The sequence below is a fragment of the Halopseudomonas sabulinigri genome (genome assembly GCF_900105255.1).
In the GTDB taxonomy this organism is placed as follows: Bacteria; Pseudomonadota; Gammaproteobacteria; order Pseudomonadales; family Pseudomonadaceae; genus Halopseudomonas; species Halopseudomonas sabulinigri.
Window position 1 is genome coordinate 1778516 of the sequence record NZ_LT629763.1, and the last position, 57671, is coordinate 1836186.

At 58.4% G+C, this 57671-nt stretch carries 54 protein-coding genes and 1 other RNA gene (1 of these 55 cut by a window edge); 16 read left to right on the forward strand and 39 right to left on the reverse strand.

Going from position 1 to position 57671, the window contains the following annotated elements; genetic code table 11:
- Positions 1-143 precede the first annotated feature (143 nt).
- Positions 144-1112: a polyprenyl synthetase family protein gene (locus tag BLU26_RS07955; RefSeq protein ID WP_092285500.1), complete on the forward strand. Its 969-nt coding sequence runs from the start codon at positions 144-146 to the stop codon at positions 1110-1112.
- A gap of 228 nt (positions 1113-1340) precedes the next feature.
- On the opposite strand, the gene BLU26_RS07960 is transcribed toward BLU26_RS07955, so the two are convergent.
- A complete protein-coding gene (locus BLU26_RS07960) occupies positions 1341-1958 on the reverse strand; it encodes an FKBP-type peptidyl-prolyl cis-trans isomerase (RefSeq protein WP_092285502.1) in 618 nt (205 codons plus the stop codon).
- Between the two features lie 120 nt (positions 1959-2078).
- Between BLU26_RS07960 and BLU26_RS07965 the strand changes: the two genes are divergently transcribed.
- Both BLU26_RS07965 and trmA read left to right on the forward strand, forming a co-directional pair.
- Complete coding sequence (locus BLU26_RS07965) at positions 2079-3371, forward strand: NCS2 family permease (RefSeq protein ID WP_092285504.1); 1293 nt, start codon at positions 2079-2081, stop codon at positions 3369-3371.
- Positions 3371-4456 (forward strand): tRNA (uridine(54)-C5)-methyltransferase TrmA, encoded by a 1086-nt coding sequence (trmA, locus tag BLU26_RS07970; protein WP_092285506.1) that lies wholly within the window; start codon positions 3371-3373, stop codon positions 4454-4456. The genes BLU26_RS07965 and trmA overlap by 1 nt, the downstream gene beginning before the upstream one ends.
- Before the next feature lie 22 nt (positions 4457-4478).
- Here the strand turns inward: trmA and BLU26_RS07975 are convergent, their stop codons facing one another.
- Genes BLU26_RS07975 through BLU26_RS08000 form a run of 6 tightly spaced genes read right to left on the reverse strand, consistent with a single transcriptional unit; the run spans position 4479 to position 11225 of the window.
- Positions 4479-4910 (reverse strand): type IV pilin protein, encoded by a 432-nt coding sequence (locus BLU26_RS07975; protein ID WP_269433970.1) that lies wholly within the window; start codon positions 4908-4910, stop codon positions 4479-4481.
- 1 nt (position 4911) lies between these two features.
- Complete coding sequence (locus tag BLU26_RS07980) at positions 4912-8595, reverse strand: pilus assembly protein (RefSeq protein ID WP_157719334.1); 3684 nt, start codon at positions 8593-8595, stop codon at positions 4912-4914.
- 23 nt (positions 8596-8618) lie between these two features.
- Positions 8619-9173 carry a pilus assembly PilX family protein gene (locus BLU26_RS07985; RefSeq protein ID WP_092285510.1) on the reverse strand — a complete coding sequence of 185 codons (555 nt, stop codon included), beginning with the start codon at positions 9171-9173 and terminating at the stop codon, positions 8619-8621.
- On the reverse strand, positions 9170-10246 hold the full coding sequence (locus BLU26_RS07990; protein ID WP_092285512.1) for a PilW family protein: 1077 nt from the start codon (positions 10244-10246) through the stop codon (positions 9170-9172). Before BLU26_RS07990 ends, BLU26_RS07985 begins: the two co-directional genes overlap by 4 nt.
- A gap of 11 nt (positions 10247-10257) precedes the next feature.
- A complete protein-coding gene (pilV, locus tag BLU26_RS07995; RefSeq protein ID WP_092285514.1) occupies positions 10258-10710 on the reverse strand; it encodes a type IV pilus modification protein PilV in 453 nt (150 codons plus the stop codon).
- A complete protein-coding gene (locus BLU26_RS08000; protein ID WP_092285516.1) occupies positions 10707-11225 on the reverse strand; it encodes a GspH/FimT family pseudopilin in 519 nt (172 codons plus the stop codon). The genes pilV and BLU26_RS08000 overlap by 4 nt, the downstream gene beginning before the upstream one ends.
- A gap of 148 nt (positions 11226-11373) precedes the next feature.
- Between BLU26_RS08000 and BLU26_RS08005 the strand changes: the two genes are divergently transcribed.
- Positions 11374-11904 (forward strand): GspH/FimT family pseudopilin, encoded by a 531-nt coding sequence (locus BLU26_RS08005; protein ID WP_092288411.1) that lies wholly within the window; start codon positions 11374-11376, stop codon positions 11902-11904.
- A gap of 51 nt (positions 11905-11955) precedes the next feature.
- Here the strand turns inward: BLU26_RS08005 and argJ are convergent, their stop codons facing one another.
- The 3 genes from argJ to BLU26_RS08020 all read right to left on the reverse strand — a co-directional run bounded on the left by argJ (position 11956) and on the right by BLU26_RS08020 (position 17159).
- A complete protein-coding gene (gene argJ / locus BLU26_RS08010) occupies positions 11956-13173 on the reverse strand; it encodes a bifunctional glutamate N-acetyltransferase/amino-acid acetyltransferase ArgJ (protein WP_092285518.1) in 1218 nt (405 codons plus the stop codon).
- 132 nt (positions 13174-13305) lie between these two features.
- A complete protein-coding gene (gene secA / locus BLU26_RS08015) occupies positions 13306-16044 on the reverse strand; it encodes a preprotein translocase subunit SecA (RefSeq protein ID WP_092285520.1) in 2739 nt (912 codons plus the stop codon).
- Positions 16045-16217: 173 nt separating this feature from the next.
- Positions 16218-17159, reverse strand: coding sequence for a M23 family metallopeptidase (locus BLU26_RS08020; RefSeq protein ID WP_092285522.1), 942 nt, complete (start codon positions 17157-17159; stop codon positions 16218-16220).
- 76 nt (positions 17160-17235) lie between these two features.
- On the opposite strand from BLU26_RS08020, the gene BLU26_RS08025 reads away from it, so the two are divergent.
- Positions 17236-17688: a DUF721 domain-containing protein gene (locus BLU26_RS08025; RefSeq protein WP_092285524.1), complete on the forward strand. Its 453-nt coding sequence runs from the start codon at positions 17236-17238 to the stop codon at positions 17686-17688.
- Positions 17689-17852: 164 nt separating this feature from the next.
- Here the strand turns inward: BLU26_RS08025 and lpxC are convergent, their stop codons facing one another.
- From lpxC to rsmI, 18 genes are all read right to left on the reverse strand, one after another.
- Positions 17853-18764 (reverse strand): UDP-3-O-acyl-N-acetylglucosamine deacetylase, encoded by a 912-nt coding sequence (gene lpxC, locus BLU26_RS08030; RefSeq protein WP_092288412.1) that lies wholly within the window; start codon positions 18762-18764, stop codon positions 17853-17855.
- 111 nt (positions 18765-18875) lie between these two features.
- A complete protein-coding gene (ftsZ, locus tag BLU26_RS08035; RefSeq protein WP_092285526.1) occupies positions 18876-20054 on the reverse strand; it encodes a cell division protein FtsZ in 1179 nt (392 codons plus the stop codon).
- A gap of 92 nt (positions 20055-20146) precedes the next feature.
- On the reverse strand, positions 20147-21382 hold the full coding sequence (gene ftsA, locus BLU26_RS08040) for a cell division protein FtsA (RefSeq protein WP_092285528.1): 1236 nt from the start codon (positions 21380-21382) through the stop codon (positions 20147-20149).
- Between the two features lie 10 nt (positions 21383-21392).
- Positions 21393-22256, reverse strand: a complete 864-nt coding sequence (locus tag BLU26_RS08045) for a cell division protein FtsQ/DivIB (RefSeq protein ID WP_092285530.1) — start codon at positions 22254-22256, stop codon at positions 21393-21395.
- A 13-nt stretch (positions 22257-22269) separates the two neighbouring features.
- Positions 22270-23187 (reverse strand): D-alanine--D-alanine ligase, encoded by a 918-nt coding sequence (locus tag BLU26_RS08050; protein ID WP_092285532.1) that lies wholly within the window; start codon positions 23185-23187, stop codon positions 22270-22272.
- Positions 23187-24593, reverse strand: coding sequence for a UDP-N-acetylmuramate--L-alanine ligase (gene murC, locus BLU26_RS08055; RefSeq protein WP_231702055.1), 1407 nt, complete (start codon positions 24591-24593; stop codon positions 23187-23189). Before murC ends, BLU26_RS08050 begins: the two co-directional genes overlap by 1 nt.
- 34 nt (positions 24594-24627) lie before the next feature.
- Complete coding sequence (gene murG, locus BLU26_RS08060) at positions 24628-25701, reverse strand: undecaprenyldiphospho-muramoylpentapeptide beta-N-acetylglucosaminyltransferase (RefSeq protein ID WP_092285536.1); 1074 nt, start codon at positions 25699-25701, stop codon at positions 24628-24630.
- Entirely contained in the window at positions 25694-26869 is a 1176-nt protein-coding gene (gene ftsW / locus BLU26_RS08065) for a putative lipid II flippase FtsW (RefSeq protein WP_092285538.1), read from the reverse strand. The genes murG and ftsW overlap by 8 nt, the downstream gene beginning before the upstream one ends.
- Positions 26866-28215: a UDP-N-acetylmuramoyl-L-alanine--D-glutamate ligase gene (gene murD / locus BLU26_RS08070; RefSeq protein ID WP_092285540.1), complete on the reverse strand. Its 1350-nt coding sequence runs from the start codon at positions 28213-28215 to the stop codon at positions 26866-26868. The genes ftsW and murD overlap by 4 nt, the downstream gene beginning before the upstream one ends.
- 10 nt (positions 28216-28225) lie before the next feature.
- Positions 28226-29308: a phospho-N-acetylmuramoyl-pentapeptide-transferase gene (gene mraY / locus BLU26_RS08075; protein ID WP_092285542.1), complete on the reverse strand. Its 1083-nt coding sequence runs from the start codon at positions 29306-29308 to the stop codon at positions 28226-28228.
- A 1-nt stretch (position 29309) separates the two neighbouring features.
- Positions 29310-30698, reverse strand: a complete 1389-nt coding sequence (locus BLU26_RS08080; RefSeq protein WP_092285544.1) for a UDP-N-acetylmuramoyl-tripeptide--D-alanyl-D-alanine ligase — start codon at positions 30696-30698, stop codon at positions 29310-29312.
- On the reverse strand, positions 30691-32142 hold the full coding sequence (locus BLU26_RS08085; protein WP_092285546.1) for a UDP-N-acetylmuramoyl-L-alanyl-D-glutamate--2,6-diaminopimelate ligase: 1452 nt from the start codon (positions 32140-32142) through the stop codon (positions 30691-30693). The genes BLU26_RS08080 and BLU26_RS08085 overlap by 8 nt, the downstream gene beginning before the upstream one ends.
- Positions 32139-33884, reverse strand: a complete 1746-nt coding sequence (locus tag BLU26_RS08090) for a peptidoglycan D,D-transpeptidase FtsI family protein (protein WP_092285548.1) — start codon at positions 33882-33884, stop codon at positions 32139-32141. The genes BLU26_RS08085 and BLU26_RS08090 overlap by 4 nt, the downstream gene beginning before the upstream one ends.
- Positions 33881-34189, reverse strand: a complete 309-nt coding sequence (gene ftsL / locus BLU26_RS08095) for a cell division protein FtsL (protein WP_092285550.1) — start codon at positions 34187-34189, stop codon at positions 33881-33883. Before ftsL ends, BLU26_RS08090 begins: the two co-directional genes overlap by 4 nt.
- Positions 34189-35127 carry a 16S rRNA (cytosine(1402)-N(4))-methyltransferase RsmH gene (gene rsmH, locus BLU26_RS08100; RefSeq protein ID WP_092285552.1) on the reverse strand — a complete coding sequence of 313 codons (939 nt, stop codon included), beginning with the start codon at positions 35125-35127 and terminating at the stop codon, positions 34189-34191. The genes ftsL and rsmH overlap by 1 nt, the downstream gene beginning before the upstream one ends.
- A complete protein-coding gene (mraZ, locus tag BLU26_RS08105; RefSeq protein WP_092285555.1) occupies positions 35124-35579 on the reverse strand; it encodes a division/cell wall cluster transcriptional repressor MraZ in 456 nt (151 codons plus the stop codon). Before mraZ ends, rsmH begins: the two co-directional genes overlap by 4 nt.
- 301 nt (positions 35580-35880) lie before the next feature.
- An RNA gene (gene rnpB / locus BLU26_RS08110) (RNase P RNA component class A) lies at positions 35881-36239 on the reverse strand.
- 64 nt (positions 36240-36303) lie between these two features.
- Positions 36304-37158 (reverse strand): 16S rRNA (cytidine(1402)-2'-O)-methyltransferase, encoded by an 855-nt coding sequence (gene rsmI / locus BLU26_RS08115; RefSeq protein ID WP_092285557.1) that lies wholly within the window; start codon positions 37156-37158, stop codon positions 36304-36306.
- A 156-nt stretch (positions 37159-37314) separates the two neighbouring features.
- On the opposite strand from rsmI, the gene BLU26_RS08120 reads away from it, so the two are divergent.
- From BLU26_RS08120 to BLU26_RS08135, 4 genes are read left to right on the forward strand one after another with little or no spacing between them, the layout of a single operon-like run.
- Positions 37315-39135 carry a penicillin-binding protein activator gene (locus BLU26_RS08120; protein ID WP_092285559.1) on the forward strand — a complete coding sequence of 607 codons (1821 nt, stop codon included), beginning with the start codon at positions 37315-37317 and terminating at the stop codon, positions 39133-39135.
- Complete coding sequence (locus tag BLU26_RS08125) at positions 39135-39509, forward strand: YraN family protein (RefSeq protein ID WP_092285561.1); 375 nt, start codon at positions 39135-39137, stop codon at positions 39507-39509. The genes BLU26_RS08120 and BLU26_RS08125 overlap by 1 nt, the downstream gene beginning before the upstream one ends.
- 11 nt (positions 39510-39520) lie before the next feature.
- A complete protein-coding gene (locus tag BLU26_RS08130) occupies positions 39521-40114 on the forward strand; it encodes a phosphoheptose isomerase (RefSeq protein ID WP_092285563.1) in 594 nt (197 codons plus the stop codon).
- On the forward strand, positions 40111-40677 hold the full coding sequence (locus tag BLU26_RS08135) for a BON domain-containing protein (RefSeq protein WP_092285565.1): 567 nt from the start codon (positions 40111-40113) through the stop codon (positions 40675-40677). Before BLU26_RS08130 ends, BLU26_RS08135 begins: the two co-directional genes overlap by 4 nt.
- A gap of 75 nt (positions 40678-40752) precedes the next feature.
- On the opposite strand, the gene BLU26_RS08140 is transcribed toward BLU26_RS08135, so the two are convergent.
- The 7 genes from BLU26_RS08140 to rplM form a co-directional block, all read right to left on the reverse strand.
- Positions 40753-41160: a ClpXP protease specificity-enhancing factor gene (locus tag BLU26_RS08140; RefSeq protein WP_092288413.1), complete on the reverse strand. Its 408-nt coding sequence runs from the start codon at positions 41158-41160 to the stop codon at positions 40753-40755.
- A gap of 38 nt (positions 41161-41198) precedes the next feature.
- Positions 41199-41828, reverse strand: coding sequence for a glutathione S-transferase N-terminal domain-containing protein (locus BLU26_RS08145; protein ID WP_092285567.1), 630 nt, complete (start codon positions 41826-41828; stop codon positions 41199-41201).
- 162 nt (positions 41829-41990) lie between these two features.
- On the reverse strand, positions 41991-42779 hold the full coding sequence (locus tag BLU26_RS08150; RefSeq protein ID WP_092285569.1) for a cytochrome c1: 789 nt from the start codon (positions 42777-42779) through the stop codon (positions 41991-41993).
- The gene (locus tag BLU26_RS08155) at positions 42779-44002 is read right to left on the reverse strand and encodes a cytochrome b (RefSeq protein ID WP_092285571.1); all 1224 of its coding nucleotides are present in this window, start codon (positions 44000-44002) and stop codon (positions 42779-42781) included. The genes BLU26_RS08150 and BLU26_RS08155 overlap by 1 nt, the downstream gene beginning before the upstream one ends.
- Positions 44002-44595 (reverse strand): ubiquinol-cytochrome c reductase iron-sulfur subunit, encoded by a 594-nt coding sequence (gene petA / locus BLU26_RS08160; protein ID WP_092285573.1) that lies wholly within the window; start codon positions 44593-44595, stop codon positions 44002-44004. The genes BLU26_RS08155 and petA overlap by 1 nt, the downstream gene beginning before the upstream one ends.
- Before the next feature lie 265 nt (positions 44596-44860).
- Complete coding sequence (rpsI, locus tag BLU26_RS08165) at positions 44861-45253, reverse strand: 30S ribosomal protein S9 (RefSeq protein ID WP_092285575.1); 393 nt, start codon at positions 45251-45253, stop codon at positions 44861-44863.
- 12 nt (positions 45254-45265) lie between these two features.
- On the reverse strand, positions 45266-45694 hold the full coding sequence (gene rplM / locus BLU26_RS08170; protein ID WP_092285577.1) for a 50S ribosomal protein L13: 429 nt from the start codon (positions 45692-45694) through the stop codon (positions 45266-45268).
- A gap of 264 nt (positions 45695-45958) precedes the next feature.
- On the opposite strand from rplM, the gene BLU26_RS08175 reads away from it, so the two are divergent.
- On the forward strand, positions 45959-46999 hold the full coding sequence (locus tag BLU26_RS08175; RefSeq protein ID WP_092285579.1) for an NADP(H)-dependent aldo-keto reductase: 1041 nt from the start codon (positions 45959-45961) through the stop codon (positions 46997-46999).
- A 135-nt stretch (positions 47000-47134) separates the two neighbouring features.
- Positions 47135-48148, forward strand: coding sequence for a GlxA family transcriptional regulator (locus BLU26_RS08180; RefSeq protein ID WP_092285582.1), 1014 nt, complete (start codon positions 47135-47137; stop codon positions 48146-48148).
- Here BLU26_RS08180 and zapE read toward each other — a convergent pair whose 3' ends face one another.
- Both zapE and BLU26_RS08190 read right to left on the reverse strand, forming a co-directional pair.
- The gene (zapE, locus tag BLU26_RS08185; RefSeq protein ID WP_092285584.1) at positions 48149-49240 is read right to left on the reverse strand and encodes a cell division protein ZapE; all 1092 of its coding nucleotides are present in this window, start codon (positions 49238-49240) and stop codon (positions 48149-48151) included. It lies immediately after the preceding gene.
- 71 nt (positions 49241-49311) lie between these two features.
- Positions 49312-49935 (reverse strand): alpha/beta hydrolase, encoded by a 624-nt coding sequence (locus BLU26_RS08190; protein WP_092285586.1) that lies wholly within the window; start codon positions 49933-49935, stop codon positions 49312-49314.
- Positions 49936-50209: 274 nt separating this feature from the next.
- Here BLU26_RS08190 and BLU26_RS08195 point away from each other — a divergent pair, with 274 nt between their 5' ends.
- From BLU26_RS08195 to BLU26_RS08215, 5 genes are read left to right on the forward strand one after another with little or no spacing between them, the layout of a single operon-like run.
- The gene (locus BLU26_RS08195) at positions 50210-50668 is read left to right on the forward strand and encodes a YhcB family protein (protein WP_092285588.1); all 459 of its coding nucleotides are present in this window, start codon (positions 50210-50212) and stop codon (positions 50666-50668) included.
- 41 nt (positions 50669-50709) lie between these two features.
- Positions 50710-51849, forward strand: a complete 1140-nt coding sequence (locus BLU26_RS08200) for an MlaE family ABC transporter permease (protein ID WP_092285590.1) — start codon at positions 50710-50712, stop codon at positions 51847-51849.
- On the forward strand, positions 51846-52652 hold the full coding sequence (locus BLU26_RS08205; RefSeq protein WP_231702026.1) for an ABC transporter ATP-binding protein: 807 nt from the start codon (positions 51846-51848) through the stop codon (positions 52650-52652). Before BLU26_RS08200 ends, BLU26_RS08205 begins: the two co-directional genes overlap by 4 nt.
- A gap of 3 nt (positions 52653-52655) precedes the next feature.
- A complete protein-coding gene (locus tag BLU26_RS08210; RefSeq protein WP_092285594.1) occupies positions 52656-53594 on the forward strand; it encodes an MlaD family protein in 939 nt (312 codons plus the stop codon).
- Positions 53591-54232, forward strand: coding sequence for an ABC-type transport auxiliary lipoprotein family protein (locus tag BLU26_RS08215; protein WP_092285597.1), 642 nt, complete (start codon positions 53591-53593; stop codon positions 54230-54232). Before BLU26_RS08210 ends, BLU26_RS08215 begins: the two co-directional genes overlap by 4 nt.
- A gap of 55 nt (positions 54233-54287) precedes the next feature.
- Here the strand turns inward: BLU26_RS08215 and BLU26_RS08220 are convergent, their stop codons facing one another.
- Positions 54288-55094 carry a mechanosensitive ion channel family protein gene (locus tag BLU26_RS08220; RefSeq protein ID WP_092285599.1) on the reverse strand — a complete coding sequence of 269 codons (807 nt, stop codon included), beginning with the start codon at positions 55092-55094 and terminating at the stop codon, positions 54288-54290.
- On the reverse strand, positions 55087-57671 hold the 3' portion of the coding sequence (locus BLU26_RS08225) for an AAA family ATPase (protein WP_092285601.1). 163 nt of this gene lie beyond the right edge of the window; only the last 2585 of its 2748 coding nucleotides appear in the window; its start codon lies off the right edge, out of view — the gene reads right to left on this strand; it ends in the stop codon at positions 55087-55089. Before BLU26_RS08225 ends, BLU26_RS08220 begins: the two co-directional genes overlap by 8 nt.

The window sequence follows — 57671 nt, forward strand, 5'->3', positions numbered from 1 at the left end:
TGCTGTATCTTAGGGGCGAGGATTGTACTCAAGCGCGCCGCTTTGCGCAAGCACCGTACAAGCCTGATAGACTGCGCTTTTCTTGACAGTAAATGGCCTGCAACCTAGCATGCCGCGGAACCTTTTCAGGAAGTCTGCAACCGATGACCACCCTGCCATTCTACGCACCGGTATCCGATGATTTTGATGCGGTGAATCAGCTCATCCTTGAGCAACTGCATTCGCGAGTCCCGCTGGTAGAAAAGATCGGCCACTACATTATCAGTGCCGGCGGTAAACGCCTGCGCCCCCTGGTCGTTCTGCTGGGCGCACGTGCCTGCGGACTGTCCGACCCACGTCAGCACAGCCTGGCCGCGATAATCGAGTTTCTGCACACAGCCACCCTGCTGCACGACGACGTAGTCGACACCTCAGACCTGCGTCGAGGCCGCTCCACTGCTAATGCACTCTGGGGCAACGCTCCCAGCGTACTGGTCGGCGACTTTCTGTACTCACGCGCCTTTGAAATGATGGTCGCCTTAGGCGACATGCAGATCATGCGAATTCTCGCCAACGCGACCAACGTCATCGCCGAAGGTGAGGTACTGCAGCTGTCCAAGGTGCGCGACGCCAACACCGACGAAGCCACCTACATGGAGGTGATTCGCAGCAAGACTGCCATGCTGTTCGAAGCGGCGTGCCACACCGCCGGCGTTCTGGCAGAAGCAAACGCGCAACAGACCGAAGCCCTGCGCCAGTATGGCAACGCCCTGGGTATCGCTTTCCAGCTGATGGACGACCTGCTTGACTACAGCGGCGATGCTGCCGAAATGGGCAAGAATGTGGGCGACGATCTGGCCGAGGGCAAGCCCACCCTGCCGCTGATCTACACCATGCGCCATGGCTCTGCAGAGCAGGCGGCACTGGTTCGTCAGGCGATACAGAAGGGCGGCACGGACGATATCGCGCCGATTCGCGAGGCAGTTGCAGCCTCAGGCGCTCTGGACTATACCGCAGGCCTGGCCCGCGAGCAGGCCGACGAAGCCGTCCAGCTGCTGCAGGTGTTACCCGCGTCCGAATACCGAGACTCCCTGGAGCAGTTGGCGCGCTTTGCAGTGGATCGCAAATTCTAGATCACTCGAATGGCGCTACCGCCTCACAGGCACGATGAGCGTCATTACCACCGCGACAACCTTTGCCATCAAGCTCACTACGAAGGCACAAAAGGAATCATCGCACCCAAGAAACGTCTGCGCTCGCACCTGATGCCGAGCTCCATCTCAACAACAGGCACCAACCGAACCAACGAAGGGCGAGCTAGCACTCGCCCTTCACGGCAAAACCTTTGCAACGAAAGGTTTTTACAGCACCTTCAACAGCTCAATATCGAAAACCAGCGCACTGTGCGGCGGAATGCTGTTGCCCGCACCGCGCTCGCCATAAGCCAGCTCAGACGGAATAAACAGACGCCACTTGGCACCTTCCTGCATCAGTTGCAGCGCTTCGGTCCAACCAGCGATCACGCCACCCACCGGAAACTCGGCTGGCTGGCCGCGCTTGTAGGAGCTGTCAAAGACCTCACCGGAAATCAGCGTACCTTCATAATGCGTTTGCACTGTGGAGCTGGCGTCTGGCGTGGCACCAGTGCCCGCGGTCACCACTTCATACTGCAGACCTGAAGCGAGCGTCACAACGCCATCACGCTTGCCATTTTCTGCCAGAAAATCCACACCCGCCTGCGCAGCAGCCTTGGCGGCCTCCTGCGCTACAGCGCGCATTTTCTCCTGCAACTGCTGAAACGCAGCTTGCAGTTCGGCTTCCGGAACCTGGCTAGGCTGTTGGCTATAGGCATCGCGCAGGCCTGCAGCAACCAGGTCCAACGTCAGGTCAGGGATGTTGCTGGCCAGCAATTGCTCGCCCATCTGGCGGCCAATGCCGTAGCTGACGCGCTGTTCGTCGTTGTCAAAAGTGTTGCTCATGGCGAGCCTCCAGTCAGAAAAATGGCCGACAAGCCTGACACAAGCCCGGCAAAAATTCACCCACGAGAGCGAATCCGCTACAATGACCGGCTTTCTGCCCACATCCCGGAAGCACCCACCATGCTTGAAAAACTCTTCAAACTTCGCGAACACGGCACCACTGTGCGCACCGAGCTGCTGGCCGGGCTGACAACGTTCCTGACCATGGCCTACATCATCTTCGTCAACCCGATGATGATGGCCGATGCCGGAATAGACCCAGGCGCGGCCTTTGTCGCCACCTGCCTGGCCGCTGCCATAGGCTCACTGATCATGGGCCTGTGGGCGAACTACCCGATCGCCCTTGCTCCTGGCATGGGGCTCAACGCCTTCTTCTCCTACACGGTCGTTGGCTCCATGGGCTATAGCTGGCAAGTCGCCTTGGGCGCAGTCTTCCTGTCCGGCCTGATGTTCTTTCTACTAAGCATCTTTCGTATTCGCGAGTGGATCATCAACAGCATACCCATGGCCCTGCGCTCAGCGATTGCCGCCGGCATCGGCCTGTTCCTGGCGCTGATTGCACTGAAAAACGCAGGTATCGTGGTCGACCATCCCGCTACCCTGGTCTCCATGGGCGATTTGACCCAGCCCGGCGCCCTGCTGGCTGCCGCCGGCTTCGCGGTAATAGTCGCGCTGGCCTACCGTAAAGTAACCGGCGCCGTAATGATCGGCATCCTGCTGATAACGGCCATCAGCCTGATAACCGGCCTGAGCCAGGCCAGCGGCGTGGTTTCGGCACCACCCAGCCTCGCACCCACACTCATGCAACTCGACATCAAGGGCGCACTGGAAGTTGGCATGCTGAGCATCATCTTCGCCTTCCTGTTTGTCGATCTATTCGACACCTCAGGCACCTTGATCGGGGTCGCCCAACGCGCCAACCTGGTCGATGCAGACGGAAAAATGCCGCGTCTGGGGCGCGCCCTGATGGCAGACAGCACCGCTACCATGGCTGGCGCGGCGCTAGGCACTTCTACTACCACCAGTTACATCGAATCGGCTGCCGGCACTGCGGCTGGCGGTCGTACTGGGCTTACCGCCTGCGTGGTCGCTTTACTGTTTCTGCTCAGCCTGTTTTTTTCGCCACTGGCCGGCGCCGTACCCGCCTTCGCTACTGCACCAGCGCTCTTGTTTGTTGCCGTGTTGATGACCGGCGGCCTGGTTCAAGTGGACTGGGACGATCTTACTGAAGCGGCCCCTGTGGTGATTACGGCGATCATGATGCCGCTGACCTTCTCGATTGCCAACGGCATCGCAGCTGGCTTTATCGTCTGGACGGCAATCAAATTGCTCTCAGGCCGCTGGCAAGACCTCAACCCCAGCCTCTACGTTCTGGCTGGTCTCTTTGTCATCAAACTGGCGTTGTTTAACTAATGGGCCTTGCATTCGATCCTGCCAACTACGCCGCGCAGCTGGCGGAAAAACGTGAGCGCCTGTGTTCCCTGCTCGCACCTTATTCTGCGCCAGAGCCTGAGGTGTTCGAATCGGCTCCGGAGCACTTTCGCCTGCGCGCCGAGTTTCGCCTCTGGTACGAACAAGGACAGCCGCACTACGCCATGTTCGAGCGCGGCGATAAGCATAAGGCGGTATTGATAGACCAGCTTCCTATTGCCAGCAAACGCATCAACGACTTGATGACGCCGCTGCTGGAAGCCTGCAAGGCAGACCCGCTACTCGGACGCAAACTCTTCCAGGTTGAGTTTCTCACAACGTTGTCCGGCGAGGCACTGCTCACCCTCTGCTATCACCGCCCGCTCGACGATGACTGGGATGCCCCTGCCAAGTCGCTGGCACAAGCGCTGAACATCCAACTGATTGGGCGCAGCCGAGGCCGCAAGCGCGTGCTGGAGCGAGATTATGTTGTCGAGGAGCTGGAGGTAGCCGGCAAACCGTGGCGCTACCAGCAAATAGAGGGCGGCTTTACCCAGCCTAACGGCGGCGTCAACCAGCACATGCTTGGCTGGGCGCTGAATGCTGCTGGCGAGAACACCGATGACCTGCTGGAGCTGTATTGCGGCAATGGCAACTTCACGCTGCCCCTGTCCACTCGCTTTCGCAAAGTCATGGCAACCGAGCTATCAAAAAGCTCAGTCCGCTCTGCCGTTGCCAACCTGGAAATGAACCAGGTCGAGAATGTCACATTGGTAAGACTGGCAAGCGAAGAAGTTACTCAAGCACTGACCGGCGTACGCGAATTCCGCCGCCTGCAGGGCATTGACCTGAGCAACTTCAACTTCGGCACTGTATTTGTCGATCCCCCACGGGCCGGCCTCGACCCCGCAACGCTTGACCTGATCAAAGGTTACGATCGCATCCTGTACATTTCCTGCAACCCGGAGACCCTGGCGCAGAATCTGGACGAGCTTAACAAAACCCACCGAATAACGCGTTGCGCGCTATTCGATCAGTTTCCGTATAGCCATCATATGGAGAGCGGGGTGTTGTTGGAGCGGCGCTGAACGCCGCTCTAACAAAGGAGGATTACCAGCACGACGCATCACTGGCTGTTTTGACGCCAAGGTGGTTGATGCTGAGACTGCCGCACTTGGTGTCATTGCTTTGCTGCACCCCCCTAACGGTGGCTTTCGCTGTGTAGGTGCTTTGCGCCAACGTATCCACAGTGAACACGTACCGATTCTCCATATCTGCTTCCGTACTACACCCAAGCACCGGCGCAGCGCCTAGATAAGTGAGATTAGTGCTGTAATACCGCTCCATGAACTGCACATACTCGGAAAGGCAGCCCTTGGCACTGTCCCGGTAAGAGCGGGTTACGTAAGCCGTATAGGACGGGAACGCGATCGCGGCCAATATGCCAATTACCACGACCACAATCATCACCTCAATCAGGGTAAAACCTGATTGAGTCGAGTCACTGCGACGAACCGCGCCCATCTTTTTCCAAGACATCATGTCAATTCCCCAGGTTTATCAATTCACGCCAGGAGGTCCTGCCGGCGCCTGCTGAAAACGGCTTTATGTCGAGATCTCGTATGGCGCCGTCATCCGTAGGAATATACATCTTGCTATCCAGGAACGAGGGGTTACTGAAGCCCGTGTTAAGCCCAATACCAGATACAACTGTCCAAACCCCGTTTATCTGCACTTTATCAGCATCGGTGAAATCACCGTCACCGTTTAGGTCAAAATAAGTATCTGCGAGCCGAGCACCAGTGAACGGATCGATTGACATGATCACCCCACGACCGCTTGGCGCGCACGGATCACTCGAGTCAGGAATACGAGTGTTACCGATAAGCGCACTACCCTGAAACTGGTTTTGAGTAATCATGCGCTCGCCGAGAGCGGACTTTGAGCCATCACTGGCAACCTGGTAGAGATCGATAAACCAGCCTTGCTTTCCAACCAGATCTTCACGCGCGCCTTGTTCAATGACACGAGCGGAAACTTCAGAAGAAACAGCAACATCCAATAGAATTTCACGCTCTAGCATATCGCTTCTAGTCGCTGTGGTTCCGCTATCGTTATCGGTGTATCCATACCAGGTTTGCACCTGCATATCAGCCAGATCGTCAGTATTAACGTAACGTCCAGTGCCGAAGAAAAGCCATACCTCCTGGCTGTAGGGCGACCTACCCGCAAGCGGTGTAGCGGTAATGGGCTGAGCAACACCACTTGGATCGGTAGCTTGAAATAGCTGGGTGACCGTACGCGGTGTGTTTGCCAGCCCCGTCACTTTCCACAGGTTACCTTGCAAGTCACCGGCGTAGGCAGTATCGGTGATGCCATCACCATCCTGATCCCAGGCACGAATGGCGGACAAACCGTTATCAACCGCCGTAGACATAGCAGTGGTAGTCACCGCCCCGGTGAAGACGTTGATGCTAATTAGCGAAGCGACACCACTACTGCTGTTAGGCCCATTGCCGATCATCACAGACCAGTTACCATTCGCTATCTGCGCAATAACCGGTTTGCCAATGTTATTACCCAACTGGGGAATGTCAGTAGAGCTCTTCTCCCAAAGAAAAGTGACATTAGCAGGATCAGTCACGTCAAGCGCAAACAAGGCATTACTGGTAGTAGACCTGTCTTTCGCGACACCGCCGTAGCCAAGCGTGCCAACGAGAACAGTCCGCCAGTTACTGCCGTCGTAAGCGTCGGCTACCGTCAATTCGCCGTCAACGAAGTAACGGTGATCATAACTCGGAGAAGCGAGCTCTCCCATGCCATTTTCAATGACGCGTTTGGGAACATAAGCAAAGGTTTCGACCCCACTTAAAGTGTCACCCGTAGTCGCATTGAACCCATGCAACATGCCGTCATTACCACCCACATATACTACAGGGGTCCGATTTAAAGCAGCTGCCCAGCTTGTATATGAAGAGGCCCCGGTGAACGAGCGCCCGGCATACAGCGTTGAGCTCGGCTTGCCGACATAGACCGGCTGCGAATCAACAATATCGCCTAGAACGCCTTGGCGGACACGGAAGCCAGTGGAGTTATTCTCTAACGTTCGTACGCCGCGCAGATACTGAATAATGTCGGCCGGTGAGTCTCCGCTGTTATTTTTTAAGGCATCACGCAGAGCTGTGCTGTTCAGCCCATTGTAAGTAAAGTTAGCAAAGGAGCTGCCATTCCACGTTTTAATCACACGATTCGCCGGCGCGGGCAGTTTGGACGATGCAGTCCAAGCAGGCGTAGGATTTAAAGACCCAGTAGTTGAATCAATAGTGAATGCGTTCAAATCCCCAGTCCACTGTCCGCTGGTGTAGACCGCCTGAAAACTGGCCGACCCAGCTTCTAGGGTAGTTGAATTGAGGGCAAGCGATGACCGGTTACCTGTTTGCTCCTGCTGAATATCAGAAAACGCGCGCACCAGGCCATCAACCATATCCTGCGCACTCGCAACGACATAAAAATTATCAGGTCGCAGATCATTGTTTGAAAGTGTTTCTCCGGTCGTGTGCCACCAAGAGTTAGGCATGTTCGCGGGAATATCGTAGGGATCGAAATCTTCAGGTACCTCGAGCCCACCGTACTTTGCAGCCAACCAATAAGGGTTATTTCTCCTGCCTTTCAAACCAGACTCAAGAATATCAATCCAATATGTAGAGACTGACTGCTTCCCTTCCATATTAGGACGCAGATCCGAAGTATTAGCATCATAAGCAAGCACCGATATTCTATCTGTCCCCGTACCGGCGCCCGTAACATTGATGCCGCCCTCCTGGGAGCTCATTTGCGCCCGCAGCAAATCAAAATCAGTTTCCGCCAAGGGATCATCGCTTTTGTGTACTCGATCGTCATTGTGCGTATTGGTATCACCTATACCCAGGAAAAAATTCTTTTGGCAGCTAAACTGGAGTGGATCATCCGCCTCAGTAGCCTGCCAATCAATAATTGGCAGGCCGCCTACCAGTCGATCAAGACTATCACCAGTCGCATTCAAGCTAATATATTCCGAACGATTAGAGAGCCCCTTGATATACCGATAAGCCGTATAGTAAAGCTCACTGACGTTGTCATACCGCTTGAATAGCGTATTGGGGACTATAAGCCCGCTTTTATTAATATAGCTTATGACACCACTATTGACGACGGGAGTATTTCCATAAGGCGTTGACGATGCATCTGTGGGATCCGGGTTGTTTATGAACACACCTGTATTTTCATTCCACTCTGCGTGAGCGTTAGCTTCTTCATTATTATTGTCGTTAATAGCATAAGGCCCTACATACTTCATGCGGGCATGCATGATACCGCCTTCGCTATTACGGTTACTGGTCCCACCAGAGTTATCGTTTATATAGCCAAATGCGCTGTAGCGCATATTGTCCGAATTCGCTTGAATCAGACCCTCCGGCTTTTTGCCTTGATCGTAGTCAACACAATTTAACTCCGGCAGTGCTGACGTACAAACCTGCACGCGCACAGACACCTCATAAACAGTTGCATCACTAAAGCTTTTGCTGCCACCATATCCGTGGACAGCTGGATTATACGCAGTAGGCGTGTTATTCAGATTGCCGGTACGGGAAAAGCGCATTTTGTTTCCCATACGGGTGTTGGCGATACCAATTCTAGTATTGAACGCCCCCCATGTGGTGGGAGTCGACCTTGCAACATTTGATGAAATATTTGCATCAGGGAAGTTATTAGCACTACCCCCCTGCCCGGTCTGTACGCCCTTCTCCAAAACTGTCATCGTAGGCGTGTCAACCTGACGGTAACCGCCAGTCAATATATGCCTAAAAATATCAATCGACTGCATAGTCGACCAATTAAGGTAGTGACCACTCCACTCATCAGCCTGATTACAGTTACTTCCTATGCGAACAGGATAAAAATACCTATTAGCCTCGTTATTATTGTAATTATATTTATAACATTTAGCGCTATCAAAGTAGCCTACATATTCACCGCTAGTTGAATATGCCGCCTTGTATGCGCGAGTGACCATAGTCGGAAACTCGAACGAGCCGATGATTGCCATATTACCTGGAACCGGTTTGGCCACCAGCAAAGGTTGTTGATCTATATCAACCGCCGCATGCGCACTGGCACTGGCCAGCAGCAGTGAAGCAATGAAAGTGGAGGTGCCGGAGCGTGCAAACACTCTGAATAGGTTTCTCATTTTAGGTTCTCCTGTATGCCGCATCAGAGGTTCTGCTTCACGGTAATCTGCAGCGCTACAACCGAGCGCCCATCACCGGCAGGAACACCGCTTCGACCTGTAATTCGGAACAACACCGCATTGGGAGCAGACTGGTCGCAACCGGCGTAATTGGCACAGTTGGCACTACTGCCGATATCCAGCTCGTCGGTGCCGCCAACAGTGCCCATCTTCTCGATGTAATACTGCGGCGTAGACCCAAGCTTGGCGCTATTTACACGATAATCCGCTGCCACCGTCGCCCAACCGTCGGTATTGTTTGTAAAAGTATTTGTCGGAATTGAAGGGCAGTTTGTATTCGCGTTGGTGCAGTCCCGCCCCAACGTCTGATCAGCTTCTATGGCCGCTTCACCCGCCCTGAGGGCTGCCTCTGCGCCCTGGTACGAGAGCGAGCGATCGTACATATTTGAGCTCATTTTTTCGTTCAGCGTGGTACTGCGGATGGAAGCCAACCCGATCATCGTAACCACCAGCAGCATTATCAGCGCTACCAGCAGCGCCGCGCCGGACTGACGTGAGCGTAAGTGTGAAGTATTCATAGGGAGCGATTCCTGATGGCAACGACACTGGTAAGAGCGCGGCCCAAGCGCCCCTCATCAACAGTGGTATCGGTTGAAATATTCTGATCCTGCGTCAACAGCGTTAGCGTCACTTCAACCGCATTGACGTCCGCCCAGCGATTACCCACAGTGCTGGCGTCAATAAAATCAGAGGTGTCGGCAAGCCGGTAACGCAATGCCATACTGGTTACGCCCGCCGCAATCTCAATCTGCTGAACATCACCGGCCCCTGCGTTGTTACTCAGGCGAGCCATGTAAAGCGACCGCCCCCCTTCACCTGCCCTACCGTTATCACCTATGTACCACGCAGTAGCAGTCAACTTGGCAATTACCGAGTTGTGACCATAAGGACCTTGGTTACCATTTGTGTTGCAAGGTTGGTTGGCGTTATTGCCGGGAATGATTTCACCCAGCCCCTTGGTACAATTACCCGGAGACTGAGAGTTGCCTGTATTAACAACCAACTTGTCGGCGTTGTTGCCTTGCCCATTACTCATCTGGAAAATGGTACCTTGGCTTTCGTTACATACCATCAGAACCTCGCCATTGAGCAGCCCGTGAGCATTACCCGACGCGGTACCAACTGTGAAATTCGCGGAGTTGTTGCTGGTGTCGTAGTCTTCCACGTAAACGCCGCCAGCATCACCCGACAGCATCACCAGCGACTCGGTATCGGCTATTTGGTTGTCTACATTTGCCAGAGCCGAATCCCCATCGTAGCCAATAAAGGCGTTATCCCAGTCGTAGTACCAAGGCACGTTGTTTGTTTGCGCTGGGTTGAGGATATTGACCACCGGGATATCGTTGCCACAAGGCATATTTCCGGCCTGGCGAATGTCGCGGGCAAGCAACTCATAGCCAACACGGGCGCCATCTTGGAGTTGAGATAGGCCGCGGTTGGTACGAAAGCTTTGGGTGTTGGAAAGCATAATGCCAGTTACTGCGCCGATGATTACCAACCCCAATACAAGAGCAATCATCAGCTCAACCAACGCCAAGCCGCGGCTTTTGAATGACGTTGGCGTATTCAACCAGCGCTTGTACTTACTCACGACTCCGCCTTTCATAGTTGTACCTCGGTCGTAATCTGTTGGGTAGCACTGCCACCCAGGCCACGACTGTCATCCCATTGAACAATTACCGTACAGTCTGTGCTGTTGCATGTAACAGAGCCTTTGGCCGCGTCACCTAAATTTTGAGTCAGCTGCGCGCGCCAAACCTGAACAGCCTTTGCCGGAAAAGTCGCGTTAGCAGAAGGGTCGTCGTCCAGACCAACGTTGAAACGGCCATTCTTGGCCGAGTCCGCATCGGCACGAATGGCCTCAATTATCGAGTAGCTTTGCATAACACCCATTGAGCGCTCCATGGCGCTCTGATTATTGCGCAGAGAGGCAAGCTGCAGCCCTGCCAAACCAAGTAAACCGATAGACAGCACCAACACGGTGATCAATACTTCAATCAACCCGATACCACGCTGACTATAGAGCGGTTGACGCTGAGAAAGTCGGCCGTTCATGGGCAAACTCCTGCTACTTTGACAATTGAAACACGACTAGCCGCACCGAACTTCACATCCCGCACGGATTCTGAGGGCCCGTCTGTAGAGCATGCTGATATCTCTGCCTCGGCAATGAGGCTCCCGCCAGTTCTAGCCAGGCCATCGCCCCCGAAGTCGACGCGATCATTGGTTAAAGTTGAGGTCATTTCTACACTACCACCATAGGTATTCAGCGCGCCGCGGCGTAGCACGTTAGCGCCTGACAGCACTACCCAGTTCACCCAATCGCCCGACGCGCCGGCACAAGTGGTGGCAGTAGCCGTTGCAGCACGGCACAACTGGATAGTGCTATTGCGCTTAATCGACTCAGAGCGAGCAAAGCTGACGATATCGACCATATCGGACGCAATGCCATTCAGCCGACTACTGACAATCAAATTGCGGAATGAAGGCAATGCCAAAGCCACCAATATCGCCGCCACCGCGATGGTCACCATCATCTCGATCAGAGTGAACCCCTTCACACTTCGCATCAAAACAACCCTCCTAGTAGTTCATGCAATATAAGAATAGGCAGTGACAACGTCTTGCTTGCACCGATAGCCGGTCGAATGCGCAGCATGACAGGTAATTAACCTGCCTTTCAGGGCAAAAGCGTGCGACTTGCACAAGGAGAAGGCAATGCGCTGCAAGGGCTTCACCCTGGTAGAACTGCTCACCGCGCTGGCACTCGTGACCATATTGCTGAGCATAGGCCTGCCGGCGTTCGGTCGGCTGATCGACAACCAGCGCATGGACGTCGGCAAGGAACAGCTGGCGCGCAGCATACAACAAACTCGCGAAGAAGCAGTGCGGCGCAATGAGGCGGTCACCATGGCCCCGGTTGACGGTGACTGGAATGCCGGCTGGCGCATATTCATTGACCGCAACAGCAACACGCTCTTTGATCAGGGTGACCAGCTGTTAGGTCAGGATATGGCGGCCAGCGTGCACCACATTCATGGCAGCGGCGCACTCGCTCGTTATTTGCGTTACAACGCTCTGGGGGAGTCGGAACTGGTTAACGGCGGTTTTCTGGCTGGCACATTACGCCTGTGCCCACACCAGCAGGGCGATGACGCGCGCCTGCTGATTATCAACCGCGTTGGGCGCCTACGCCTGGACCGCGAGCCTGCGCAGCCGCGCTACTGCCCTGCATCGCTCGCGCATTAAAAAGGCAGCCCTGAGGCTGCCTATAGCGTAATGCTGCCTTGGCATCTCTACTCAGGTACGATACTCGGCATTGATCCGCACATACTCGTGCGAAAGATCAGTCGTCCACAGCGTCTCAGTGCAATCGCCACGCCCCAGCTCGATGCGAATGGTGATTTCGGCCTGTGTCATCACTGCGGCGCCCTGCTCCTCAAGATATTCCTGAGCACGGCTGCCATTACGGGTAATGCAAACGTCGTCCAGATAAACATCAATCTTTTCGACATCCAGGTTCGCGACGCCGGCATAACCCACTGCAGCGAGAATACGCCCCCAGTTGGGGTCTGAAGCGAACAGTGCGGTCTTGATCAGAGGGGAATGCGCTACGGCGTAGCCGACATCCAGACACTCATCGCGATCAGCGCCGCCATTTACCTGAACCGTCACGAACTTGGTGGCGCCTTCGCCGTCACGCACAATGGCTTGCGCCAACTCAAGCATCACCGCGTTAACCGCCTCAGCCAACTGATGATATTCCGCGCTGTCGGTGGAGGCTATTTCGGGCATATCGGCCAAGCCGGTAGCGATCAGCACGCAGGAATCGTTGGTACTGGTGTCGCCATCAATGGTAATTCGATTGAACGACAGATCTGCAGCCGCTTTCACCATGTGCTGCAACACTGACTGGGCGACTCTGGCGTCGGTTGCTACATAACCCAGCATGGTCGCCATGTTCGGGCGGATCATACCTGCGCCTTTGGAGATGCCGGTGATGGTGACCGTTTGGCCAGCCAGGGTAATCTGCCGGCTGCTCCCCTTGGGCTGAGTATCGGTGGTCATGATGCCTTCCGCCGCGACCGCCCAATTGCCCTCAGACAGATCCGCCAGCGCTGCGGGCATTGCATCGATAACCTTGGCGGCAGGGAGCAACTCACCGATTACGCCGGTACTGAATGGCAACACTTGCTGCGCATCAACACCCACCAGGTGCCCCAGCGCCTCGCACGTGCTGACAGCAGCTTGCATGCCTGGTTTGCCGGTACCGGCGTTGGCATTGCCCGTGTTGACCAGCAGATAGCGTGGCGAGCAGCTAAGGTGCTGGCGCGTGAGGGTTACGGGCGCAGCGCAGAACGCGTTGGTGGTGAATACCCCGGCAATGCTCGCGCCCTCGGCAGCCTCCATAATAACGACGTCCTTGCGCCCCACCCGTTTGATGCCAGCAGAGGCGATACCGAGGCGAAAACCGGGAACAGGATGCAAAACGGGCAAAGGGCCGAGACCAACGGGCATGGCGGACACTCCAAGGAAATTAAATTTAGAAGCTAGAAGCTAGAAGCTAGAAGCTAGTGTGGGGGGTTACGATTAACTCGTCACCCCCCACACACCTTCTTCAAGCTAACGGCTTATAGCTTCAAGCTTGTTTCAGCTTATCTGCCCGTGGCAGTGCTTGTATTTTTTACCGGAACCACAGGGGCATGCGTCGTTACGCCCCACCTTGGCGCCATCGCGCGTCTGCGGCGCGGCTGGTGCGGCGGCGACCTGCTCCGGCTCCGCTGGTTGCGCATCGGCAACACTAGCCAGCTCTTCGTGCTTGAACTGCATGCGTCGCTGCAGCTCTTCCGCCTGCTGACGCAGACGAGCCTCTTCCTCTGCAGGATCTTCACGCTTGATCTGCACATGGCTCAAGACGCGCACAGTGTCGCGCTTGAGATTGCCCAGCATCTCTTCAAACAGGTTGAAGGCTTCGCGCTTGTACTCTTGTTTGGGGTTTTTCTGCGCATAGCCACGCAGGTGAATACCTTGACGCAGGTGGTCCATGGTGGCCAGGTGCTCTTTCCACAGATCATCCAGCACGCGCAACAGCATCTGCTTCTCGAACGAGCGCATGGCGTCGGCACCGGCCAGCAACTCCTTCTCTTCATAGGCCAGCACCAGCGCTTCCAATACGCGCTTGTTGACGCCCTCTTCGGTCAGCGTCTCGTCGTCATCGAGCCACTGCTGCAGCGGCAAGTGCAAGCCCAGCTCACTGGCCAGTTGCTGTTCAAGGCCGGCGATATCCCACTGTTCAGGCAGGCTACCGAACGGCATATGCTGGCCAACCAGATCGGAGACCACGTCTTCACGGATGGCCTGAATAGTTTCCTGCACGTTGTCGCTGGCAAGAATCGAGTTGCGTTGACCGTAGATCACCTTGCGCTGCTCGTTGGCTACGTCATCGTATTCCAGCAATTGCTTGCGAATATCGAAGTTGCGCCCTTCAACCTTGCGCTGAGCTTTCTCGATGGCGTTGGTGACCATGCGGTGCTCGATGGCCTCGCCCTTCTCCATGCCCAGGGCTTTCATGAAGTTCTTCACCCGGTCGGAGGCGAAGATGCGCATAAGGCTATCTTCCAGCGACAGATAGAAACGACTGGAACCCGGATCACCCTGACGACCGGCGCGGCCGCGCAGCTGGTTGTCGATACGACGAGACTCGTGACGTTCGCAAGCAATGATGTGCAAGCCGCCTGCTTCCAGCACCTGCTGATGACGTTGCTGCCACTCGCCCTTGATCTGCGCAATCTGCTGCTCGGTCGGGTTCTCCAGACTGGCGACTTCCGCTTCCCAGCTGCCGCCCAGAATGATGTCGGTACCCCGGCCTGCCATGTTGGTGGCAATGGTCACAGCACCGGGGCGGCCGGCCTGCGCAATGATTTCCGCTTCTTTCTCGTGATACTTGGCATTCAGCACCTTGTGCGGGATCTGCTCACGGGTCAGCAGCTGCGCCACGACTTCGGATGACTCGATTGACGCGGTACCCACCAGTGCAGGACGACCACTCTCCATGCACTGCTTGATATCCGCCACGATGGCGGCGAATTTCTCGTCGATACTCAAGTACACCAGATCGTTGTGATCCTTGCGCACCATCGGCTTGTTGGTGGGTATAACCAATACGTCCAAGCCGTAGATTTGGCGAAATTCAAAGGCTTCGGTATCAGCCGTACCGGTCATGCCGGACAATTTGGTGTAGAGACGAAAATAATTCTGGAAGGTAGTCGACGCCAGCGTCTGGCTCTCGGCTTGAATCTTCAAGCCTTCCTTTGCCTCAATGGCCTGGTGCAAGCCCTCGGACAAACGGCGGCCGGGCATGGTACGGCCGGTATGCTCATCTACCAGCAGCACCTGATTGTTCTGCACTATGTATTCGACATTGCGATGGAACAAGGTGTGCGCGCGCAGCGCAGAATGCACATGGTGCAGCAGGTTCAGGTTTTGCGCGGCGTACAGGCTGTCACCTTCTTCCAGCAAGCCTTCCTTGACCAGCAACTCTTCGACGAACTGGTGCCCCGCCTCGTTCAACTCAACCTGACGGGTCTTCTCGTCGATGCTGTAATGCCCATCGACCGACTCTTCGCCCTCTTCAGCAGGATAACCGCGCTTGAGCAAGGGAATCAGGGTGTTGATAGCGGTATACAGGCGGGAACTGTCTTCGGCGGGCCCCGAGATGATCAACGGCGTGCGCGCCTCATCAATCAGAATCGAGTCAACCTCATCGACTACGGCAAAATTGGGTTCGCGCTGAAACTTGTCTTCCAGGCGGAAGGCCATATTGTCGCGCAGGTAATCGAAACCCAGCTCGTTGTTGGTGCCGTAGGTAATGTCGCAGCGGTAGGCGGCGCGCTTCTCCTGCGGGTCCTGGAAGGGCACCACGACGCCAACCGACATACCGAGAAACTCGTACAACGGGCGCATGGTGTTGGCATCACGCGAGGCCAGGTAATCGTTCACCGTGACCACGTGCACACCTTTGCCGGATAGCGCATTCAAGTAGACCGGCAGCGTGGCGACCAGGGTTTTACCCTCGCCAGTCTTCATCTCTGCGATCTTGCCTTCGTGCAATGCCATACCGCCGATCATCTGCACATCGAAGTGGCGCATGCCCATCACGCGCTTGCTCGCCTCGCGCACCAGCGCAAAAGCTTCAGGCAGCACCGCATCCAGGGTCTCACCACCAATCACCCGCTGCCTGAGCTCTTCGGTCTTGGCCTTCAGCTGCTCGTCGCTCAGTGCGTTCAAGCCTTCTTCCAGAGCGTTGATCGTGTTGACGACCTTGCCCATCCGCTTCAACTCACGATCGTTCTTGCTTCCCAACAGCTTTCTCATTAAAGGCGCAAACATAGTCGACTTCGATATCCATTTGGTGATCGGCGCACCCGAAACCTGCGGCGGGCGGGCGCCTGGAAAAAGGCATTCTACTCTGATTATTGCCTGACAATAAACCGCGCACCCGGCAGCGTGCCCGGACGCCACTGTCGTGACATCCGAGCTTCAGTAATGGGGGCAAAAAAGGACTATTTCAACGCGACGTAACGCGCGGGATTTACGGCCATGCCGTTGCGGTAGACTTCGAGGTGCAAATGCGAGCCTGTAGAGCGTCCGGTACTGCCAACCGCAGCGATCTCTTCACCCTTTTGCACCAGGTCGCCCTTGCTGACCTTGATAACCGAGGTGTGCGCATAGCGCGTTTTGTAACCACCGCCATGGTTGATTTCAACCATGTTTCCATAGGCACCATTGCGCCCGGCAAAAACCACTACGCCGCTGCCTACAGCATATATAGGTGTGCCGCGGGGCGCGGCAAAATCCAGCCCGGTGTGCATGGAGATGCGCCCGGTAATGGGGTCGGTACGGCGGCCAAAACCAGAGGAAAGGTGCCCCAGACGCACCGGCTTGAAGTCCAGTGCGGAATCAACATCCGATTGCCGACTAACCATCAGGTCTTCGAGCAGCTGCAGTTGTTGAGTACGATCGTCTATCCGCTCCGACAGCTGCTCAATTACGTTCTGCAGGTCAGGCGCGTGATAGCTCAGATCATCACCGCTGCGCAGCTCCGGGCCACCCATGCCTGGATCGATTTCATCACCAAAGTTGAACTCGCCATCAGAGAAGTCCGCCAACTCGGTCAAGCGCTCGCCCAGCGCATCCAGACGGGTCAAGCGCATCTGCAACCGCGCCAGCTGCTGGCTCATGCGTTCTATCTGCGCCTGGGTTCCGTCGTCCGCCTCAACATCACCGATGTCATAGTCGTGGAGAACTTGCTGCCACTCCGGCGTACTGTCGACTGCCGCCACCTCGTCGGGTGGCGGAGCACCCGCGCTCAGCAGCTGCCAAGTGAGCAGCGCCGCAGTCACCGGCAACGCAGCCAAGAGCGCAATACCCGCCACAACCCAGGGAGCCCCCAGCGTCAGCGTACGTGACGCGCCATGGCGTCCAGTGAGAATAATAATGTTCAAATAACGACCTCAAACAATCACGATGGCGGTTCTGATAGGATGACCGCTCTATCACTCCAAACCGGTATACACCTGCATGGCCTTCTACCCGCTGGACGCTCGCAGACCCGTTGACCTGCTGCGCACCAACATGACGCTGAAGCACCTGTATGCCCAAGCGAAAAACCTGGAGCGGTTACAGGCGCTGGTAGAGACTCAGCTTGAACCCGCTGCCCGAGAACACTGCAAGGTAGCCTCGTGTACAGATGGCGTCCTGCGCATGGTGGTAAGTAGCAGCCAGTGGGCAACCCGCCTCAGGTACCAGCAAAAACGTCTCATACGCCAGTTACAGGCCTACAAAGAATTCGCAACCTTAACGAAAATTCATTGCAAGGTACAACCGCCACTGGTCAAAAAAGCACCACCAGTTCGCACAATGCGGCGTTCACAGGTCGCTGCGGAACACCTGCGGGACACCGCGGAGGGCGTTACAGACGCCCGGCTGCGCAGCGCACTGGAAAAACTGGCACGCCATCACGCCGACAGCTAGAGACAGCCAGAAGGCACAAAAAGACAGCGCCAGAACGGAACCCAGACCCCGTGTCCCTTGTCTGGCACGCGGATTACCACAAAAAAGAAAACGGCCACCGAAGTGGCCGTTAAATAGAAACGAAACGAGATAGGTGTCAGACGACTACTCTGTTGTCCGCGACATCAAACCGCTGCAGCGGGGCGCATGAAGGAGATCGGCGCCGTCCCTGCATCGTCAAATGTGACTACTTCCCACGCATCCTTGGTGAGCAGCAGCTTGCGAATCAGCTTGTTGTTCAGCCCATGACCGGATTTGTAGCCCTGAAATTCACCCACCAGGCTTTTGCCCAACAGGTAAAGATCACCAATGGCATCCAGAATCTTGTGCTTCACGAACTCGTCTTCATAGCGCAGACCGTCTTCATTGAGTACGCGGTATTCGTCAACGACAATCGCGTTGTCCACACTGCCGCCCAATGCCAGGTTCTGCGAGCGCAGGTACTCGATATCACGCATGAAACCGAAGGTACGAGCGCGACTGACTTCCTTGACGAACGATGTGCTGGAGAAATCCACACAGGCGTTCTGACTTCGACCGCGGAAAACCGGATGGTCAAAATCGATACCAAATGAAACCTTGAAACCTTCAAAGGGCACGAAGGTGGCGGTTTTGCCGTCCTCCTCAACAGTCACTTCACGCTTGATGCGAATGAACTGCTTGGGAGCGTCCTGTTCCTCAATACCAGCGGACTGGATCAGGAACACAAACGGGCCGGCGCTGCCGTCCATAATCGGCACTTCGGAGGCGCTCAGCTCAACATAGGCGTTATCGATACCCAGACCGGCCATGGCAGACAGCAGATGCTCTACCGTATCAACCTTGGCGCCATCCTTGATCAGGGTGGTGGACATGGTGGTCTCACCCACGAACTCGGCACGCGCCGGGACCTCGACCACAGGGTCGAGATCCGTGCGGCAGAACACTATCCCGGTATCTACCGGTGCCGGTTTCAGCGTGAGGTATACCTTCTCACCCGAATGCAGACCAACACCAGTGGCCCGGATGATGTTCTTCAGTGTGCGTTGTCTGATCATGCTTGACTGGGTCCGCTCTAGTTGCGAATAATTTTCAACAAATTGGCGTGCATAATAGCAAAGTACGCCTTTGATGAATACCAATAAGCCCTATGCTGCCGATTGATCAGATCAATCGGCCTGGCGCCGCAGGAAGGCCGGAATATCCAGATAATCCAGGTCTTCTGCCGGACGGCTCAAGCGTTCAGCCGCGCTGCCCTGCGGATGCTGGTTACGCATCACGGTAGGACGATCAAGGTCGCGGTAGTTTGGCGCTGAACCTTCACTCTGGCGTGTTGCAGCAGCTTGCGCCTGTACCGCGGTATTGTCGACTACCTTGACGGGCTTCTCGACCTTGGCACCCAGACCGGTTGCAACCACGGTGACCCGCAGTTCGTCGCGCAGTTCTGGATCGATAACGGTACCCACCACCACGGTGGCGCTTTCGGAAGCAAATTCTTCAACCGTGCTACCTACCTCAGAGAACTCACCCAGCGACAGGTCTGGGCCGGCAGTGATGTTAACCAGAATACCGCGCGCACCCATCAGGTTGACGTCTTCCAGCAGCGGACTGCGAATCGCCGCTTCTGCCGCTTCACGGGCGCGGTTCGGGCCGCTGGCGTGGCCGGTACCCATCATGGCCATGCCCATTTCGCTCATAACGGTTTTCACGTCGGCGAAGTCGACGTTGATCATACCCGGACGCATGATCAGATCAGCAATACCCTGCACGGCGCCCAACAGCACGTCGTTGGCCTTGCTGAACGCGGCCAGCAGGCTGGCATCCTTACCCAACACGGTCAGCAGTTTTTCGTTCGGAATGGTGATCAGCGAGTCAACGTGCTGGCCCAGCTCACGAATACCTTCTTCAGCGATCTGCAGACGCTTGCGCCCTTCGAACGGGAAAGGCTTGGTGACTACAGCCACGGTCAGAATGCCCATTTCGCGCGCCACTTCAGCGACGATTGGCGCTGCACCGGTACCGGTACCACCACCCATACCCGCGGTAATGAACACCATGTCGGCACCCTGCAATACTTCAGCGATGCGCTCGCGGTCTTCGATGGCCGCTTCACGGCCGATCAGCGGGTTGGCACCAGCGCCCAGACCCTTGGTGACAGCTGAACCCAGCTGCAGGACGGTGCGTGCGCTGACATTCTTCAGCGCTTGCGCATCGGTATTGGCGCAGATGAAATCCACACCTTCTACGTTGTTGACAACCATGTGCTGCAGGGCGTTACCGCCGCCGCCGCCTACACCAACAACTTTGATTACTGCGTTCTGCGGGACGTTATCGATCAGTTCAAACATGACCTTCTCCTTGAGTACAGACTCGTTTCGTTTTCGTTTCGTTTACTGCATTTAGCCCGCTTGAGCGGGTCTGCTACTGAAATTGCAAAAGCTTAAAAATTGCCTTGAAACCACTTCTTCACCCGCTCGACTACCGGCACCTTGGGGCCGCTGTCGCTCGGGCTGCTGCTCTGTTCGCCGTGGTGTTTGATGCCGTAATGCAACAGGCCCACGCTGGTCGCGTAAACCGGATTGCGCACCACATCGGTCAGCCCCTTGAACTCCTGCGGCATGCCCAGGCGCACCGGCATATGGAAAATCTCTTCGGCCAGCTCAATGGCGCCTTCCATTTTTGCGGTGCCGCCGGTCATAACGATGCCCGCCGGGATCATGTCTTCGAAACCGGAGCGGCGCAGTTCAGCCTGAATCAGGGTGAACAGCTCGTCATAACGCGGCTCGACCACCTCGGCCAAGGCCTGGCGCGATAGGTCACGCGGTGGCCGCTCGCCGACGCTCGGCACCTTGATGGTTTCTTCCGGGCCGGCCAGCTTGGCCAGTGCGCAGGCATAACGAATCTTGATCTCTTCGGCGTACTGGGTCGGGGTACGCAGCGCCATGGCGATGTCATTGGTAACCTGGTCGCCGGCAATCGGAATCACTGCGGTGTGGCGAATAGCGCCTTCGGTGAAGATGGCGATATCGGTAGTACCACCGCCAATATCTACCAGACACACACCCAGTTCTTTCTCGTCTTCCGTCAGCACCGCATAGCTGGAGGCCAGTTGCTCGAGAATCACGTCTTCCACTTCCAGCCCGCAGCGACGGATGCACTTCTCGATGTTCTGCACCGCGTTCAGTGCACAGGTCACTAGGTGCACCTTGGCTTCCAACCGCACGCCCGACATGCCCAGAGGCTCGCGCACACCTTCCTGGTTATCGATCACATATTCCTGCGGCAGGATGTGCAGCACTTTCTGATCCGCCGGAATGGCCACCGCCTGACCGGCATCCAGCACACGCTCGATATCGGCCTGCACCACCTCACGGTCACGAATCGCGACTATTCCGTTGGAGTTCAGGCTGCGGATGTGATTGCCCGCAATCCCCGCGAATACCGAATGGATCTGGCAACCGGCCATGAGCTCTGCTTCTTCGATGGCCCGCTGAATCGACTGCACGGTGGACTCGATATTGACCACCACGCCCTTTTTCAGCCCGCGTGAGGGGTGCGAGCCAATACCCACGATCTCCAGCTCGCCGTCCGCGCCGATCTCGCCGACCAGTGCCACGACCTTGGAGGTGCCGATATCCAGCCCCACTATCATCCTGCTACCCTGCTTGCTTGCCATAGTCTTTCCGTTACTCCCCCGATTCGACCGGTTCAACTGGCTCGCGCCAGGCCACGGCCATGCCATTGCTGTAGCGCAGATCCACCCGCGCGATCAGTTCCCGACGATCCTGTAGCAGCATTTGCTCGACCGTCATGAACCGCTGCATCTTGTCCACCAGATTGTCGCGACCGAGCAGCACTTCAATGCCGTCTTCGGTGGTTAAAAACCAGCTGCCGCGATCGCGCAGATCCAGCTTGCTGACCACCATGCCCTGTGGCCGCAGCAGGCTGCTGAACTGCTGGTAATGACGCATCACCCGACGCTTGGCGCGCTCCGGCCCGTTGAGCTGCGGCAGTTGCGCGAACCGGCTGATATCATCCGGCGCAAACGCCTTGCCTTCATTGTTCAGTAGCGCCTGATCACCCCAGCGGGCGATGGGCAGCTGTTCATCCAGGTCAATCACCAGCTTGTCCGGCCATACCCGCCGAACTGAAGCATCTGCGACCCACGGCATCGCCAGCAGGTCGGCATGCAAGCCGTCCAGATCGATACCCAGAAAGCGTTCGTGCAGGTACGGCTGAATCACCTGCTGCACCGCAGCCCTGTCGATGTACTGCAGCTCACCCTCTACGGTGATCAGCGCCACCGGGCGGTCCGCCAGGGGCATCAAACGGCTACCCAGCTCATACAAGCCCATGCCGAGCGCGACTAGCAGCAGCGGCCACATCAACCCTTGCAAGCGTCGGCCGAAGCCGTCAAACGAGGGACGACTGAAGCGGCTGCGCGCGCTAACGCGGGGAGCAGGCGGCGCCACGCGCACCGCGCCGCGGCTCGACGCTTTGCGTCGTGCTGCCGGCGTGCTGCGAGTCTCGCGTATCATCTGCCCCAACATAGGTGCCCCGTACTCAGCAACGGGCGCCGGCGAGAATCGCCAGCACCAGATCAGTGAATGACATGCCCGTGGCTTTCGCCGCCATCGGCACCAGGCTATGGTCGGTCATGCCCGGCACGGTGTTGACCTCAAGCAGATAGAAACGCCCTGCTTCGTCCTGCATCACATCAACCCGACCCCAACCACGACAACCAACCGCATTGAAGGCGCGCAGACTCAGCTCGGCCAACTCGGCCTCTTTCTCTGCCGGCAACTCGCATGGGCAAAGGTACTGGGTATCGTTGGCCAGATACTTGGCGTCGTAGTCATAAAAATTGTGCGGTGTGCGCAAACGGATGGCTGGCAACGCCTTGCCATCTAGAATGGCCACGGTGAATTCGGCGCCCTGCACCCACTGTTCTACAAGCGCCTGATCGTCGTAGGTCTGCGCACCGCGCCAGGCGTCCTGCAATTCAGCCAGGCTGTTGGCCTTGGCCATGCCGATCGAAGAACCCTCGTGTACTGGTTTGATGATCAGCGGCGTACCCAGTTTCTCAACGATGGCAGCACATTCATCAATACCTCCCAGCATGGCGTAGGCCGGAGTGGATAAACCCAGGCTCTGCCAAATCTGCTTGGTGACCAACTTGTCCATGCCAACCGCAGACGCCATTACGCCACTGCCGGTATAAGGAATACGTAGCGACTCCAACAGCCCCTGCAGGCTGCCATCTTCACCACCACGGCCGTGCAGCGCGATGAACACGCGATCAGGCCGCTCAGCAATCAACTGCTCCGCCAGACGCTCGTCCGCATCGATGCCGTAGGCATTCACGCCGGCACCGAGCAGCGCTTCAAGCACCGCCGCACCGGATTTCAACGACACGGCGCGTTCGGCAGAGGTTCCACCAAACAGCACGGCTACGCGCCCAAAGGCAGCTACATCGACCATCAGGCTTCACCTCCAGTGTTGCGGGCAGCCAAGGCGTCAGCCAGTTGCTGCGCCAGACCGCCGATATCACCCGCGCCCTGCGTCAGCAGGATGTCGCCCGGTTGCAATACGGCTTCGAGCAGCGGCATGACGTCGGCGTCACGGTCTACATAAATAGGGTCGATCTGGCCGCGCTGACGAATGCTGCGACACAGGTGCTTGCTATCCGCGCCCTGCACCACTTCTTCCCCTGCGGGATAGACTTCCATCAGTAACAGGGCATTGGTTTCACCCAGTACCTGCACAAAGTCCTCATACAGGTCACGGGTGCGGCTGTAACGGTGCGGCTGATACAACATCACCAGGCGACGCTCAGGCCAGCCAGCGCGAACCGCCTTGATAACAGCGGCCACTTCGCGTGGGTGATGGCCGTAATCATCGACCAGCATGATCTGGCCATCGGCCCAGCTGAAGTCGCCATATACCTGAAAACGGCGACCAACCCCCTGAAAGCCGGTCAGGCCGTTGACGATGGCCTGGTCGGATACGCCCTCGTCAGTCGCTACCGCGATAGTCGCCAGCGAGTTGAGTACGTTGTGTACGCCGGGCATGTTGACCGAGACCTTCAGCGGCTCGCGCCCGTCGCGCAGCACGGTGAAGTGGGTCTGCATGCCGGTCTGGTGAATGTCCACCGCACGGATGTCGGCATCGTCGGATTGGCCATAGGTGATCACCTGGCGGTTCACCTGCGGCAGAATTTCACGCACCACCGGATCGTCGATGCAAAGTACCGCCACGCCATAAAACGGCAAGTTGTGCAGAAATTCGACGAAGGTGCGCTTGAGGCGGTTGAAGTCCCCCTCATAGGTAGCCATGTGATCGGCATCGATGTTGGTCACGATCGCGACCATCGGCTGCAGATGCAGGAAAGAGGCGTCGCTCTCATCGGCTTCCGCCACCAGATAACGGCTCTCACCCAACTGCGCGTTGGTGCCGGCAGCGGTCAGGCGGCCGCCGATCACAAAAGTCGGGCTCTTGCCGTCGGCAGCCAGTACCGAGGCAATCAGGCTGGTGGTTGTGGTCTTGCCATGGGTGCCGGCCACGGCAATTCCGTGACGATAGCGCATCAGCTCGGCCAACATTTCGGCGCGCGGCACCACCGGGATGCGCTGCTCGATGGCGGCAGCAACTTCCGGATTCTGCGGGTTGATGGCACTGGAGACCACCAGCACATCGGCCGACTGCAGGTTCTCGGAACGGTGGCCAATGTCGACCCGGGCACCAAAGTTCTCCAACCGCTGAGTCACCGCCGAGCGCTTGAGATCCGAACCGGATACTTCGTAACCCAGGTTCAGCAACACCTCAGCAATACCGCACATGCCTACACCACCAATGCCAACGAAATGGATGCGGCGGATGCGGCGCATCTCGGGCAGCGTGAAGGTCGCCTGGGCGCGTTTGTTACTGGTCACGGGCGACCTCCAGACAGGCTTTGACCACATCGGTCGTGGCGTTGGGGGTTGCTTGTTCGCGGGCGCGTTGGGCCATCTCTCGCAGTAACTCCGGTTGATTCATATAAGTTGTCAGTTTTTCAGCCAGCAACGCGCCGCTGAGCTCGGCCTGCGGCAACAGTTCAGCGCCGCCCCGCTCAGCCAAATAGCGCGCGTTGGCGCTCTGGTGATCGTCAATCGCATGCGGCAGCGGCACCAGAAACGAAGGTCGGCCAGCAGCAGCCAGTTCACAGACAGTCAGCGCACCAGCGCGGCAAATCACCAGATCGGCCCATTCATAGGCACCAGCCATATCGGCGATAAACGCCTCAACGTCGGCGCGTACACCCGCCGCCTGATAGGCCTCACGAGCAACCAACAGATGCTGTTTGCCGCACTGGTGTACCACCTGAGGCCGCTGCGCCTGCGGCAGACGACTAAGCGCATCCGGCAGCAGCGTGTTCAACGGCATAGCGCCCAGACTGCCGCCCAGCACCAGCAAGCGCAGCGGACGATCAGCAGTCCAATCCAATGCCGGCACCTGAAAAATCTCTTCGCGCACCGGATTGCCCGTACTGCGGCGCCGCTCATCGCCCACAAAGCTACCGGCAAAACCTTCGCAGCGACGCTTGGCGATACGCGAGAGCAACCGATTTGCCGTACCGACCACCGCGTTCTGCTCATGAATCACCACCGGCGTACCCCGCAACCAGGCAGCCAGCCCGCCCGGCCCGGTAACGTAGCCGCCGGCACCCAGTACGCAGACCGGTTTCAACTCAGCCAGCAGTTTCAACGACTGAACCAACGCTTTCACAATACGCACAGGGGCCTTGAGCAGATCCAGCTTGCCTTTGCCGCGCAGGCCTTGAATATCGATGTAGTGAATCGGGAAGCCGGCCTGCGGTACCAGATCAACCTCGATGCCGCGGCGAGTACCCAGCCAGTGCACGTCGTAGCCCTGATCACGCAACATGCGCGCGCAGGCCAGCGCAGGGAACACGTGACCGCCGGTACCACCGGCCATGACCAGAAATGTCTTAGCCATTGGACGCCTCCCGCAGCGCCTGACGGCGCTCCCAGTCGATCCGCAGCAACAGCCCCAGCGACACACAGCAGACCACCAGCGAGCTGCCACCGTAGCTGAGAAAAGGCAGAGTCAGCCCCTTGGTGGGCAGCAAGCCAATGTTCACGCCAACGTTGATCAGCACCTGCCCACACCACATGATGGCCAGACCGTAGGCCAGGTAGGCTGAAAACATCAGCCCCGCGCGTTCGGCCCAGAGACCGATGTACAGCGCGCGGATCGCGACAAAAATCAGCAGCGCGAACGCGGCCAGCGCACCGATCATGCCCAGCTCCTCCGCCAGCACAGAGAACACAAAGTCGGTGTGCGCCTCCGGCAGATAGAACTGCTTCTGAATACTGTTGCCCAGACCGACACCCAGCCACTCGCCACGGCCAAAGGCAATCAGCGCTTGAGTGAGCTGATAACCAGTACCGTAGGGGTCGTCCCAGGGGTTGAGGAAACCGGTCAGGCGCTGCAAGCGGTAGGGCTCGAAGGCGACCAGCAAACCGGCCAGGCCGCCCAGCGAGCCGAACAGCAGCAGGAAGCGGAAGAGCCCGACGCCGCCGAGAAACAACATGCCGGTGGCAGCGCCCATCAACACCACCGTGGCGCCAAAGTCCGGCTCAATGATCAACAGCCAAGCCATCGGGCCCAACACCATGAAGGGTTTGATAAAACCAAACCACTGCTCTTTAACCTCATCCTGGCGGTGCACCAGGTAGCCCGACAGAAAAACCACCGCAAACAACTTGGCCAGCTCTGACGGCTGCACGTTGATCGGGCCGACGGCAATCCAGCGCCAGCTGCCATTCACTTCACGGCCAATGCCCGGAATCAACACCGCCAACAGCAGGGCAAACCCCAGGAACAGCAGCGGGAAGCGGAATTGTTCCCAGACCCGCACCGGTACCGCCAGGGTGACCGCCATCGCCAACAGACCAATCAACAGATAAACAATCTGCCGATTCATGTAATACAGGGGGTCACCCAGGCGGCCCGCCGCGACTTCCATTGAGGCAGAGGTAACCATTACCAACCCCAGCGCGAGCAGGCACAGTGAGCCGACCAGCAGTGGCAAGTCCATATCGAAACGGCGCTCGCCCAGCAAAGGCGCGCTGGCGTCACGGGCGGTGGCGAGCCAGTTCATACGCTCAACCTCCCGACAGCGGCGGCAAACAGCTGACCGCGCTGCTCAAAGTTCTTGAACATATCGAGACTGGCGCAGGCGGGCGACAGCAGTACCGCATCACCAGACTCAGCCTTCTCCGCCGCCAAGGACACCGCAGCCTCAAGCGTATCAACCCGGCTCACGTCGACGCCCGCGGGCAATACCGCCGCCAGTTTATCTGCGTCACGCCCCAGCAAAACCACTGCCCGGCAATACTGCGCACAGGGTGCACTCAGCGGGGTGAAGTCGGCGCCTTTGCCGTCGCCGCCGGCGATCAGCACCAGCTTACCGCCAAGGTCGCTGCCCAAACCGTTGATGGCGGCCAGCGCGGCGCCCACATTGGTTGCCTTGGAATCGTCAAAATAGGTAACGCCGGCGTGCTCGCCCACCCACTGACAGCGGTGCGGCAAACCGGTGAAACGGCGCAAGGTATCCAGCATCGGCTGCATCGGCAGGCCTGCCGCGTGGCCCAAAGCCAACGCGGCCAAGGCGTTGGACTGATTATGCGCACCGCGCATCTTCAGCTCACTGGCCGGCATCAGGGCGTTGAACTCAAACGCCAGCCAGCTCTCACCTTCCTGCTCGATCAGGCCGAAGCCTTTAAAGTCAGGGCGCGACAGGCCGAAGGTCAAACACGGCAACTGGTCAGCTACCAGCGGGCGCGACAGCGCGTCATCGCGGTTCACCACGATCTGTTCGGCGCCGCGGAAAATGCGGTGCTTGGCCAGGTGGTAAGCCGCCAGACCACTGTAGCGGTCCATATGATCTTCACTGACATTAAGCACAGTCGCGACCCGTGAGTTGAGGCGGTCGGTGGTTTCCAGTTGGAAACTCGACAGCTCCAGCACATAAAGCTCTGCGTTTTGGTCGAGCAAATCCAGCGCCGGTGTACCCAGATTGCCGCCAACGGCAACCGCCACCCCGGCCGCTGCGGCCATCTCGCCCACCAGTGTGGTTACCGTGCTCTTGGCGTTCGAGCCGGTGATGGCCACGATCGGCGCCTTGGCCTCGCGGGCAAACAGCTCGATATCGCCGACGATAGACACCCCGGCCTTGGCCGCTGCCTGCAGGGCTGGCGTAGCCAATGCCACACCCGGGCTTACCACCAACTCACCGGCAGAGCACAGCAAGGCCTCATCGAGTTCGCCCAGATACAGATCCGCCATGGGTGCAAAACGCTTGAGCTTGTCCAGACCCGGGGGATTCTCACGGGTATCGACCACGGCAAACGGCAGACCGCGGCCCGCCAGATAACGGGCGACCGAGAGCCCGCTGCTGCCGAGCCCGACGATAATCCGTTGTTTGTCCGTGGTAATCAGTGACACCCAAATATCCTCAACGCAGTTTCAGAGTGGCAAGACCGATCAGCACCAGTACCACGGTGATGATCCAGAACCGCACGATGACACGCGGCTCAGGCCAGCCTTTAAGTTCAAAATGGTGGTGAATCGGCGCCATGCGGAACACCCGGCGACCGGTCAGCTTGAACGACGCCACCTGCACAATCACCGACAGGGTCTCCACCACGAAAATCCCGCCCATGATGAAAAGCACGATTTCCTGCCGCACAATCACCGCAATGACGCCCAGGGCTGCGCCCAGCGCCAGCGCGCCTACATCGCCCATGAATACCTGGGCGGGATAGGTGTTGAACCAGAGGAAGCCGAGGCCGGCGCCGAGCAGCGCGCCGCAGAAGATGATCAGCTCGCCGGCGCCGGGAACATAGGGAATCAACAGGTATTCGGCGAACTTGGCGTTACCCGAGAGGTAGGCAAAGATACCCAGTGCTCCGCCCACCATCACTGTCGGCATGATCGCCAGGCCGTCGAGGCCGTCTGTGAGGTTGACCGCATTGCTCGAGCCAACGATAACGAAGTAGGTCAGCACCACGAACAACGCACCCAGCTGAAATTCGACCTGCTTGAAAAAGGGCACGATCAGTGTGGTTTCCACCGGCGTCTGCGCGTGCAGATAAAGTATTACCGCAGCTGCCAGACCAAACACCGATTGCCAGAAGTACTTCCAGCGCGATGGCAGGCCGCGCGAATTCTTCTCGACCACCTTGCGGTAATCATCTACCCAACCCACCGCGCCAAAGCTGAAGGTAACGCCCAATACCACCCAGACATACAGATTGCTCAGATCGGCCCACAGCAGCGTGCTGATACCGATGGCAACCAGAATCAGCGCACCACCCATGGTTGGCGTACCGGCCTTGGACAAATGCGACTGTGGGCCGTCATTGCGCACTGACTGCCCGATCTGGCGAAAACTGAGGGTACGAATCATCCAGGGGCCCAGGAACAGGGCCAGCGTCAATGCGGTCAGCACGCCCAGAATGCCGCGCAGGGTCAGGTACTGGAATACCGAGAAACCGGAGTAGTACTGCTGGAGAAATTCGGCAAGTAAAAGCAACATGTCAGTTGACCCTGTTTTCGTTATTTTGCGTGTCAACCGCAGCCGCTAGGCCGGCAACAACCTCGTCCATGCCCGCACTGCGCGAGCCCTTCACCAGCACCTGGGTGCTGATATCCAGGCGGCCCTTGAGCGCCTCGATCAAATCCTGCTTGCTGGCAAATAACTGTCCGTGCTCACCAAAGGCCTGGACTGCCAGGGCGGACAGCGTACCTACCGCATACAGTGCATCTAGCCCCTGCTGGGCTGCATACTCGCCCACTTCACGGTGGCTGGCCTCAGCCCACTCGCCCAATTCACCCATATCGCCCAACACCAGCACGCGGGTACCCTGAAGTCCGGCGAGCAGGTCGATCGCGGCCTTCACCGAGGCAGGGTTGGCGTTGTAACTGTCATCAATGATCTGTGCACCAGCAATACCTGGGACGCTATTGCCGCGGCCGGCTACCGGTGGCAATGCGCTCAGACCGGCGCTGATGCAGTCGAGCGACACACCCGCCGCCAGCGCCGCACCGGCCGCAGCCAGGGCGTTGGCGATGTTGTGCTGACCGCGCACTTGCAGCTGAACCGACACCGCGCCCGCGGGCGTCTGCAGCTCAAATGCAGGACACCCCTTGGCATCCATCTGAATATTGTCGGCGCGCAGCTGCGCGGTCGGATTTTTCAGGCTGAACGAGCAGGCAGTGCGCTTGCTGCCGAGCAATTGATACCACTGCTCGAACCAGGGGCTGTCCAGGTTCAGCACCGCCTTGCCGCCGTCTGGCAATTCGCTGACGATCTCGCCCTTGGCCTTGGCGATACTCTCAGGGCTGCCAAAGCGACCTACATGCGCCATTTCGGCGTTGGTCAGTACACTGATCTGCGGCTTGGCCAGCGTCATGGTGTAAGCGATATCACCTACCGCCGCCGCACCCATCTCGATTACCGCGAATTGGTGCTCCGCCTTTAGACGCAGCAGTGTTAACGGCACACCCAGTTCATTGTTGAGATTGCCTTCGGTGGCCAGTACCTGGCCAGCCTGGCGCAGAATCGAGGCCAGCATCTCTTTAACGCTGGTCTTGCCGCTGGAGCCGGTAATCGCGATGACCTGCCCTTGGTAGCTTTCGCGTACCAGCGCCGCCAGCTGGCCCAGCGCCAACTGGCAATCGTGCACCAGCAGTTGGGGCAGCTCGTCATCAACCAGGTATTCGACCATGGCTGCGGCGGCGCCGTTATCCCGCGCCTGGGCGACAAAGTCGTGGCCATTGACCCGCGAACCGGCCAGCGCAACGAACAAGCCGCCCGGCTGCACACCACGGGCATCAATACTTACGCTGTCAAAATGCGTATCTACACTATTCATGGTGGCGGCCAGCGGCTTCAGCAGCGCGGACAGCCGGATAGCTTCAAGCATGCGCCGCCTCCCACTGCTGCAGCGCTTGTCGCGCGTGTTCTATATCGCTGAAGGGGTGACGCACGCCTTCAATCTCCTGATAAGTTTCATGCCCTTTGCCGGCGAGCAGAATCACATCGCCGATATTCGCTGCGGCGATCGTCTCGGCGATAGCGCTCGCACGGTTCGGTATGACGGTGGCAGCACTGCTGCGTTCCATCCCCAGGCAAATTTGCTCGATAATCTGTTGCGCTGGCTCGCTGCGCGGATTGTCGCTGGTGACTACCACAGCATCGGCGTGCTGCTCTGCCACTTTTGCCATCAGCGGGCGCTTTCCCTTGTCGCGATCGCCGCCACAGCCGAAGACGCAAACGACTCGACCGCTGGCGTGCTCGTGCAGTGCTGCCAGCGCCTTGTCCAAGGCATCCGGGGTATGGGCGTAGTCAATGACGACCAGAGGCGTTGCACCGCCACCCAGGCGTTGCATGCGACCTGCCGGGGGTTGCAACCGGGCGACCTGATCGACTGCTTGCTCCAGCATCACATCCAGCGCCAGCAGGCTGCCAATGACCGCCAGCAAGTTGCTCAGGTTGAAACTGCCCAGCAACGGGCTAGTGAATTCAAGCTCGCGGCCCAGCGCCTGCAGACGGGCGCAAATGCCGTCGCTGCTGTAGCTGATGTCGCTGCAATAAAGTTCGGCTGAGGGGTCGGTGAGGCTGTAGCCGATAACCGGACAGGCGCACTGCGCGGCCAACTGGCGACCAAAATCGTCATCCAGGTTGATCACGGCCGTGCGCAATGGCCGCTGAAACAGCAACGCCTTGGCGGCGCCGTAGCGCTGCATATCGCGGTGGTAATCCAGATGATCGCGGCTCAGATTGGTGAACACGCCGACAGCGAACTCCACCGCGGCCACCCGCCCCTGGTCCAGGGCGTGCGACGACACTTCCATCGCTACGTGACTGGCGCCTTGGGCCTGCAAACGGGCCAACTGCGCCTGCGCCACCAGCGCATCCGGCGTGGTCATGCCATGTTCGGTCAGCTGCCCCGGCATACCGCTGCCCAGCGTACCAATGACGCCACAGGGCTTATCCAGAGCCGCCAGTGCCTGCGCCAACATTTGGCTCACACTGGTTTTGCCGTTGGTGCCGGTGATACCGACCACCTTCAGTTGCTGGCTGGGCTGCTGATAAAACACCCCGGCCAGTGCGGACAACTGTTGCTGCAAACCGGCTACCGCCACCGCGGGCACCGGCAAGGCCGGCACGCGGTAACCCGCCGACTCATAAGCAATGGCAGCGGCACCGGCGGCAACCGCCTGAGTAATATAGTCGCGGCCGTCCTGCTGTAGTCCGGGTACCGCAATAAACAGATCGCCCGGGCGCACACGACGGCTGTCGAGCGCCATGCCATGCACTTCTACCGTTGCGTCCGTCAGGCCAGAAAACAGGCGAGCCAATTTCATCCGCGCTCTCCTGTGGCCGGGGGCGTGGGCAGCTCTACCTGCTGCATGTCGCCAAGGTTGTCCGGCGCCACATTCATCAGGCGCAGGGCGTTGGACATGAGCCCACTGAACACCGGAGCTGCCACCAGACCACCGTAATAGCCGCCCTCGCTGGGTTCATCGATCACCACGGCGATTGCAATGCGCGGATCGCTGCTCGGGCCGAAGCCGGCAAACAGGGAACGATAGGAGTCTTCCTGATAACCCTTGCTGGAGGTGCTCGCCTTGCGCGCCGTGCCGCTTTTGCCGGACACGTGGTAGCCCGGCACACGAGCGCGATAGGTGCCGCTCTCAGCCTCGATCACGTTCTGCAACATGCCTTGTACGGTTTTCGCTGCGGCCTCTGGCAGCACCTGCTGGCCCGCCGGACGCTCGTCTACGCGCAGCAGCGACATCGGCACCTTGCGACCATCGTTGGCCAGAATCGAATAGGCCTGAGCCAATTGCACGGCGGTAACCGACAGGCCGTAGCCATAGGAGAGTGCGGCCGTTTCTGCTGAGCGCCACTCGCGGTAGCTGGGCAGTTTGCCAACCCGCTCACCCGGGAAGCCCAACCCGGTGTACTCGCCGAGCCCTACGCTCTGCATGGCGTCGTGCACCGCCTGGCCGCCGATATCCAGGGCAACCTTGCTCATGCCGACGTTACTCGACTTGAGCAGAATGCCGCTCAGGTCCAGCACGCCGCCCGGCGCACGGGAAACGTCACGAATGGTATAGCGGCCAATGCGCATGGTACCCGGATAGACATTGACCTGATCAGTCGGCTTCCAGCGGCCAGTCGCCAGCGCCGCCGTCATCGATATGGGCTTCATGGTAGAGCCGGGCTCGAACACATCGATGATCGCGCGATTGCGCATCATGCCCGGCTGCAAATTGGAGCGGTTGTTCGGGTTGTAGCTTGGGTGGTTGACCATCGCCAGCACTTCACCCGTACGCACATCGAGCATCACGATCGAGCCGGCCTTGGCCTCGAACTTCTTCATGCCTTCACGCAGCTCGCGGTGAGCCAGGTACTGCAGACGCAGGTCGATCGACAGCTTGAGGTCATTGCCGGGGCGCGCGTTGCTGATGACCTGCACATCCTTGATCAGACGGCCACGACGATCCTGCAGCACCTGACGTTTGCCCGGCACACCCTGCAGCCACTGGTCATAGGCCAGCTCAAGCCCTTCCTGGCCTTTTTCGTCGACGTTGGTGAAGCCCACCAGGTGCGCCGCCACTTCGCCGGCCGGATAAAAGCGGCGATATTCCTCGATGCTGTAAACGCCATGTACCTTGAGCGCCATGACGGCTTCACCGTCCAGCGGGGTCATGCGCCGACGCAGGTAGATGAACTCCTTGTCAGCGTTGGCCTTGAGTCGTTCGGAGAAGGTAGAGAGGTCGGTACCCAGTACGCGGGCCAGATCAGGCCAATGGGCCTGTTGATCGATCAGCTGCGACGGATTGGCCCAGATGGTGAGTACCGGTGTGCTCACGGCCAGAGGCTCGCCATTGCGGTCGGTAATCTGCCCGCGGTGCGCCGGAATTGGCACATGCCGCACACTGCGCTTGTCACCCTGACTCTTGAGGAAACCCTCATCCAGCACATGCAGCTCGGCAATCCGCCAGGCCACAGCGACGCAGCACAAGCCGAGCAGCGCGATCACCAGGCGAAAACGCCAGGGATATAGGCTACCGTTGGGCTTGAAACCGAATTTCTTCATGGCTGCACCAGAATCACGTCGGCCGGCTCAGGCACGTGCATACCCAGCTGCTCAGTGGCAATACGCTCGATCCGGCTGTAAGCCGTCCAGGTGCTTTGCTCCAATACCAGGCGCCCCCACTCGGCCTGCGCCTTTTCGCGCACTTCAATCTGGCCCGCCAGCTCGTTCAGCAGTAGACGACTCCAGTGCGCGCTGAAGGAAACCGCCAGCGCACTGACCACCACCAGCACGCCAGCCAGCAACAGCCAGCCGCTGCCGGCCGGCAAGTGGCGTTGTGGCTTGACTGGCTGCTCAGCAGTGCTCATCAGCGCTTCTCGGCAATACGCAGCACAGCGCTGCGCGAACGTGGGTTGGCAGCGACTTCGGCCGCCGAGGGTTTGATTGCCTTGCCCACCAGATTGACCGACACCGCAATATCGATATCGCGAATCGGCAAGTCGCGCGGCAGCGGCGCGCCTTTGGCTTCACGGCGCATGAACTGCTTGACCAGACGATCTTCCAGCGAGTGAAAGCTGATCACTACCAGGCGGCCGCCGGGCGCCAATACATCCAGCGCGGCGCGCAGGCCGTCTGCGAGATCATCCAGCTCACGGTTAATGAAGATTCGAATACCCTGGAAGGCACGCGTCGCCGGGTGCTTACCCTTCTCCCAGGCTGGATTGGCTTCTTTGATAACTGCCGCCAGATCGGCGGTCCGGGTAAAGGGAATCTGTGCGCGGCGGGTTACCACGGCGCGCGCCATGCGCTTGGAAAAACGCTCTTCACCGTACTCTTTGAGCACGGTGGCGATATCCGCCTCGGCGGCACTATTAATCCAGTCCGCGGCGCTTTGCCCCAAGCCGGGATTCATGCGCATATCCAGCGGACCATCGTTCAGGAAACTGAAGCCGCGTTCCGGGTCATCCAGCTGCGGCGAAGACACGCCAAGATCCAGCAATACGCCGTCGATTTTGCCGTGCAAACCCTTGTCCTTGAGCTCTTGCGCCATGTCGGCAAATGAGCGCTGCACAACGACAAAGCGGCCGTCTATGGCCGCCAGTTCGTTACCTGTCCGGATGGCTTCCGGATCTTTATCGAAGGCGACCAATCGCCCCTCGGGCGCCAGCGCAGCAAGCAGCGCGCGGCTATGTCCCCCACGCCCGAAGGTTCCATCGACATAAAGCCCTGCAGGCTTTATCGCCAGCCCTTCCAGTGCTTCGTTGAGCAACACACTAATGTGCTGATAATTGGCTTGCGCGGTCATAGGCTCAAGGAATGCAGTTCAACCGGCAACTCGCCGGCTTCCTGCGATTCTTCCAGATAGGCGCTGGTGGTGGCCGTCCAGGCCTCTTCACTCCAGAGCTCGAATTTATTGATTTGCCCAACCAGCATGACTTTCTTATCCAGCCCAGCGTGTTCGCGCAGCAGCGGTGGAATAACGAAGCGGCCGTTACTGTCCAGCTCCAGGTCGTTGGCGTTACCAATCAACAGGCGCTGCAGACGTTTGACTGCGGGATTCATGTTCGGCGCTGAGCGCAATTGCGCTTCAACCGCTTCCCACTCCTGCAAGGGGTAAATCCAGAGGCAACGTTCCTCGAGTGCAATAGTCGCCACCAACTGCCCGCCACAGGACTCCACCAAGCGATCGCGATAGCGCGCAGGCATCGCGAGTCGCCCCTTGGCGTCCAGATTGATGGCGTTGGATCCCCGAAACACGCTCTTCACCTTCCCCTTTGGTTTTATGACGCTTGGCGCCAATATTTCCCACTTTTATCCACTTCGTACCACTTTGGCACACTATAGAAATGCGCCGATACAGCGTCAAGCGGGCATTTGAGGAAAAAAGCCTTGCAGAGCAGGGGTTTAGAGAGAAAAGGGAGGGATTTACCTACAAACCGGGAACAGGGGAGGTCACAAAGAAGAAACAAAGCAAACAGATCCCCTCACAACTTAAAGTGGATTGTGAAGAGTAAGATTTTTTTGATCTAAAAGAGACGGGAGTCACAACGAGAAGAAAAATAAGAGTTGGCCTGTAAGCCGGGTTCTGTCGAGAACAGTCATTCCTCTGGGATCACCATCACTGGTGACCTCTAGCAACCTACCCGAATCCAGTGCGGGCCACACCAATGGATTCCTATTTGGTCTTGCTCCGAGTGGGGTTTACCACGCCACAGTCTGTTACCAGCTGCGCGGTGCGCTCTTACCGCACCTTTTCACCCTTACCGGCGCTTGCGCGCTTAGGCGGTTTGCTTTCTGCTGCACTTTCCGTAGGCTCACGCCTCCCAGGCGTTACCTGGCACTCTGCCCTATGGAGCCCGGACTTTCCTCCCTGCCAGCGCCAGAAGGAACCAACAGAGCGACTGTCCAGCCAACTCTTGGCGGCAAGGTTAGCCGCGTTCGCCACCCAGAGCAAGCAGAAAACACCGCACAGCGCTCGACCTCAGTCGCCCTGCTCGCCTCGCTGCAACGCCAACTGGTAAAGCTGATTCTTGCGCTCACCGGTGATCTGCGCAGCCAGACGCGCAGCCTGCTTTACCGGCAGCTCGTGCAATAGTGCGTCAAGAACCCGCTCGGCTTCTGCCGAAACTGCATCGACCGCCGGCGCGGGTGCACCCTCCACTACCAGCACACATTCACCGCGCTGCTGATCACTGTCACCCCGAACCCAATCTGCCAGCTCCGTCAGCGGCGCACTGCGCAGCGTTTCAAAGGTCTTGGTCAACTCCCGAGCCAACACCACCCGCCGCTCGCCGCCGAGGATCTCGCGCATATCATCCAGACACTCTAAAAGACGATGCGGCGCTTCATAGACCATCCAGGTACGCTGCTCCGCTGCGAGATCCTGCAGTCGCTGCCGACGACCGTGCGCTTTGGCAGGCAAGAAGCCCTCAAAGGCAAAGCGGTCCGACGGCAAGCCCGCTGCACTTAGAGCAGCAATCAACGCGCAGGCACCGGGCAAGGGCGACACCCTGACCCCAGCCTCCCGCGCCTGCCGCACCAGGTGATAGCCAGGATCCGAAATCAAGGGTGTACCGGCATCCGAGATCAGCGCCAGATCATCTCCAGCCAGCAAGCGCGCCACCAACCGCTCACCCTTGTCACGTTCGTTGTGATCGTGACAGGCGGTCATCGGCGTGGCGATACCGAAGTGCTGCATCAGGCGCGCACTGTGGCGGGTGTCCTCCGCGGCGATCAAGGCCACCGAACGCAGTACCTCAAGCGCGCGCGGCGTGATGTCCTGCAGGTTGCCAATGGGCGTGGCAACCACATAGAGCGTACCGGTGCTGGTCGTCATAAATACCCCGAGTAGTAATCTGTGACACATTGTACAGGAGCAGCAACGACCACTGCGATTGCCTGGAGATTGGCAGGGCCCTTGGTTACAATGCTCACATTGATCATCTCAAGGGAAGCACTCTCGCTGCGACCCGCCGCGTAAGGACACCTCCGCATGCCCCGCACTCTTCGCCTGTCCGCCCTTAGCATTGCATTTAGCTGGCTGGTGGTCGGTTGCTCATCTCAGCCAACCCAACTGGACGACCTGCCGCGCACGCCACAAGCCTCGGTAGATCAACTGTTAAAAGATGCAGACCGTGAAGAAGGCGCTGAAGCGGACCTGATGCGCCTGTATGCCGCCCAGGCCGCAATGCAGGCCGGCGATGCCGAACGCACCCAACAGATTCTGCAACGCGTGCCCCAAAGCAAACTGCCGACCGAGCAACAGATCCGCTTCAGCGAACTGCAGGCCCAGAGCGCACTCGCGATGGGCGATAACGCCGGCGCGCTGCGCGCCATGCAGCACCCCTCAATTCAGCAACTCGATAGTCGCCCACTGGAAGAGCAACTACGCGTGCAACAACTGCGTGCCGACATCTACGACGCCAACGAACAGCCGATCGATGCCGCACGTGAGCGCATGTTCATCAACAGCCTGCTACCGGAAACCTCGCAGAGCAACAACCAACAGGCAATCTGGGATAGCCTCGCCAAGGCCAGCACCCCTACCCTGCAGCAAGCCTCTACCTCTGCCACCGGCGAGTTTGCCGGCTGGGTACAACTGGCACTGATTAACCGCCAGAACAGCAACCTGGACCTGCAGATTCAAGCATTGCAGGCCTGGCGCGAGACCTACCCCAACCACCCTGCCAACAGCAAGCTTCCCGACGCGATGGAGCAACTGCAGGAGCTGCAAGCCAGCCGTCCCACTCACATTGGCCTGCTGCTACCTTTTTCCGGCCCCTTGGCCAATGTCGCCCAAGCACTACGTGACGGCTTTCTGGCTGCGCAATATCAGGCGCAGAGCCAAGGCATAGAACAGCCACAGGTCACCCTGTATGACAGCACCCAATACGTGGATACGCTGCAGGCACTGAATCAGGCCAAGGCGGAGGGCGTGCAATGGATCATCGGGCCACTGGAAAAGGACAAGGTTGCTTATCTTGCCGGCCTACCAGAGCTGCCACTGCCTGTGCTGTCGCTCAACTACAGCGAGCAGCAGAGCAATAATGCGCTGACCTTCTACCAGTTTGGCCTGGCGCCAGAAGATGAAGCCCGTTCGGCCGCCGTGCGCGCCTGGGAAGACGGACGCCGTCGCATGGCGACACTGACCACCAGCGACGACTGGAGCCAACGCGCCAATTACGCCTTTAAGCAACAATGGGAAGCGCTAGGCGGGGAGCTGCTGGGGCAGGAGATCGTCGACCAGCCGGCTACCGTCGCCAACCAGATGGGCGAACTGTTGAAAATCCGCCAGAGCGAACGGCGCGCCAACAACATTCAGGGCATCTTGGGCGACGTCAAAGCACAACCAACACCCCGCCAGGACCTGGATGCGCTATTTCTTGCCGCTACACCGCTGCAGGCCAGACAGATCAAGCCCACCCTTGCTTTCCAGTACGCTGCCGACCTGCCGGTCTACGCCACCTCGCACTCCTATCAAGTGGACCCCAGTGGCACGCAAAACACTGACCTGGATGGCCTGCTGGTAGCAGAAACCCCCTGGCTTCTGGATCAGGACGACCCGCTTTACGCGAGCGTCACCAGCAACTGGCCACAAGCCGCGGGCCCACTGGGCCGCCTCTACGCCATGGGCATAGACGCGCAGCGCATCTTTAGCCGCTTACCCCAGATGCGCCAGTATCCGGACACCCGCATTGACGGCGCCACAGGCCTGCTCTCGCTCGGCCAGGGCGGACGCATTCAGCGTGATTTGGCGTGGGGGCAGATCGAAAACGGTCTACTGGAACCGGCGGTACTCGACGAACGCTTTTAATGCTGCGTTTTACGCCCAAGCAACGAACAGGCAATCAGGCCGAGGCCCTGGCTGAACAAATCATGTGCCGGGCCGGTCTAAGCTGTCTCGCGCGCAACTACCGATGCAAGCAAGGCGAGCTTGATCTGGTCATGCGTGATGGGGATACAGTAGTATTTGTCGAAGTGCGTTACCGGCGCCACAACCGCTGGGGTGGCGCAGCAGAAAGTGTCAACCAGGCTAAGCAACAGCGCGTCATCCTGGCCGCCCAGCACTTTCTTCTGCATCATCCGAAACTGGCCAACCGCCCCTGCCGCTTCGATGTCATTGCCGCCGAAGGCAATCCCGCGGATCCTGCTGCCTATAACTGGATCCGAGAGGCTTTCACTTGCTAGCGAGTTCTCCTATGGACATGCAACACCGCATCAGACAGCTGTTCACCGACAGCATCGAGACCAAAACCCGCGCCATGGATGTGCTCGGCCCAAGCATAGAGCAAGGCAGCCAAGCCATGGTCAATGCGCTGCTCAACGAGGGAAAAATCCTGACTTGCGGCAACGGCGGCTCTGCCGGCGATGCTCAGCACTTTTCCTCCGAGCTGCTCAACCGTTTCGAGCGCGAACGCCCAAGCCTGCCCGCCATAGCGCTGACCACCGACGCGTCGACCATCACCTCGATTGCCAATGACTACAGCTACGAAGAGGTCTTCTCCAAGCAGATCCGCGCCTTGGGTCAGCCCGGCGACATCCTGCTGGCTATTTCTACCAGCGGCAACTCCGCCAACGTCATGCAGGCCATCCAGGCCGCTCACGACCGCGAGATGCTGGTGGTCGCACTGACCGGCCGCGATGGCGGCGCAATGGCTTCACTGTTATTGCCTGAGGACGTCGAGATTCGGGTACCTGCCCGCTCTACCGCGCGCATCCAAGAGGTGCACCTGCTGGCCATTCACTGTTTGTGCGACCTGATTGATCGTCAACTGTTCGGGAGCGAGGAATGATCCGCCTGTTCGCTGTTACTGCTTTTGTATTACTCACCGGCTGCACCAGTGTATTGACCGCCGCCCGCGACACCCCCATTGAAGACGATCGCGGCACCCGCACCCTTGGCAGCAGTATTGATGATCAGTTCATTGAGACCAAAGTCTCGGTCAACGTCAACAAAGCGCACCCCGACATAGAACGCCAGGGTCGCATCTCTGTCACCAGCTACAACGGCGTTGTCCTCCTTGCCGGCCAGGTGCCGCGTCAAGAGCTCATCGCAATTGCTGGCGAAGCGGCCAAGAACACCCAGCGTGTAAAGGTGGTGCACAACGAGCTGAGCACCATCGCACCCTTGTCACTACTGGCTCGCAATCAGGATGCGCTGATTACCGCCAACCTCAAGGCGCGCCTGCTGACCGACGGCAACATCCCTGGTAGCCGTATCAAGGTCGTCACCGTTGCCGGCGTGGTGTACCTGATGGGCCTGGTCAGCCAAAGCGAAGCTACCATGGCCGTCTCCGAAGCTCAGCAGGTAGGTGGCGTTCAGCGCATCGTCAAGCTGTTCGAGTACATCAACTAAGCATTCCAACGGCCGTAAAAAAAAGCGCCACCCCAAACTGGAGGTGGCGCTTTTTTTATCTCTACACAGTGCAGTCTACTTCACCACCTTCAATGAAGGCCGGCCACTGTCGGGCTTGCTCGGCGCTTTTCCGGCACTGTCACTACTGTCAGTCGGCGCAGGCGGAGGACTGACAGGCTCAACCTCAAAGACCATGCCCTGGCCATTTTCACGTGCATAGATGGCCATGACCGCCTCGGCTGGAATCCATACCTGCTGGGCAACGCCGCCAAAGCGACCATCGAAGCAGATGCGCTCGTTATCCATATCCAACTGACGCACTGCACTGGGTGATAAATTCAGCACTATCTGGCCGTCTTCAACAAAACCTTCAGGCACAGCGGTGCCTGGAAAGCCTGCGTTAACCAACAGATAGGGCGTGCACTGATTATCCAGAATCCATTCATACAGCGCTCGAATCAGGTAGGGGCGACTGGAATTCATCTCCGTCATGCCTTGCTCCTCTGGTTGCGTCGAATGAGTTACTGCATTTCCTTCTCGGCAGCAGAAAGACTGGCAATAAAACCCTCACGCTGGAACACGCGATCCATGTAATCCTGCAGCGGCTTCGCTTGCTTTGGCAGCTCGACACCGAGCTCAGGCAAACGCCAGAGAATAGGGGCAATGCAGCAGTCAACCAGGCTAAATTCATCGCTCATGAAAAAAGGCATCTCCGCGAATACCGGTGCGACACCGGTCAAGCTTTCACGGAGTTCCTTACGCGCCTTGGTGACAGCAGCCGGTGCGCTTTTGGCATCAACAATAATGTCCACCAGACGACACCAGTCACGCTGCACCCGATACATCAGCAGGCGGCTGTTGGCCCGCGCCACCGGGTAGACTGGCAGCAGCGGCGGATGCGGGAAACGCTCATCCAGGTATTCCATCATGATGTTGGGCTCGTAGAGCACCAGGTCACGATCCAGCAGCGTCGGCACGCTGTTGTAAGGGTTGGTTTCAGCCAGCTCTTGCGGGTGATTATCAGGCTCTACATCAACCACATCGACGGTCACACCCTTCTCCGCCAGTACGATACGTACGCGGTGGCAGTAGTGGTCACGTGGATCGGAGAAAAAAGCCATCGAAGAACGCTTGTTGGCGGTGACGCCCATAAATCAACCCTCATCCTTTAGCGGACTGCGGCAAGCACACTGAATGCAGCATGAAACACAAGAAAACGCGAGCCTCTGCCCGCGCAAACGAAACGGCATTATACCCTAGAAACAAGTGCGCGCCCCAAAGGGCGCGCACCGATCATCAGCAAATACCGGCTATCAATGCACGTCGCGCCAGTATTCCTTCTTCAACAAGTAAGCAAACACGAACAGGAAGGCCAGATAGAGCAGCACATAAACACCAATGCGTTGACGCTCCAGCTTGACCGGATCTGCCGAGTAGGCCAGGAAGGTCACCAGGTTTTTCACCGTAGTATCGAACTCCTCCTCCGACTGCGTACCGGTATCCGGCACGATGGTCAGCACATCACACTGCTCTTCTTTCATGATGTCGCCGGTCAGGGTATCGCGCTGAACCTTGCCATCATGGCTCTTAACCGGCATGGCTTTGCAACCCACCACCTGGCGCCCTTGCAGCTCTGCCATCACATTGGGCATACCCACATTGGGGAATACCTTGTTGTTGACACCCAATGGGCGCTCGGGATCCTCATAGAAGGTCCGCAGGTAGGTATACAGCCAGTCGGTACCGCGCACACGGGCAACCAAAGTCAGGTCCGGCGGCGCTGCACCAAACCAGGTTTTGGCGTCGTCGTGACGCATGCCGTTCTTCATGTGCTCGCCGATAAGGGTGCCTTCGGTGAACACAATATTGTCCAGCATCAGCTGCTCAGGGATACCCAGATCGTTTGCTACTCGCTCATAACGCTGATACTGCGCAGAGTGGCAACCCATGCAGTAGTTGGCGAATGTGCGCGCACCATCTTGCATCGCAGCCTTGTCGGTAAGATCAATGTTCGCCGCATCCAGTGCGACGCCGTGCCCACCAGCAGCCATGGAGACCGCCGGAACCAGCGCGAAAAACAGGGCAATCAATTGTTTTTTCATTAGCCAGTAACCCTCTCCGGAACCGGTTTGGTCTTCTCCAGGCGCGTGTAAAACGGCATCAGGATGAAGAACGCGAAGTACAGTACGGTACAAACTTGCGACAGCTTGGTCAGTGCCGGAGTGGACGGCACCGCGCCCAGAATTCCGAGAATCACAAAGACCACGCAGAACAGGAACAGCGCAAGCTTGCTCATCCAACCCTTGTAACGGATCGAACGCACCGGACTGCGGTCCAGCCAGGGCAGAACAAAGAGCACCGCGATGGCCGCACCCATGGCAACAACACCAGGGAACGCCGAGCCGGCAATCGAGGGCACCGCTCGCAGAATCGCGTAGAACGGCGTGAAGTACCATACCGGCGCAATGTGGTCAGGCGTCTTCAACTGGTTGGCAATTTCAAAGTTCGGCTTCTCGAGGAAGTAACCACCCATTTCCGGGAAGAAGAACACAATGCCGCAGAAGATGAACAGGAAGACCACCACACCGACGATATCCTTCACGGTGTAATACGGATGGAAGGCGATCCCATCTAGGGGCTTGCCGTTCTCATCCTTGAACTTCTTGATATCGATACCGTCAGGGTTGTTGGAACCGACCTCATGCAGCGCAATGATGTGCAGCACAACCAGACCCAGCAACACGATCGGCAGCGCAATAACGTGCAGCGCGAAGAAGCGGTTCAAGGTGATACCGGAGATCAGGAAATCGCCGCGTACCCACTGTGCCAGATCGGGACCAATGAACGGTATGGCACCAAACAGCGAGATGATTACCTGCGCCCCCCAGTAGGACATCTGCCCCCACGGCAACAGGTAGCCCATGAAGGCTTCACCCATCAGCACCAGGTAGATCATCATACCGAACAGCCAGATCAGCTCACGCGGCTTCTGATAAGAGCCATACATCAGGCCGCGGAGCATGTGCAGATACACCACAACAAAGAAGGCAGACGCGCCAGTCGAGTGCAGATAGCGCAGTAGCCAGCCGTATTCCACGTCACGCATGATGTATTCGACAGACGCGAACGCACCATCAGCGGAAGGCTCATAGCTCATGGTCAGCCAGATGCCGGTAATCAGCTGGTTGACCAGCACCAGCATAGCCAGCGAGCCGAAAAAGTAAAAGAAGTTGAAGTTCTTGGGAGCGTAATACTTGGTCAGGTGATCTTCCATCACCTGATTGACCGACATCCGCTCATTGACCCACTGCATCAATTTATTCATCAGGCACTCTCCTGATCCACGCCGATCACGACAATGTCATCAGACTCGTAGGAATAAGGCGGAACCGGCAGATTCAATGGCGCAGGCTGGCCCTTGAATACCCGACCGGACATATCGTAGTGAGAACCGTGACAGGGGCAGAAATAGCCACCCTTCCAGTCGGCTCCCATATCTGCAGATGCGACTTCCGGCTTGAACAGCGGAGAGCAGCCAAGGTGCGTACACACACCCATGACGACCAGCAACTCAGGCTTGATCGCCCGCGTCTTGCCGTCGACGTACTCGGGCTGATTGGAAGCTTCGGATTGCGGATCAGCCACCTCTGAATCGGTGTCATCCAACAGAGCGATCGCTTCAGGCGTGCGATGAGAGACGAACACTGGCTGACCGCGCCATTCAACAACAATCTGCTGACCCAGCTCGATCTTGCTGATATTCACCTTCACCGGCGCTCCAGCCGCTTTGGCCCTGGCGCTCGGGAACCAAGCTCCCACAAAAGGGGTTGCGACCCCTACTGCTCCGGCGGCACCGACCACACTCGTGGCGGCCACCAGGAAGCGACGCCGGCCATTATTCACGCCGTCATTACTCATCCAGTCGTCTCCCATCAGCTAATTTCAGACCTTTTCCAAGGCCTTTTTCAAGTTTTATACTGCCTGCACAAAATGAAACCGATGGTAATGAAAAACCCCTTTTTTGACAAGGTGATATCCACTCCCAAGGCAGGTAGACACTATACCGAATGCCGCGTCATTCAACCGCTCCAGACAGCATAGTTCATTGCGACACCTTGCCGCAGACACAAAAACGCCCGGCACTTCCAGCGGAAGCCCGGGCGCTTTGAACGGCAAAAGCCGATTAACGCTTGGAGTACTGAGGACGCTTACGCGCTTTACGCAGACCCACTTTCTTACGCTCAACTTCACGTGCGTCACGAGTAACATAACCCGCTTTACGCAGTGCGCCGCGCAGAGTCTCATCGTATTCCATAAGCGCACGGGTGATCCCGTGACGGATGGCGCCAGCCTGGCCAGAGATACCACCGCCGCTGACGGTAACATACACGTCAAACTTCTCGGTGCTTTCGGTCAGCTCAAGCGGCTGACGAACAACCATGCGAGCAGTTTCGCGACCGAAGAACACGTCGATGCTGCGGTTGTTAATAGAGATGTTGCCAGAACCCGGACGCAGGAATACGCGAGCGGTGGCGGTTTTACGACGGCCGGTGCCGTAGTTCTGTGTCGCCGACATAGTGAACTCCTGTTAGATCTTCAGTTCTTGGGGTTGTTGTGCGGTATGCGGATGAACAGATCCTTTATAGACCTTCATCTTGCGATACATGGCACGACCCAGAGGGTTCTTCGGCAACATACCTTTTACAGCACTCTCAATCACACGCTCAGGAGCACGCTGGATCAGCTTCTCGAAGTTGATCGACTTAATGCCGCCCGGAAACCCGGAGTGGCTGTAGTAGATCTTGTCCTGAGTCTTGTTACCGGTTACATGCACTTTTTCTGCATTGATGACTACGATGTAATCACCGGTATCGACGTGCGGGGTATATTCGGGCTTGTGCTTACCGCGCAGACGTGAAGCAATCTCGGTAGCCAGACGACCCAGGGTCAGACCATTGGCGTCAACTACGTACCAATCACGTTTTACGGTTTCAGTTTTTGCGCTGAAGGTTTTCATTAATCCTAGCCTCAGAGGCCGCTCTATAAAGAAGACGGCGAATCTTACAGAATGAAATGTGTTTTTACAAGACAACAAAGCCTAGAACAGACACTCAGTGGGGGCTGCGTGGGTCTGGGTGGCATCTGCGCTGTAAACAACAACGACAGGCTAGGCATCCTGTCGAAAGTGGCGGGCATTATGCCAAGGCGTTGAAAAAATACAACCTTTATTTGGATCCATGGTCAATAATGGGCCCACACTTCGGCAACCAAGGAGCACGCCATGCAATACCGCCCCCTCGGCCGCACCAACCTGAAAGTCAGCGCCCTTTGTCTTGGCACCATGACCTGGGGTGAACAGAACTCGCAAGCTGATGCCTTCGCACAAATTGATCGTGCACGCGATGCTGGCGTCAACTTCATTGATACCGCCGAAATGTATCCAGTGCCACCCAAGGCCGAGACCTACAGCCGCACCGAAAGCATCATTGGCACCTTCTTCCAGCAGCGCGGTGAACGCGAGAAGTGGATTCTGGCCAGCAAGATTGCCGGCCCCGGCAACGGCTTGAGCTACCTGCGCGACGGCCGCACACGGTTCACCCGCGAGCACATCGACAGCGCACTTGAGGGCAGTCTGAAGCGACTGCAGACAGACTATATCGATCTGTATCAACTGCACTGGCCCGATCGCCGTACCAATTTCTTTGGCCAGCTGGGTTATCAGCACCATGTCGACGACGAGCTGACCCCCTTCGAAGACACGCTTGAAGCGCTGGATCGGCAGGTACAGGCCGGCAAGATTCGCCACATTGGCTTGTCCAACGAAACACCCTGGGGCGTTAGCCGATTTCTGCAATTGGCCGAAGCGCGCGGCTGGCCTCGCGTGGTCTCGATTCAAAACCCTTACAACCTGTTGAACCGCACCTATGAGATTGGCCTGGCGGAAATGTCGCTGCGAGAGCAATGCGGGCTTTTGGCCTACTCTCCTCTGGCGTTTGGCGCACTGACCGGCAAGTACCTCAACGGCCTCAAGCCAGAGAAGGGCCGACTGACGTTATTCACCCGCTTCACTCGCTACAGCAACCCGCAAGCGCAGAAGGCATGTGCACGCTATGTGCAGCTGGCGCGCGACCATGGCCTTGACCCGGCGCAGATGGCCCTGGCGTTCGTCACGCGTCAGCCCTTTGTTACCAGCAACATTATCGGTGCTACCAACATGGACCAGCTCAATCGCAACCTGAGCAGTGTCAACATGGGGCTCACCGACAGCATCCTGCAGGCCATCGCCGAGATCCACCAGAGCCAACCCAACCCCGCTCCCTGACCCCCATCCTCTCTGGCGCATGATCTTCAACCTAAGGTCATGCGCTTGACCGCATCCCTCAGCGCAAGCCAAACTCCAGGCTGAACACGGCATTTCTGCCGCACCTTGTCCGATACAGCACAAAAGACAGCCAGCATGCCCGCGTCAACTTCAGCTTCGCCTGCGCTGCAGCAGGTCGCCATTCTGGCCACCGACTGCACCATTGCCTCTACTGTCATGCAGGCAAAAGACTTCTTTTATATGGCCAGTCTCAACGACGGGCGCCAACGCGGCCTTGGACTCACACCCAGCTTCAGCACTTTAATAGCCGCACCCGACGACCGCCCTGCAACCAGTTTCAGCCAGGACCCGCTGCCCGTTCAGACCCGCATCGACCAGACCGCGCCGCAACTGATTATCCTGCCGGCATTCTGGGGCGATTTCGACGCACTGCTGGCACGCTACCCCACCGTAATTCCGTGGCTAAAAAGCGCGCATGCCGCAGGAGCACTGATCGGCGCGGTCGCCAACGGCGCTTTCTGGGCCGCCGCCGCCGGGCTGCTCGACCAGCGAGAAGCCACCACCTACTGGCGCTACTACGATGATTTCAGCGCACGCTTCCCGCACGTGGCGCTGCAGCGCGACAAACACCTGACCGACGCCGGCGCCGTACTCTGCGCCGCCGGTATCAGCTCAGGGCGCGATCTCTTCGTACACCTGGCGGAAAGACTCTGCGGCCCCGGTGTGGCACAAACCGTGGCAAGGGATGTGTTTTACGAGGTGCAGCGCAACTACTCACCCGGCGTGATCGGCTTCGGCGGGCAAAAAATGCACCAGGACCTGGCGATACTGCAGATTCAGCAGTGGCTGGAAGGGCATTTTGCGGAGAAATTCCGCTTTGAGGATGTTGCCAGCCGACACGGCATGAGCATTCGCAATTTCATGCGACGATTCCAGCAGGCTACCGGGGACAAACCACTGCAGTACCTGCAGCGGCTACGCATTGAGATGGCCAAGACGCTGCTCAGTACCAGCCAACAGAGCATCAAGACCATCAGCTACGATGTGGGCTACGACGACGCCAGCTTCTTTGCGCGGCTGTTTCGTCAACACACCGAGCTGTCCCCCAACCAGTACCGGCGCCAATACCAGCGCCAGCACGAGGAATAATCAGGGCTTGTGCGCGCGGGCCAGAAACTCGTGCGACTGCATTTCCAGCAGCCGGCTGAGGGTACGCTGGAATTCAAACTCCAGCCGCCCACCGGTATACAGATCCTTGAGCTCAACCTCAGCAGAAATAATCAGCTTCACGTTGCGATCATAGAACTCATCGACCAGATTGATGAAGCGGCGCGCCATGTCATCCTTGCTGCCCCCCATCTGTTCCACATTGGCAATCAATACCGCGTGGAAGATACGTCCCAGCTCGATGTAGTCATTCTGACTGCGCGGACCGTCGCAAAGCGCACGAAACTCGAACCAGGCTACGTCTTCACAGACTCGGATCGACTTGATCCCCCGATTCTCGATCATCAGCTCTTCGCCTTCGACCACCTCATCCATGTCAGGCACCAGACTGTCGAAGCTGCGCCGCAGACTGGCGTTGGCCTCGCAATCGAGGGGCCAGTGATATAGCTCGGCCTGCTCCAGCGCGCGCAAGCGATAATCCACGCCATTGTCGACGTTGACCACTTCGGTCTGACTGTTCAGCAAGGCAATTGCGGGCAGAAAGCGGGCCCGCTGCAGGCCGTCTTTGTACAGGCCATCGGGGACGATGTTGGACGTTGCGACCAGCGTTACCCCTTGCGCGAAGAGTTCCTCCATGAGGCTACCGAGAATCATGGCATCGGTAATATCCGAGACAAAAAACTCGTCAAAGCAGATCACCCTCGCCTCTTCGGCAAAACGCCCGGCAATCAGCTTGAGCGGATCCTTCTTGCCCTTCATCCCCCTGAGTTCCTGATGCACGCGCTGCATAAAACGATGGAAGTGCGTACGCATCTTGCGCTCAAACGGCAACGCGTCAAAAAAGGTATCGACCAGGTAGGTCTTGCCGCGCCCGACACCACCCCAGAAATACAGCCCCTTGACCGGCTCCGGCTTTTTGCCGCGCAAACGACCGAGCAATCCGGGTTTGGCCTGGTCACTGGCGATCAGCTCATCAAACAGGCGCTGCAGATGGCGAACTGCCTTTTCCTGGGCTGGATCATGGAAGAAGTCCGGACGCTGAAGGTCCGCCTTGTAACGCTCAAGGGGAGACATACGCTGTTACCAAAGGGAGTACGACGGGTGCGCTACTCTACTCGCCCGCTCCCCCCTTGGCAATCCGACTACTAGCCAAGGGCCTGCTCAACAGCGGCTTTCAGCGGCACTAGCTGGCCGTGGAAGAAGTGCCCTGTCTCGGCAAACCGTTGCACTGTAGCACCAGGCTCATCGGCGAAGGCGGCATACACCGCCTCGGGCGCGACCACATCGTCGTCTTCGCCCATCATCACCACGGCCGGCCCACCCAAGGGCTTGAGCTCAGCAAAGCGCTGCTTTTCCACCGAGGGCGCAACCAGAATCAAGCGCTCAGGCCACACAGGCAACGCTGAGGCCGCTGCTGCGGCAACGTAACCGCCGAAGGAAAACCCCAGCAACCAGAGCGAGCTCATCTGCAGTTCGGCGCGCGCCCACTCAATAACCGCAATGCAGTCCTGCACCTCGCCAACACCGTAGTCGTGCTCTCCGGCACTGCTGCCCACGCCACGAAAGTTGAACCGCAGGGTCGCCGCGCCCAGATCCCGCGCAGTACGCATCAGGGTATGCACGACTTTATTCTGCATGGTGCCGCCCTGCACAGGATTGGGATGGCAGATGATCGCCACCAGTCCCGGACGATCCCCGCGGGTCAGTAAGGCTTCCAGCGGGCCGGCGGGCCCTTCTATAACTACCTGCTCTTCGCCTGGACGGCTCATGGCATTCTCCGTGACTACTACTGCATGAATGGCGTCGCACATGCGGAACTGCCGACAACAGCGGCGCTCCAAGTAGGATATTCTGACCTCTGGCCACCGCGACTGGCAAGGAACACGCCTGCACCAGCACAGGCGGCGCCGGGGCACTGAATAGAACGCCCGGTACCGATATAGACACTAGCCTTGGCCAGTAAATGTCGTTACCGTAAGACTATGCTCTGACAGCAAAAATACGATTGCCTGGCAGCATCAACCTATAGATGAGGGACCCAAGGTGGAAGCAAGCGAGAATCTCTGGATAGCAACAGCCATTGCCCTGGCAGTAGGCGTCGTCATCGGCGTAGTACTGGCCCAAGTGTCGCGACGCTTCAGCAGCGGCAACTCATCCAGCTCCCAGGCCCAGCTTGAGAGTCTGCAACTGCGCTTCGAAGAGTATCAGCAGGAAGTTGCGTCGCATTTCAAGACCACCGCCAACCTGGCCGGCCGGCTCAATCGCAGCTATCAGGACATTCAGGAGCACCTGACCCATGGCGCCATGGAACTGGCTCCTGACGACATGACGCGCCAGCGTCTGCTCGCCGCACTGGACCAAGACGCGCCCATTGCGCCCGGCAGCCGCAAGCACCACGAAGGCGCCTTCGACAGCCTCGAGCCACCACGCGATTACGCTCCCAAGGACAGCGGCGGCCCCGGCACCTTGTCCGAAGATTACGGCATCAAGCGCAAGCCCTGAGGCCATAGCCCGCGCTGCCAGCAGCGCGGGCAACCCACTCCATGCCAACTTCCGAATCCGCCTTTTTCCGCCTGCCCCAATCTGCCTCTGAACCGCTGCGTATAGCCGGTGATTGGACTCTCCAGCATTACGGCGAACTACGCGAACTGATCGCCCAGGTTCCTGCCAGCCAGCGCCAGAGTATCAGCGAAGTAGATCTCAGCCAGCTGGCCGGACTGGATACCGCCGGTGGTCAACTGCTGGCCGAGCTGCTGGGCCCGGAGCAATTGCAGCGCGCCAGCCAGAGCAGTCAGGACCTCAGCAGCGAACGGCGCACGCTGTTGCAACGCATTGCCAGCAGTTGCAGCGACCAACCGGACACCATCAGATCCGAACCCCTGCTGCTTATCGCGCTGCTTGAACGTATCGGCGCAGCCATGGCCGGACTGTATGCCCACGTCATCGAACTCTTGGGCTTTATCGGTCTGACCCTCAGCGGCCTGGCACGCAATCTGTTGCGTCCCGGCAACTGGCGGTTAACCGCGATAGTTGCGCAGATCGAGCAAACCGCCTTCAATGCCATTCCCATCGTCGCGCTACTGACCTTTATGGTGGGTGCGGTGATCGCCTTTCTTGGCGCCACCGTACTGGAGTCCTTTGGCGCCAGCATCTACACGGTCGACCTGATTGCCTTCTCGTTCCTGCGTGAGTTTGGCGTGTTGCTGACGGCTATTCTGATGGCCGGTCGCACCGCCAGCGCCTTTACCGCACAGATCGGCTCGATGAAAGCCAACGAAGAGGTCGATGCAATCCGTGCACTGGGGCTGAACCCGATGGAGATTCTGGTGTTGCCGCGGGTACTGGCGCTATTGATCGCCATGCCGGCCCTCACCTTCATTGCCATGCTTTCTGGCCTGTTCGGCGGCGCCATGGTCTGCGCACTGTCGCTGGACATTTCGCCAACCATGTACCTCAGCATGCTGCACCAGAACATTGAACTCAGGCATTTCCTGCTCGGCATCGCCAAGGCGCCAGTATTTGCCTTTCTGATCGCCGTTATCGGCTGCCTGGAAGGCTTCAAGGTCAGCGGCAGCGCAGAGTCTGTCGGCGAGCACACCACCTCCAGCGTGGTGCAATGTATCTTCGTGGTGATTCTGGTCGACGCATTGGCAGCGCTGTTCTATATGGAGATGGGCTGGTGAGCGAGCAAACAGACAAGCAGCAGCCATTGGTGGAAGTGCGCGGCCTGGTCAATCGCTTTGGCAGCCAGACCATTCACGACCAATTGGACCTGGACATCTATCCGCGCGAAATTCTCGGCGTGGTGGGTGGCTCCGGGACCGGCAAGTCGGTGCTGCTGCGCTCCATTGTCGGCCTGCGCCGACCCAATGCCGGCTCGGTCAAGGTATTTGGCAAGGACCTGCAGACGCTGTCGCCGGAGCAACGCTCACAACAGGAGCGCCGATTCGGCGTGTTGTTTCAGGCGGGCGCGCTGTTTTCTTCGCTGACCGTGCTGGAAAATATCGCCCTGCCTTTGATCGAGCACGCGGGCCTGAGCCGCCCGGATGCCGAGCACCTGGCGCGCATGAAGGTGGCGCTTACCGGGTTACCGCCCGAGGCAGGCGACAAATACCCATCCATGCTGTCCGGCGGCATGGTCAAGCGCGCGGCATTGGCCCGCGCCCTGGCGCTGGATCCCGATATTCTGTTTCTGGATGAGCCGACCGCCGGCCTGGACCCGATCGGCGCTGCGGCCTTTGACCAATTGATCAAAACCCTGCGTGACGCCCTTGGGTTGAGTGTTTTCCTGGTTACCCACGACCTCGACACCCTCTACGCCATCTGCGACCGCGTTGCGGTACTATCGGAAAAACGCGTACTGGTGGCCGATAGCCTGCAACGCGTCAGCGAAACAGACAACACCTGGATTCAGGACTATTTTCATGGCCCCCGCGGCCGCGCCGCCGCCGCCAGCCACCAAGCCCTTACCCCGGAGTCTAACTAGACCATGGAAACCCGTGCCCATCATGTGCTGATCGGCCTGTTTACAGTGCTTTCAGCACTCGCAGCCATCAGCTTTGCCATCTGGATGAGCAGCTCCAGCACCAGCAGCGAGTACCGCTACTACACCGTGCTCTTCAAGCAAGCGGTCACCGGCCTGTCACGTGGTAGCGCCGTACAGTTCAGCGGCATTCGCATCGGTGACATCACTGAATTGACGCTCGATAAAGAAGACCCGCGCAAGGTGCGCGCACGCATTCGCATCGACCCCAGCGTCCCCATCAAGCAGAGCACTACAGCCAGCCTGTCGTTCACCGGCATCACCGGCAACTCGGTCATTGAGCTGAGCCACGACAAACTCAACAGCCCGCCGCTGGAGGGCGTGGACGGCGAAGACCCGGTAATACCGGCAAAGCCGTCACCCATCTCCAGCCTGCTGGCCAACGGCGAGGACCTGATGACCAACATCAACAAGTTGATCGTCAGTGCCCGCGATATTCTGTCCGAGGAAAACGTCGAGCACCTGAGCCAAACCCTCGAAGGGCTGCACCAGGCCACCGACAGCATCTCCAACCCCGACGGCAACCTGCAGCAACTACTGGTTGAGCTGACCGAAACCAGCCGCGCCGCCAAGGCTGCACTGGAGCAAAGCAATCAGCTGATCGCCAACGCCGATCGCCTGGTCACCAACCAGGGCGCGCAAACCCTCGACAGCGCGGAACAGGCGATGGCCTCGGTAGCACAGTCAAGTGCCACCCTTGAGCAGATTCTGAATGACAACCAGGCGGCCTTTTCCAGCGGCATGCAAGGTCTGGGGCAGTTGGATCCCGCGATCAACGAACTACGTTCTACGCTGGCCGAGCTGCGCCTGCTGACCCGCCGGCTACAGGACGACCCCGCCCGCTTTTTGCTGGGACGTGAAAACAAACAGGAGTTTCAACCATGATTGCGCGTCGCACGTTGCAGTTGGGTGCCGGCCTACTGCTGGTGGGCCTGGTCAGCGCCTGCACGGTGCTGCCCGAGGCCGAGCCCATTACTTTTTACCGGCTGCCGAGCCCACAGCTTACGGCGAGTCAGGCCCAGCCACTGCCGCTCTCGCTGCGCATCACCACACCCGACGCCAGTTACGCCTTGCAGGCCCCGCGCATCATGGTCAGCCCGGATGAAAACACCATCAACAGCTATCAGGGCGCGCGCTGGAGCGATCCCAACCCCGCACTGCTGCGCGAGCATCTGATTCAAGCGTTTCAGCAAGAAGGGAGCTTCAACACCGTCACCAACGAAAATCAGGCGCTGGAAAGTGACGTCCATTTGTACAGTGATCTGCGGCGGTTCCAGACCGTTTATGTGAACGGCACGCCACGCGTCAACGTCACTCTGGATGCCAAGCTCGTCGATCCCACCACACGCCGCGTCATTGCCGCCAGGCACTTTCAGCTGGAACAGGCGCTGGACGATCCCCAGGTTCCCGCAGTGGTAAAAGGGCTGGGCGCGGCGTCGGACCAACTGGCGCGTGAACTGATCAGCTGGAGCCGCGGTGAACTGGCCACCATGCAGCCGGCAAAGAGCCAGCAAGCTGAATAACACCAACCCCCTGGTTCATCTGTCGCCCTGAGGGGCGGCAGTTAAGAAACCCCGCTCAGCCCGCCGGCCGCAACACCCCACGCTCCCGGAACAGGGCGGACGTCCGTACCGTCACATCACTCTGGAATGCCTTCTCGTAATCCACATCCAGCACATAGGCCTTGGCTCGCAGGCGAATGGCCAAGCGCTCGGCGACCTGCACTTCTTCTATGGCAAAGGTCACCGGTTTCTTCAGATACGCGAAACGGCTGGTCACGATCACCTGACGGGCAATGTCCTGGGCCTGCTGAATGTCGGCATCAAGCGCCAGATGGAAGTCGGTTACCACCATCATATCCATTGCGCCGAGGTTGCCCGAGGCCACCACGTCGGTAATAAAGCGCGAATTGGGGATGGTGACGATGTTGTCATCCAGCGTGCGCAGCCGAACCGTACGCAGGGTGATCGCCATGATCTCGCCGTAGACGTTATCAAAGGTGACTCTGTCACCGACCTGAAACGGGCGGTCAAACAGCAGTATCAAACCGGAAATCAGCGACGCCGCCACGTCCTTGAGGGCGAAGCCCACCGCCACCGCTGCAGAGCCGCCAATCGCGATCAGAAACTCCTGCGGCGGGCGCAATACGCCTACCACCAACACGATCGCACCGATGATGTAGAGCACAAAACTCAGCAAGGTGGTGAGCTGCATCACAGCAAAGCGGCGTGACGGGAAGCGCGTCATCACCCGGCCCATCATGTGCCGGATCAGCCAGTTGATCAGCCACAGCACGAAGATGCAGAAGAACAACAGGAATATGGTCCCTGCGTTGAACATATCTACAAAGGTAGATAGCTGACTGGCAAGATTATCGTCATTCATGCAGCAGGTTCTTCCTGGCCAGAAGCCTCATGATGGGGGGGTACCAGAGCGGTACGATGCGATAACGCTTGTTATCCGAGCGCTGCAGAAAGCCCGCGTCGTAACCGCTCTTCAGGGCGGCGCGCACCACCCGCTCCGGCAATGCCGTAACCGTAACCAGCTCGTCGCTGGTCATGTTCTCGTGAATCATTATTGCGGCGTAGGCAAAGTGCAGATCGTTGTCCATCTGCTCAAGTGCAGCGGCCGAGACTTCATCCGGCAGCCCTACTACGACGGTATTGCCCTGCAGGTGGATAGAGCGCAGCCAGAGCCGCAACGCCAGCAACGGATTACCCTGACAGGCATCCCACAACAGACTGAAATACAACTGCTCGGCATTGCGAATATTGCCTGCCTCCGGACCGCGGGTAGCGAGCAGAATGTCGTCGTAGCGAATCTTGTACCCGCTCAGGTGGTTGCGCGACAGGATCAGCGAGCGTACTTCGTTCTGTGACCACCGCCGGGTGGTGCGCACCTTGCGGAATTGGTAATCCCTGCCGTAGATATTGCTCAGATAGGCCCAGCTCTGATTATTGATAGCCACCAGCCAGAACACATTTTCGATGCGCGTGTTGACCAGGCCCAGCAGGGTCTCCCAGCCACTCAGCCCGCCCACCCGACGCAGGAACAGGTTCTGCGCGTTATCCAGAATAACCAGCGTGGGCTGTCGCTCGGCATCGGTATGCACCAGCGCCGGTGGCCCCGCCGTCAAATCACACTGAAGCGCGTCGCCGAGCAGGGCCAGCACCTCGTCACGGGTGCAAAGCTTGCCAGTCACATTGCACAGGCGTACCTGCAGCTCGCTGTGCTCTTCACCCAGCGCCTGGGACAGCTGTTGCAGCACCGCAGACTTGCCGGCACCCCGCGGCCCGGTCAACAGCAGCGAATTCTCACTGCTCTTGTCCTCGAGCCAAGCGTCCAGACCCTTGCGCACATGGCTGTACAGACCCGAATCGATAAAGGGTATCTGCGCGTCGCCTGACTCCAGAAACCAGTGTTCATAGCCCGCCAGTGCCTGTGCATCGCTTTCAAGTTCCGGCTGAGCGCTTTCCGTAGCCGCGGCGCGAAGTTTGAAGCTGCGCGCGAACAAACGACGATACCAGTCATAGTCGAACAGCGACTTGTGCAGGAAGGTGGCCAGCAGCGCTACCAGTAGTGGCGGCGCAGTGATCGGCGCTATCAGCAGAAAGTAACGCTCACTCAACAACAGATCGAGAGTGTCATCAAAGCGCGATGGCAGCACCGACTTGAGTGCATCAATAAAGTCCTGCCGCCGGCAGCGCAGCAGCAACCCCAACGCCAGCAAGATGCCCAGCAGGCTGAGCACCCGGCACCAGTCCAGCAAGCTGGACGGACCTACTCCCAGTGCCACAAAGTCCTTCGCCAGCAAAAACAGCACCAGCACCGCGGCAGAAACCCGCGCAGCGCGTTGCACCTGTGTCAGCTGTTCCTGATTGAGAAAGCTGCCAGCCTGCTGCGCAATGCGTTGCAGCAGCCATTCCCCTACCAGGCAAAGTAACCCGTAAAGGATGAACAGCCGGGCCAGCGGCGTCAGCAGGGTCAATAGGGCCAGATGATAATGCGTGTAGAGTTCGTACAGCACCTGCAGGCCGAGCAACCCCACCAGCCACGGCAGTAACAGCGGCACGCTCGCGGTCACCCTGCTGAGCCTGGACGCCAGCCGCCGCTTGCGACTCCAGTGCGCAAAACGGCTTTGCAATCGGGCCGCCGGCGCTGCAGACGCGCGCGCCAGCACCACCAATGCAACGGCAGCCAGAATGCCAAACAGATATTCCACCAGCGTTAGCCAAAGCGAGGTTCTGCCCCCAGCCCCACCGGTATCCAGGTAACTCAGACGTACATCGCTGAACAGCCAGGTCAGGCGGGTGGTGAAGGCGCGCATCTCCTCGGCCAACAGATGGCGCGTCTCGCGCGGATCAAGCTGCGCAAAGGCCCGGGCCCGCTCTTGCCACAGCCAGCCGCGAACGCTGTTCAGTGCATTGCGCTGCACCAGCACATCGTGCCGTGCCAGGCGGTAGTAATCGAGCAGCAGTTGTTGTTGCACCGGCGCCAAGGCGGACAGTGTCTGCGCATCCGGCTGCCCCGCAGCGGGGCGGATCTCGTAGGACTGTCGCCAGAGTGCCAGCCATTCAGCGATGCGCCCGGGGGTGACTTCAAGATGCAGTGCCGATAGCTGGGAGAAGAACTCGCGGCGCAGTTCACTCAGTCGCCCTTGCACCTGTTCCGCCGCCGCAAGGCTCGCGGTCAGCGCGGGGCTGCTGTCTGCCTCACTGGCCGCGCGCAGTGCTGCGGCCTGCGCGGTCAGTCTCTGCCGCGATTCCCACACCCGACTCAGTGCATCGCGCACCGCCTCCGGCTGATCCAGCCAGACCGCCTGCTGACGGCTGAGCCGTTGCTGTGAGCGCAACAGGCCGGCGCGTGCACTCTGGTACTGCTCTTCAAGTGATGGACAGTCGATCTGCTCCGGCCAGTTCCACTGCCCGAGTTGCGTCGAGGTTGGCGCCACCGCCTGCTCTA

What these genes read in the sequence shown, in the direction of transcription:
- BLU26_RS07955 (WP_092285500.1), top strand. Translation starts at nt 144, where the DNA reads ATGACCACCCTGCCATTCTACGCACCGGTATCCGATGATTTTGATGCG.
- BLU26_RS07960 (WP_092285502.1), bottom strand. Translation starts at nt 1,958, where the DNA reads ATGAGCAACACTTTTGACAACGACGAACAGCGCGTCAGCTACGGCATT.
- BLU26_RS07965 (WP_092285504.1), top strand. Translation starts at nt 2,079, where the DNA reads ATGCTTGAAAAACTCTTCAAACTTCGCGAACACGGCACCACTGTGCGC.
- trmA (WP_092285506.1), top strand. Translation starts at nt 3,371, where the DNA reads ATGGGCCTTGCATTCGATCCTGCCAACTACGCCGCGCAGCTGGCGGAA.
- BLU26_RS07975 (WP_269433970.1), bottom strand. Translation starts at nt 4,910, where the DNA reads ATGATGTCTTGGAAAAAGATGGGCGCGGTTCGTCGCAGTGACTCGACT.
- BLU26_RS07980 (WP_157719334.1), bottom strand. Translation starts at nt 8,595, where the DNA reads ATGAGAAACCTATTCAGAGTGTTTGCACGCTCCGGCACCTCCACTTTC.
- BLU26_RS07985 (WP_092285510.1), bottom strand. Translation starts at nt 9,173, where the DNA reads ATGAATACTTCACACTTACGCTCACGTCAGTCCGGCGCGGCGCTGCTG.
- pilV (WP_092285514.1), bottom strand. Translation starts at nt 10,710, where the DNA reads ATGAACGGCCGACTTTCTCAGCGTCAACCGCTCTATAGTCAGCGTGGT.
- BLU26_RS08000 (WP_092285516.1), bottom strand. Translation starts at nt 11,225, where the DNA reads ATGCGAAGTGTGAAGGGGTTCACTCTGATCGAGATGATGGTGACCATC.
- BLU26_RS08005 (WP_092288411.1), top strand. Translation starts at nt 11,374, where the DNA reads ATGCGCTGCAAGGGCTTCACCCTGGTAGAACTGCTCACCGCGCTGGCA.
- argJ (WP_092285518.1), bottom strand. Translation starts at nt 13,173, where the DNA reads ATGCCCGTTGGTCTCGGCCCTTTGCCCGTTTTGCATCCTGTTCCCGGT.
- secA (WP_092285520.1), bottom strand. Translation starts at nt 16,044, where the DNA reads ATGTTTGCGCCTTTAATGAGAAAGCTGTTGGGAAGCAAGAACGATCGT.
- BLU26_RS08025 (WP_092285524.1), top strand. Translation starts at nt 17,236, where the DNA reads ATGGCCTTCTACCCGCTGGACGCTCGCAGACCCGTTGACCTGCTGCGC.
- lpxC (WP_092288412.1), bottom strand. Translation starts at nt 18,764, where the DNA reads ATGATCAGACAACGCACACTGAAGAACATCATCCGGGCCACTGGTGTT.
- ftsZ (WP_092285526.1), bottom strand. Translation starts at nt 20,054, where the DNA reads ATGTTTGAACTGATCGATAACGTCCCGCAGAACGCAGTAATCAAAGTT.
- ftsA (WP_092285528.1), bottom strand. Translation starts at nt 21,382, where the DNA reads ATGGCAAGCAAGCAGGGTAGCAGGATGATAGTGGGGCTGGATATCGGC.
- BLU26_RS08045 (WP_092285530.1), bottom strand. Translation starts at nt 22,256, where the DNA reads ATGTTGGGGCAGATGATACGCGAGACTCGCAGCACGCCGGCAGCACGA.
- BLU26_RS08050 (WP_092285532.1), bottom strand. Translation starts at nt 23,187, where the DNA reads ATGGTCGATGTAGCTGCCTTTGGGCGCGTAGCCGTGCTGTTTGGTGGA.
- murC (WP_231702055.1), bottom strand. Translation starts at nt 24,593, where the DNA reads ATGCGCCGCATCCGCCGCATCCATTTCGTTGGCATTGGTGGTGTAGGC.
- murG (WP_092285536.1), bottom strand. Translation starts at nt 25,701, where the DNA reads ATGGCTAAGACATTTCTGGTCATGGCCGGTGGTACCGGCGGTCACGTG.
- ftsW (WP_092285538.1), bottom strand. Translation starts at nt 26,869, where the DNA reads ATGAACTGGCTCGCCACCGCCCGTGACGCCAGCGCGCCTTTGCTGGGC.
- mraY (WP_092285542.1), bottom strand. Translation starts at nt 29,308, where the DNA reads ATGTTGCTTTTACTTGCCGAATTTCTCCAGCAGTACTACTCCGGTTTC.
- BLU26_RS08080 (WP_092285544.1), bottom strand. Translation starts at nt 30,698, where the DNA reads ATGCTTGAAGCTATCCGGCTGTCCGCGCTGCTGAAGCCGCTGGCCGCC.
- BLU26_RS08085 (WP_092285546.1), bottom strand. Translation starts at nt 32,142, where the DNA reads ATGAAATTGGCTCGCCTGTTTTCTGGCCTGACGGACGCAACGGTAGAA.
- BLU26_RS08090 (WP_092285548.1), bottom strand. Translation starts at nt 33,884, where the DNA reads ATGAAGAAATTCGGTTTCAAGCCCAACGGTAGCCTATATCCCTGGCGT.
- ftsL (WP_092285550.1), bottom strand. Translation starts at nt 34,189, where the DNA reads ATGAGCACTGCTGAGCAGCCAGTCAAGCCACAACGCCACTTGCCGGCC.
- rsmH (WP_092285552.1), bottom strand. Translation starts at nt 35,127, where the DNA reads ATGACCGCGCAAGCCAATTATCAGCACATTAGTGTGTTGCTCAACGAA.
- rsmI (WP_092285557.1), bottom strand. Translation starts at nt 37,158, where the DNA reads ATGACGACCAGCACCGGTACGCTCTATGTGGTTGCCACGCCCATTGGC.
- BLU26_RS08120 (WP_092285559.1), top strand. Translation starts at nt 37,315, where the DNA reads ATGCCCCGCACTCTTCGCCTGTCCGCCCTTAGCATTGCATTTAGCTGG.
- BLU26_RS08125 (WP_092285561.1), top strand. Translation starts at nt 39,135, where the DNA reads ATGCTGCGTTTTACGCCCAAGCAACGAACAGGCAATCAGGCCGAGGCC.
- BLU26_RS08130 (WP_092285563.1), top strand. Translation starts at nt 39,521, where the DNA reads ATGGACATGCAACACCGCATCAGACAGCTGTTCACCGACAGCATCGAG.
- BLU26_RS08135 (WP_092285565.1), top strand. Translation starts at nt 40,111, where the DNA reads ATGATCCGCCTGTTCGCTGTTACTGCTTTTGTATTACTCACCGGCTGC.
- BLU26_RS08140 (WP_092288413.1), bottom strand. Translation starts at nt 41,160, where the DNA reads ATGAATTCCAGTCGCCCCTACCTGATTCGAGCGCTGTATGAATGGATT.
- BLU26_RS08145 (WP_092285567.1), bottom strand. Translation starts at nt 41,828, where the DNA reads ATGGGCGTCACCGCCAACAAGCGTTCTTCGATGGCTTTTTTCTCCGAT.
- BLU26_RS08150 (WP_092285569.1), bottom strand. Translation starts at nt 42,779, where the DNA reads ATGAAAAAACAATTGATTGCCCTGTTTTTCGCGCTGGTTCCGGCGGTC.
- BLU26_RS08155 (WP_092285571.1), bottom strand. Translation starts at nt 44,002, where the DNA reads ATGAATAAATTGATGCAGTGGGTCAATGAGCGGATGTCGGTCAATCAG.
- petA (WP_092285573.1), bottom strand. Translation starts at nt 44,595, where the DNA reads ATGAGTAATGACGGCGTGAATAATGGCCGGCGTCGCTTCCTGGTGGCC.
- rpsI (WP_092285575.1), bottom strand. Translation starts at nt 45,253, where the DNA reads ATGTCGGCGACACAGAACTACGGCACCGGCCGTCGTAAAACCGCCACC.
- rplM (WP_092285577.1), bottom strand. Translation starts at nt 45,694, where the DNA reads ATGAAAACCTTCAGCGCAAAAACTGAAACCGTAAAACGTGATTGGTAC.
- BLU26_RS08175 (WP_092285579.1), top strand. Translation starts at nt 45,959, where the DNA reads ATGCAATACCGCCCCCTCGGCCGCACCAACCTGAAAGTCAGCGCCCTT.
- BLU26_RS08180 (WP_092285582.1), top strand. Translation starts at nt 47,135, where the DNA reads ATGCCCGCGTCAACTTCAGCTTCGCCTGCGCTGCAGCAGGTCGCCATT.
- zapE (WP_092285584.1), bottom strand. Translation starts at nt 49,240, where the DNA reads ATGTCTCCCCTTGAGCGTTACAAGGCGGACCTTCAGCGTCCGGACTTC.
- BLU26_RS08190 (WP_092285586.1), bottom strand. Translation starts at nt 49,935, where the DNA reads ATGAGCCGTCCAGGCGAAGAGCAGGTAGTTATAGAAGGGCCCGCCGGC.
- BLU26_RS08200 (WP_092285590.1), top strand. Translation starts at nt 50,710, where the DNA reads ATGCCAACTTCCGAATCCGCCTTTTTCCGCCTGCCCCAATCTGCCTCT.
- BLU26_RS08210 (WP_092285594.1), top strand. Translation starts at nt 52,656, where the DNA reads ATGGAAACCCGTGCCCATCATGTGCTGATCGGCCTGTTTACAGTGCTT.
- BLU26_RS08215 (WP_092285597.1), top strand. Translation starts at nt 53,591, where the DNA reads ATGATTGCGCGTCGCACGTTGCAGTTGGGTGCCGGCCTACTGCTGGTG.
- BLU26_RS08220 (WP_092285599.1), bottom strand. Translation starts at nt 55,094, where the DNA reads ATGAATGACGATAATCTTGCCAGTCAGCTATCTACCTTTGTAGATATG.